The following is a 56,593-nucleotide window of genomic DNA, read 5'->3' on the forward strand; positions in this document are numbered from 1 at the left end:
GCCATTTAAAGTGGTACGCGAGCTGGGTTCAGAACGTCGTGAGACAGTTCGGTCCCTATCTGCCGTGGGCGTTGGAAACTTGAGGGTGAGCTGTCCTTAGTACGAGAGGACCGGGATGGACGTATCTCTGGTGTTCCGGTTGTCACGCCAGTGGCACTGCCGGGTAGCTATATACGGACGGGATAAGCGCTGAAAGCATCTAAGCGCGAAGCCCCCCCCAAGATTAGGTTTCCCTGGGAACTTGATTCCCCTAAAGGGCCGTCGCAGACTACGACGTTGATAGGCTGGGTGTGTAAGTGCAGTAATGCATTGAGCTAACCAGTACTAATTGCCCGTGAGGCTTGACCATATAACACCCAATCAGCTTGGGTGCTTTATGAAGCAATCATGTTGATACTCAATGTGACATCGATTCATGAGAATCGGTCGCTGAGTCGAAATGTTGTCAAAACAACTTACCGAATTCACTGCAGGCGAGCGCTTGAAACACAGCAATCGACTGCGACGTGAGCCAGTTTGCCTGGCGGCAATAGCGAGCAGGAACCACCCGATCCCATATCGAACTCGGAAGTGAAAAATGCTTTGCGCCGATGGTAGTGTGCCCTTCGGGCATGCAAGAGTAGGTCACTGCCAGGCTCTTAAATGAAGCGGAAGCCCCGCCGGAGTAATCCGGCGGGGCTTTTTGCTTTGGTGTTCGCTCGCCTGTAAGGATCGGCGCGAGGTGTGTGTGGCGAATTCGAATTTAGTGCCGACGGAGGTTGTCGGAAGCTGAGATGGTGCCCGGGACCGGAATCGAACCGGTACGGAGTTGCCCCCGAGGGATTTTCGTACTCGCTACAGCTTTCGCTGCGACCAACTGACTCTCAATCAGTTGCTCTTTGGAGTCTGGACTTTCTCTTTGTCGTGTCCCGCGAGAGCGTCGCGGAAGTTAGACAGGGGCCGTCAAGTCTCTACACTTTCCCGGGCATCGCCCAGGCTTAGCTCGGGATTGCAGGCACGCGCGCGGTGAAGCGAAGCGTGAGGCTGTTTCCCCGAATTTGACCCCATTCACGCCGGCCGTTTCCGAGCCGGGTGCTCAACATTTTAAGTCCCTTGCGTCTACCAATTTCGCCACCCGGGCACGGGCGGGCCGACATTGTAAGCCAGTCGAGGGCAGCATGCTAAACTGTGCGTGCACAAACCATTACACGCAGAACTTAGCGCGACACCCAGCATGCTTGCACAGGTCGCTGCGACTTCGCCGCAGCCGCAATTAGAAGCGCGCGCCGTCCATTTGTGGCGCGGCGAGAAACACCTGTTACGCGGCGTGTCCTTTGCGCTTTACAGCGGCGAGCTGCTGCAGGTCGTGGGGCCGAATGGGGTGGGCAAGACCAGTCTGTTGCGCTGTGTGGCGGGGCTGTTGCCCACCGAGTCGGGCGAGATCGTCTGGCAGGGGCAGCAGTTGCCGGACGGGCGCGACGAGTTTCATCGCAAGCTGGCGTATCTGGCGCACGTCAACGGCCTCAAATCCGACCTGACGGCACTGGAGAATCTGCGCTTTGGCGTCTCGATCCGGCGCGCTGTCACTACGGAAGAGCTACGCGAAACTCTCCAGTTACTGCACGTCGAGGCTTGCGCAGACTTGCCGGTGCGCGCGCTGTCGGCGGGGCAGAAGCGTCGAGTCGCTCTGGCCCGCATCATGTTGACGCGCGCGGCGCTGTGGATCCTGGACGAGCCGATCACCAACCTCGACAAAGCGGGCATCGCGCTGTTCGAAGCGCGCATCGCCGAGCACATGCGAACTGGCGGCATGATCCTGACAGCCGCGCATCAGCTGTTGCTCCAGGGCCAGCCTGGGGTGCGCACTTTGGAGCTGCGCTGATGCAGTCGTCCGTTCCGACGACGCCCGGACTGGGCAAAATTCTGATGCTGGTGCTGATGCGCGACCTGCGGCTTGCCGTGCGCCACTGGGATCAGGTGCTGCAGCCGCTGATCTTTTTCGTGATCGTCACGACGCTGTTCCCGCTCGCGATCAGTCCTGCGCTGGACGAGCTGCGCAAGATCTCACCCGGAGTGGTGTGGGTGGCGGCCATGCTGTCATCGTTGCTCGCGCTTGAATCGCTCTTTCGGCCCGACGTCGAAGACGGGACCATGGAGCAGTGGGTACTGTCGGGCCAGCCGTTGTCGCTGCTGCTGCTGGCCAAGACACTGACGCATTGGCTGCTGACAGGGCTGCCATTGGTCTTGATGGCACCGATCGTGGGAACTGCTTTGGGAATGCCGCAGTCTGTATGGCCGGTGCTGGTTGCGACCCTGGCGCTGGGGACGGGATCGCTGTCGGTCCTCGGAGCCATTGGCGCGGCCCTCACGGTGAGTGTCCGGCGAGGTAGTGTGCTGTTAGCGTTGCTGGTGCTGCCGCTGGAGATGCCGGTGCTGATCTTTGGCGCCCGCGCCGTGGATCTGGCCATGCACGGCGAACCGGTGGCCGGTCCGCTAAACTTGCTGGCAGCGTTGTTGTTGTTCTTCGTCAGCCTGGGGCCGGTCGCAATGGCTGCCGCCATGCGGATCAGTGTGGAGTCCTAAAAAAGCTATGTGGCTGTGGTTTCACAAGCTCAGCTCGCCGCCTTATGCCTACCGCACCGCTGGTCTGGTGCGCCCGTGGCTGTTCTGGCCGGCGATCCTGTTGATGATTGTCGGTGCGGTCGGCGGCCTGGTGCTGGCGCCCGAGGATTACCAACAAAAGGATGCGTTTCGCATTATTTATGTCCACGTGCCCAGCGCCTCGCTGTCACTGATGATCTACACCGTCATGGCGGTAGCTGCGGGTGTCGGTGTTATCTGGCGCATCAAGCTGGCCCACGCGGTGGCCGCGGCGTGCGCGCCAATCGGTGCGTGGTTTACCGTCGCGACGCTCGTGACCGGCTCCATCTACGGCAAGCCCATGTGGGGCACCTGGTGGGAGTGGGATCCGCGCCTCACCTCGGAACTGATCCTGCTCTTCTTATATCTAGGCTATATGGCCTTACGAGCGTCATTTGACGACACGCAGCGCGCCGACCGGGCCAGTGCGATTCTGGCCATCGTCGGCGTAGTCAATGTGCCCATCGTCAAATACTCGGTGGTCTGGTGGAACAGCTTGCACCAGGGCCCCAGTATCTCGAAACTTGCCGCCCCCTCCATCGAGGGGTCCATGCTGTGGCCGTTGTTGGTCATGATGCTGGCCTTCATTCTGTACTTCGGCGCGGTGCTCTGCGATCGGCTGCGAGGGGAGATCCTCAGACGTGAGCGTAACGCCAGCTGGTTAAGCGAAAGGCTTGCCTGATCATGAACTTGAAAGACGTACTTGACATGGGGGATTACGGCGTTTACGTCTGGTCCTGCTATGGGCTGGTGCTGGCCGTGCTGGTGCTCAACGTGTGGTTGGGGCGCCGTGCGCTGGCCGACCAGGTGCTGAGCGCCAAGCGCCGGCTGAAGATCGCTGATTCAATCAATTCGGAGTCCTCGTCGCCGTCATGACCCCTCGCCGTCGCCGCATGACGTTGGTTGCACTGATCGTTCTGGGTGTGGGCGCGGCCACCGCGTTCGCGCTGACTGCGTTCCAGGACAATCTGCTGTACTTCTATTCGCCGTCGGATGTGACCGCCGGCAAGGCGCCGACCGATCGCGTGTTCCGCGTCGGTGGCATGGTTCCCGAAGGCAGCTTCACTCGCGAGTCCGGCAGCCTCGAGGCCCACTTCGTGCTCACCGATTACGCGCACGAGGTGAAGGTCAGCTATACCGGCGTGCTGCCGGATCTGTTTCGTGAGGGGCAGGGCGTGATCGCACGCGGTCGCATGGGCCCCAACGGCGTGTTCGTCGCCGAGGAAGTGCTCGCCAAGCACGACGAGAACTACATGCCGCCGGAAGTGGCAAAAACGCTGAAGAAGCAGCATGAGAAGCCCTCGACCAGCGGGCCGTTGCCAACTACCTAGGAAGTGACATGGCCGCCGAACTCGGACACTTCGCGCTGATCCTGGCGTTCTGCCTGTCGTTGCCCCAGGCATTTTTCGGGCTGATGGGCGCGCACTGGCGGCGTCCGCATTGGATCGCGTTGACCAATCGCGCGGTCACGGGCCAGTGGGTATTCACGCTGTTCTCGTTCGCGTGTCTGTCGTACGTTTTCTATCAGAACGATTTCTCGGTGTTGTACGTCGCACAGAACTCCAACTCGGAGCTGCCGACGTTCTATCGATTCGCCGCCGTGTGGGGAGCGCACGAGGGCTCGCTGTTGTTGTGGCTGCTGGTGCAGGCGACGTGGGCGCTGGGCGTCGCGGCCTTCAGCGGCAACATGCCGCAACAGATGACGAGTCGCGTGCTCGGCGTGTTGGGTCTGATCAGCGCCGGCTTCGCACTGTTCATTCTGATGACCTCGAATCCATTCATGCGTCTGTGGCCAGCGGCGCCGGATGGTCGCGATCTCAATCCATTGCTGCAGGATCCGGCGTTGGCGATTCATCCGCCGATGCTCTACATCGGCTACGTCGGTTTCTCCGTGCCGTTCGCATTCGCAGTGGCCGCGATGCTCGAAGGCAAGCTCGATTCGCTGTGGGCGCGTTGGGTGCGTCCGTGGGCCACGGTTGCCTGGATGTTTCTGACCTGTGGCATCGCGCTCGGTAGCTGGTGGGCGTACTACGAGCTCGGTTGGGGCGGCTGGTGGTTCTGGGATCCGGTGGAGAACGCATCGTTCATGCCGTGGCTGATCGGCACCGCGCTGATTCACTCGCTGGCAGTGACCGAGAAGCGGGGCCTGTTCAAGAGCTGGACGTTGTTGCTGTCGATCACGGCGTTCTCGCTGTCGTTGCTCGGCACGTTCCTGGTCCGCTCGGGCGTGATCGAGTCGGTGCACGCATTCGCGAGCGATCCGGGCCGCGGTTTGTTCATCCTGTCGTTCCTCGGCGTTTGCGTCGGCGGGGCGTTGGGTCTGTACGCCTGGCGCGCGCCGTTGTTTCGCTCGAATGCCGGTTTCGCGCCCGTGTCGCGCGAGTCGTTCCTGCTCTTCAATAACATTCTGCTGGTCGGCGCGACCGCGGTGATCTTGCTCGGCACCACGTATCCGATGTTCATGGACGCGTTCGGCCTCGACAAAGTCTCGGTCGGCCCGCCGTACTTCGAAGCCATGTTCCTGGTGCCGATGTTGCCGATGGTGTTCCTGCTCGCGCCCGGCATGCACGCGTCGTGGAAGAAAGCGTCCTTCGAATCGACCAAGTCGATTCTTGGGCTGCTGCTGATCGCCGCGATCGTGCTGGCGCTGGCGATTTCCATCGGCGCGTATGGCTGGCATTCGGTGATGACCATCGTGGGCCTGACGGCGGCGCTGTGGGTGGCCGGCGCCTCGCTGGTCGATCCGATCAGCCGCTGGCGCAAGGGGCACTCGCTGCCGGCCAGCATCATCGGCATGAGCGTGGCGCATTTCGGTCTGGCGCTTTTCATCATCGGTGCGACCACGGTGGAGTCGTACAAGCAGGAAACCGACTTGAGCCTGAAGCCGGGCCAGTCGACCGAGCACGCGGGCTTCCAGTTCACCATGACCAAGATCGAAGACGTCAAAGGTCCGAACTACGAAGCGGTGCAGAGCGAAGTGGTGATCACGCGCGATGGCAAGCAAGTGGCCGTCGTACATCCGCAGAAGCGGGTCTATCGCGTGCAGAAGAACGCCATGACCGAAGCCGGCATCGATGCGCACTGGCATCGCGATCTGTTCGTCGCCATGGGCGAGCCGCTCGGCGGTGACGCCTGGAGTGTGCGCTTGCAGTACAAGCCCATGGTCCGATTCATCTGGTTGGGCGCGGCCGTGATGGCGCTCGGTGGCTTGATCGCCATCTGCGATCGACGCTATCGCAAGCGTGTGACCGCCGACGAAGGCGCCGCGGCCGCGGCCGGCGCCAAGACTGCCTGAGCCACGTTACCGCATGCTTAAGTACCTGCTTCCTGTCGGGCTGTTCGCTGTACTCGCCGGCTTTTTGTATTTCGGTCTGGGCCGAGACAAAGAGACGCTGCCATCGCCGTTGATCGGCAAGGTGGCGCCGACTTTTGAGCTGACGCGTCTGGAAGATCCGGCGAAGACCTTCTCGAACGCCGAGCTCGCGGGCCAGCCCTATGTACTGAACGTGTGGGGCACGTGGTGCATTGGGTGCCGCCAGGAACACGGCGCGCTGTTGGAAATCGCCCGTCGCACCAACCTGCCCATCGTCGGCTTGAATTGGAACGACGATCGCCAGCAGGCGCTGATCTGGCTGGAGCAACTCGGCAACCCGTATGCGGTGAGCGCCTTCGACGGTGAAGGTCGCGTGGCCATCGATTGGGGCGTGTACGGCGCGCCGGAAACGTTCTTGATCGGCGCGGATGGCCGCGTCCTCAAGAAACATATCGCACCGATCACGGTGCAGATCTGGGAACAGGAGTTCGTGCCGCTGTTGGCTCAGGCCAAGGCGGCGTCGCCATGAAACAGCTTTTCCTAGCCGCGATCATCGCGTTGTTCGGACTGCAGGCCTTTGCTATCGACAAGGCGCCGGCGTTCGAGGATCCCGTGCAGCAGGCGCGTTACGAGCGCCTGGCGCGTGAGCTGCGTTGCCTCACGTGCCGTAGCGAGACCATCGCTGACTCGAATGCACAGCTCGCGGCCGACTTGCGCCGGCAGGTGCGCGAGTTGATGGCTGCCGGCAAGACCGATCAGGAAATCTTCCAGTACATGACCGATCGGTACGGCGACTATGTGCTCTACAAACCGCCGGTCGCGCCGCGCACGTGGCTGTTGTGGGCTGCGCCTGCGTTGCTGGTGATCGGCGGCGGCATCGTCGCGGCCATCGTCATCTCGCGCAAATCCAAGCTTCCTGACACCGATCCTAACGATCCAGGCCTGGGTGCATCGTGACCACCTTCATCATCGTCTGCGTCGCCATGCTGCTGGCGGCGCTGTTGTGGATGGTGCTGCCGCTGCTGCGCGCGCCCCGTGATGGGAGTGTCGCGAGCGAGTCGACGGAGCTCGCGTCCTATCGTGCCGAGCGGCGCTTCTCCGGCCTGGCCGTGGCGCTGTTGCTGCCGGTACTGGCGGTTGTGATGTACGCCGGTCTCAGCAACTGGGATTGGAAAGCGGTGCAGATCGAGAGCGAGCAGGCGCAGAACATGGAGCAGGCCGTTGCCGGCCTGGAAGCCAAGCTCAAAGAGAATCCGAACAACCTGGACGGCTGGATCATGCTCGGGCGCTCGTACACCGCGATGGGGCGTTATCCGCGTGCCGCCGATGCGTATCAGCAGGCGTACGACCTGTCGAAAGGGCAGAACGTCGAAGCCATCGTCGGGCTGGGCGAAGCGCTCGCGCTTACCGATGAAGCCTCGCTCACGGGCCGTGCCGGCAAGCTGTTCGAGAGCGCGCTGGCGATAGCGCCGAACCATCCCAAGGCGCTTTGGTACGGCGGCGTTGCCGCCTTGCGCTCCGGCGACCTGCGTCTGGGCCGCGATCGATTGCAACTGCTCTTGGCGCAGAATCCGCCCGACGAGATACGCAATGTGCTGGCCCGGCAGATCCAGGATCTGGATGAGCAGATCGCGGATGCTGGCACCGCCGCGACCGCTCCGGCGCAGGCGCAAACGCCGTCGTCAGCACCGGCCGCTGGGACGCGTGCCATTCAAGTTTCAGTCTCTTTGTCGCCGCAGCTGCGACAGCAGGTGACCGGTGCGCTGCCGCTGTTCATCCTGGCTCGCGACGCGAGCGCCGGTGGTCCGCCGCTCGCCGTGCAGCGGCACGGCTCGGATTCGCTGCCGTTGAATGTGACACTCTCGGAAAGTGATGCGATGATTCCGTCCCGCTCCATTGCCACCGTGCCGAAGGTGGTAGTTGTTGCACGGTTGTCGCGCTCCGGCGCGCCTCAGCAGCAAAGCGGAGATTTATATGGCGAGGCCGAATATGAATTCGGCAAGAGCAGCGGTCCGTTGACTATCGTCATCGATCGAGTCGTGCCTTGAGCCTTGCCCGTCATTGACCTAAAGCACACCGTGCGTTGATCGTTCATTGATGTCAGCACCGACCAAGATTTCTTTTGCCCGCCGCCCCTCGATGGTGCCTGCGTACGCGCGCGTGCTGCTCGGCCGCAAGCCATACAGTGCGCCCGAGGGCACCGTCATCGAGCCGGTCGAGCTCGAAGCTCGCAAGGTGATGCTGTCGGCGGCGCATCTCCAGCGCTATCGCGATGTCTGCGCCGTGCCTGCGTCCGCTCAAGGTCTGCCGCCGGCGTATCTGCACGTGCTCGCCATGCCGCTGCACATGCAGCTGTTCGTCGTGAACAATTTTCCGGTGAAGGTGCTGGGGCTGATTCATCTGCGTAACACCATTCGCGTGCTCGCGCCGGTCGACATGCGCGGACCGCTGCGTCTGCGTGTGTATTTCGACACCATGCGTCTGACGGACATGGGTCAGGAATACGATTTCACCACCAGCTACGAGCAGAACGGCGTGGTGGTGTGGGAAGAGATCAGCACGATGTTTGCTCGCGGCACATCGGCGCCGAAGGAAGGCGGCGGTAGCAGACAGCGCCCGCAGATCGAGCGCTCCAATCATCCGGAGACGGGCACGCATACCGATACGCTCGAGGTTGCGGAGAACACTGGCTGGCGCTACGCGCGCGTCTCCGGCGATTTCAATCCGATTCACCTGACCGCGCGTACTGCGCAGATGTTTGGCTTCAAGCAGGCGGTGGCGCACGGCATGTGGTCCATGGGGCGCTGCCTGGCCTCGGCCTCGCCGCATATTCCGAGCACGAAGATTCAGATCGACACGCAGTTCAAGCTGCCGGTCTACATTCCCTCGCAGGCGTTTGCCCGAACCTGGGCCGTGCCCGGCGGTGCGGAGATTGCGATGTGCACGATGAAGGGCGACCGGNNGNGGTTGCATCTGGCCATGCAGGTCCGGACGCTCTAAAGAGGACAGATGATGGATTTGCTCGAAGGTATTCAGTCGCGTACGTCACCGCTGAAGCTCGCGGCGCCGGCGCCGAGCGCCGCGCAGATCGAGCAGATCATTCGCGCTGGCACACGGGCTCCGGACCATGGTCGTTTGCGTCCGTGGCGATTCACGGTGCTCGAAGGCGCCGCCCGCGAACAGCTCGGCGAAGCGATGGCGAATTCGCTCCGAACGCGCGTGCCGAACTCCACGCAGGAGCATCTGGATGCCGAGAAGGGCAAGGCCATGCGCGCGCCGGTGGTGATCCTGGTCGGCGCCAAGATCAGCAAGGGCAAGATCCCCGAGATCGAACAGGTGTGCGCGACGGCCGCAGCGGTGCAGAACATGTTGTTGGCTGCGCACGAGCTGGGCTTCGGCGCACAGTGGAAGACGGGCGCGGCGGCCTATGACGCCGGCGTGAAAGCGCTGTGCGGTCTCGCGCCGGAAGATCACATCGTCGCGATCGTTTATCTCGGCACGGTGACTTCGCCGGGCCCGCTGGTCGAAGCGCCGCTCGACATCAAGCGTCTTTGATCTCGGCCAGTTTCCGCGCCAGCTGCTCCAGGTTGAACGGCTTGCCGATCAGGTGCACGCCGGGGTCGAGCACGCCGTTGTGGACGATGGCATTGCGCGTGTAGCCGGTCGTAAACAGCACTTTCAGATCGGGTCGGCGCTGACGCGCTTCGTCTGCCAACATGCGCCCGTTGACCTCGGGCATGACCACATCCGTGAACATGATGTCGATTTCGGGGTGCTGATCGAGCAGCCGCAGCGCCATCGCTGCGCCGTTCGCTTCCAGAACGTTGTAGCCGAGCTCGGTGAGCGCTTCGACGCTGACGTGTCGCACGCTTTCCTCATCCTCGACCACCAGGATGGTCATGCCGGCACCTGACATCCCCGGCGTGAAGCGGGCATTGGGCTGAACGTCTTCCGACGCGCCATAGAAGCGCGGCAGATAGATCTTCACGGTCGTGCCCTGACTGATCTCGCTGTAAATCTTTACGTACCCGCCAGACTGATGCACGAAGCCGTGCACCTGGCTCAAGCCGAGGCCCGTGCCTTTGCCGACCGACTTGGTCGTGAAGAAGGGATCGAAAGCCTTCTGGATCACGTCGGCGGACATGCCGCAGCCGGTGTCGGTTACTGCGATCATCACATACTGACCTTGCGGCACGCCGGCGTGCTGAGCGGCATACGTGTCATCCAGATGTGCGTTGGCGGTTTCGACCGTGAGCTTGCCGCCTCCCGGCATCGCGTCGCGCGCATTCACTGCAAGATTCAAGATGGCGCTTTCCAGCTGATTGGCGTCGGTGTGAATCTTCCATAGCCCGCCGGCGAGCACGGTCTCGGTGCGGATGGTTTCGCCGAGCGTCCGATGCAGCAGATCGGACATGCCCGCCACCAGCTTGTTGGCATTGATCGGCTCGGGGCGCAGGGGCTGCTGACGTGCGAATGCCAGCAGGCGCTCGGTCAATTGAGCCGCGCGCGTGGCGCCGTCGAGCGCGAACGATGCGAAGCGCTGAACGTTTGTATCGCCGCGCGCCAGCCGTCGCGACAGCATGTCGATGTTGCCGATCACGACGTTCAGCATGTTGTTGAAGTCGTGCGCAATGCCGCCGGTCAGCTGACCGAGCGATTCCATTTTCTGCGCCTGACGCAACGCCTTTTCGGCATCGCCGCGGGCTTCGATCTCGGACTCGACGCGTTGCTTGAGCGTCTCGTTGAGATTCAACAGTGCCTCTTCGGCCTGCTTGCGCTCGGTGATATCGATCACCGAGCCGATGTAGCCGAGGAATTCGCCTTCGCCATTGAAGCGCGGCGAGGCGGCGTCGATGGCCCAACGATATTCGCCGTCGTGGCGGCGCAGCCGGTATTCCATTCGGAAGTCTTTGTGCTCGGCGCTCGCGTCCAGAAACTGGCGGGTCGCGGTGGCACGGTCGTCCGGGTGAACCGCATTGGTCCAGCCCAATCCCAGCGCTTCGGCCTCGGTCTGTCCGGTGAAGTCATGCCAGACCTTGTTCAGATAAGTGGCCTGGCCCTCAGCATCGGTGATCCACATCATCAGCGGCGAGTTTTCCGCCATGTTCCGGAAGCGTTGCTCGCTTTCGGCGAGCGCCGCCGTGCTTTCCCGGCGCACATTCGCGAGCTTGAGATTGGCATGCACGCGCGCGGTCAACTCGCGCGCCGAAAAAGGCTTGATCAGATAATCGTCGGCACCTGCATGCAGGCCTTCGATGCGCGCCTCTTCACCGGCGCGAGCGGAGAGCATGATGACCGGTAGATCGCGCAGCTCAGGGTCTTCGCGAATCGCCTTCAGTAAGCCGAAGCCGTCGAGCTCGGGCATCATCACGTCGGTGAGCACCAGATCGGGCCGATTGCCGCGAATCGCTGCGAGGGCGGCGGCGCCATCGGCAACGGCTTCGACGTGCAGATGTTTGCTCAAGAGTCGCGAGACGTACTGACGCATGTCGGCGTTATCGTCGGCCAATAGCAGCCGGGAGCCTTCGACTTGCGCAAGATCGTCGCCGGCGGAGATATCCTGGTATTCCTGGATGCCGAGCCCCGCGTCCGATAGCCACGTCAAAGCCTCCTGGACGAACGCATGCGGACGCTCGCCATCGGGGGCGCTGTTGATCGACGCATCGTAGATCTGATCGGCAGGCAAGTGATGCGAGCCGAAGGGAATCGTGACGGTGAAGGTCGTGCCTTCACGCAACCGGCTGTCCGCGTGGATCTTGCCGTGATGCAGCCGCACCAGCTCCATGATCAGCGCCAGCCCGATGCCACTGCCTTCGTGGGTGCGGCTCTTCTGGCCCTCGATGCGATGAAAGCGCTCGAACAGCCTGGGCAATTCTTCGGGTGGCACGCCGACGCCGCTATCTTTCACGGTGAGCTCGGCACCTTGCGGCATCGCTCGCAGGCGCACCTCGACGCCCCCTTCGAAGGTGAACTTGAACGCATTGGAGAGCAGGTTCAGGACGATCTTTTCCCACATCTCCCGATCGACGAACACCGGCTCGGGCAAGGTCGGGCAATCGACGGTGAGCTTGAGCGACGCGCGCGTGAGTGCGGAACGGAAGGTCGAGGTCAGCTCGGCGGTGAGCATCGCAAGATCGGTCGGACGGAACTTCGCTTTGGTGCGGCCCGCCTCGATGCGTGAAAAATCCAGCAGTGTATTTACGAGCCGCAACAGCCGCAGCGAGTTGCGATGCGCGGCCTGCAAACGTTCCTTTTGCGCCATCGCCAGTGGCGCGTCGGCATCGGCCAGCGCGTCCTCGAGCGGGCCCATCATCAGTGTCAGCGGCGTGCGGAACTCATGGCTGACGTTGGAAAAGAATGTCGTCTTGGCGCGATCCAGCTCGGCCAGTCGCTCAGCACGCTCGCGTTCCTCTTCGACGGCGCGGGCATTGTGAATCGCGGTGGCGACGTGGCTCGCGATCAAATTGAAGAACGTGCGGTATTCCTCGTCCAGCCGCCGGGTGGGATTGATGCCGCTGATCAAAACCGCCGTCGGTTGCTCCTGTCCGCCCGACATTACCGGCACCAGCATTGCTTCGACGATGGGGCGAGCGGCGGGCCCGAGCGGCAACGATGGACTCGGCTCGATGTGCAGGGTCCGAGGCTGGCAAGATTCAACCACGTCGCACACGGGCCACAGGGGGCTCTCGGCGTCGAGATCCAGAATGCGTGGGGCACATTTGTCGTCGGCGTCCGTCATTCCAGTGCTGCGATTGAGCACGGCCCGGCGATGCACGGGATCGATGCGGTAGAGCAGGGCAAACGGCACGTCTTCAGGGTTCTTGGCGAGCGTGTCGATGGCTGAGGTGCATGCAGTTTCCACCGAGCGTTCCACCAGCGCCTTGGCCGCCAGCTCCGACAGCGTACGCAGGCGACGTGCATTGAGGACCTTGTGCGTGGTCTCTGCGCTCGGGCAGAACAACCCTGCGACCTGGCCAGTCTCGTCCCGGATCGGGCTGTATGAGAACGAGTAGTAGGTTTCTTCCAGGAAGTCGCCGCGGCTCATGAACAGCTGCACGTCGTCTACGAAGCTGGCTTCGCCGTGCTGAAAGACTTTGTCGGCGAGCGGGCCGCAGACATCCCAGATCTCGGCCCAGACTTCCTCGGCCGGACGGCCCAGGGCCCAGGGATGCTTGGCCGGACCGAGCACCTGCACGTAAGCGTCGTTGTAGATGAAGGTGGCTCTGGGGCCCCAACTCATCCACATCGGATGACGGGAGTCGAGCACCAGATTGACGGCGGTGCGCAGGCTTTGCGGCCAGCGCTCGAGCGGGCCCAGGGGCGTGTTCGACCAATCGAAGGCGCTGACCAGGCGGCCCAATTCACTGCCGTTGTTGAAGGTGGGGAGGTCGGAAGGCGCGGCGGATGGCGGCATCAGTATCCTAGTTATCGCCGTTGCAAAGTTACACAACAGCGGATGGAACCGGAGGGTTCCCTTTGAGGGTAGCGAAGCGACTTTTTTTTCGCCAGCACCGAGCGTGGGCCGACTCGGCGCGACTGATTGCTGAGCAAGCGACGGTTCAGTTCGCAGTCGGCGACGATAAGGAGGGGTAAGTACGATAGGAATGAGGCATCACCCCGGGACACGGTCGGCGTATCGCTCACCGGCGAAACGGCGCAGCGATATACTGAGAATCGTTGATGCACACCGCGGAGGACGCAGCGATGAGCGAGACACTACGGCCGGGTTCGGTGACGCTGGAGCAATGGCAGCGTGTATACCGAGGGGCTTCCGCAAGGCTCGATCCTGCCTGCTTTCCCGCCGTCGAACGCAGCGCCGCCACGATCGAGCGCGTCGTGAACAAGGGCGCGCCGGTGTATGGAGTGAATACAGGCTTCGGCAAACTGGCGTCGGTGCGCATCGAGCTGGCGGACCTGGAGCGTTTGCAACGTAACATCGTATTGTCACATTCAGCGGGCGTCGGTGATCCGATGCCGCCTGCCATCGTGCGGCTGATGATGGCGCTGAAACTTGCGAGTCTCGGCATCGGCGCGTCCGGGGTGAGATTGCCGACCTTGCAGCTGCTCGAAGCCATGCTCACGCGCAAGCTGTTGCCGGTGGTGCCCGCACAAGGTTCGGTCGGCGCGTCCGGCGATCTCGCGCCGCTGGCGCACATGTCGGCGGCGATGATTGGCGTTGGCGACATCCTGGTCGACGGTGTAGCGCTGCCCGCCGCTGAAGCGCTGGCTTCGGCCGGGCTCAAGCCCGTCACGCTCGGCCCGAAGGAAGGGCTGGCGTTGTTGAACGGTACACAATTCTCAACCGCTTACGCGCTAGCTGGATTGTTTGAAGCCGAGCAACTGTTCGGTCACGCACTGATCTCCGGTGCGCTGTCGACTGAAGCGGCGAAGGGCTCCGATACGCCGTTCGATGAGCGTATACATCGACTGCGCGGTCATCGTGGGCAAATTGAATCTGCGACGGCGCTGGCACAGCTCATGTCCGGCTCGGCGATTCGCGCATCGCATCGGGACAACGATGCTCGTGTCCAGGATCCGTACTGCCTGCGGTGTCAGCCTCAGGTAATGGGCGCGTCGCTCGACCTGCTGCGTCACGCGGCGCGCACCCTCGAAATCGAAGCGAACAGCGTTTCCGACAATCCCCTGGTGTTCGCCGAAGACGACGCGGTGCTCTCGGGCGGTAACTTTCACGCCGAGCCCGTGGCATTCGCTGCCGACATCATTGCCCTGGCGTTGTGTGAGATCGGCTCGTTGGCCGAGCGGCGTATCGCCATGCTGGTGGATCCCGCGCTGTCGGGGCTGCCGGCCTTTCTCACGCCGCGGCCCGGATTGAACTCAGGATTCATGTTGCCGCAAGTCACCGCTGCGGCGCTGGTATCGGAGAACAAACAACGCGCTCATCCCGCGAGCGTCGATTCCATTCCGACGTCTGCGAACCAGGAAGATCACGTGTCCATGGCGGCGCATGGCGCACGCCGCTTGTTACCAATGGCCGCGAACGCGGATGCGGTAATTGCGATCGAGTTGCTCGCAGCCGTGCAAGGTTGTGACTTTCACGCACCGCTGTCGAGCAGCAAGGTGTTGGAGCAGGTAAGACAGCAGGTTCGGGCGCTGGCGCCGGCACTGGAAGACGATCGTTATTTGCATGCCGATATGCGAGCTGCGCTCACGCTGCTGCAGTCGGGGCGATTGTTAGAGACTGCGGCCGGTTGTGGAGTGCGCTTGCCATCGACCCTGCTCGCCGCATGAGCCACTGCGTCGCCAAGCGACCATGAAGTTCGGCCTGATCGAAACCACGGCGCTGGCCAGCTTGCTGTTGATTATCACCCTGTCAGTGAACCTGCTTCGCTAGCTCGTGCGCGGGCATATCCGTGGGCTTATACTGCCCGCGCCCGCACCAGCACCATTCATGGGGATGCGAATGACTTTGACCTTGGCCGATATCCGCGCCGCTCACACCCGCATCAAGGATCGCATTCACCGCACGCCGGTCATGACCAGCGCGACGCTCAACGAGAAGGCGGGGGCGCAGCTGTTCTTCAAGTGTGAGAACTTGCAGAAGATCGGCGCCTTCAAGGCGCGCGGTGCGACCAACGCCGTCTCGCTGCTGTCCGAAGAGGAAGCGAAGCGGGGCGTGGTGACGCATTCGTCAGGCAATCACGCCGCTGCCCTGGCGCGGGCGGCGAAATTGCGAGGCATCCCGGCGTACATCGTCATGCCGTCGAACTCGCCGCAGGCCAAGGTCGCGTCAGTGCGCCGGTTCGGCGCCGAAGTGATCTCTTGCGAGCCGACGCTGGCTGCACGCGAAAGCGCAGCGAACAGCGTGGTCGAGCGTACCGGCGCTACTTTCATTCATCCGTACAACGACCTGCGTGTCATGGCCGGGCAGGGCACGACCGCGCTGGAGTTGCTGGAGGATGTTCCGGACCTCACCGACATTCTGTGTCCGGTGGGTGGCGGCGGCCTGCTCAGCGGCGTGTCCACGGCCATCAAGAGCATCAACCCGGAAATCCATGTGTTCGGTGTTGAGCCGCAAGGCGCCGACGACGCCGCACGATCATTGGCGGCGGGCAAGATCATTCCATGCACGGCGCCCAACACCATTGCCGATGGCTTGCGCACTTCATTGGGTGAGCTGACGTTCGACCAGATTCAGCGTCATGTCGATGGCATCGTCACCGTCTCCGAGACCGAGATCGTGCATGCCATGCGGACCATCTGGGAAGTGCTGAAGATCATCGTCGAGCCGTCCGGTGCAGTCGGCTATGGCGCGCTCGTCGACGGGCAGCTCGACATGCCCGGTCGTCGCGTCGGCATCATTCTCACCGGCGGCAACCTGGACCTGGATACGCTGCCGTGGATGACGCCGGCTAAAGCGTAGCGGGCCCTTCGATGCGGCCGAGCTTGGTGAAGTAGCCGCTGACTTCCAGCACGAGAGTCAGCGGCTCGTCGCTGAGGTTGCGCCAATACCAGCCATGCATGCCGGTAAAGGGCGCTACGAATGAGCCGTGCGCCGTCTGGCTGCTCTCGACGGTTTCGTAGCTGCGGAAATAGTCCTTCGGCCACTCGCCCTCGGTAGGCTCACCGTGAAATTCGTAGTACACCGAGCCAGGCCCTTGCGTGGTCCATGAGTACAGCAGGGGCTCGCCCGCCGCGAGCTTCGCCTTGTACTCGAGCTCTTCGCGGGGCTTCACATTGATCTCGATGCGCACCGTGCGTGGCTTGCGAGGGTGGGCGTGCATGATGCTGCCTTCGGTGCGGGCATTTGCTTCCTGAACCCGCTTGGCTTGGGCCAAGGGGCCCAGTCCCAACAGCTCGCCCGAACGCAGCGGATCGATGCCGTACTCCGCGGGCAATACCACACACACCAGCACCACAGCTGCGATTGCTATCGCGCTCAACGTGGCGAGCAGTAACTGGCGACTCGTGCGGGGCGGGGTATTCATGAAATGGGAGCCTCGCCGACGAAATACCCGGTGAGCTGATAGCCCACCAGCACGAAACCAGCGGCCATCAGCAACACATTCGCGGCTGCCGCGTATCGAGTGAATGAAGGCGCCGCGCGCCAGTACGTCATCACGATGAGAATGGCGCTCAATGCCAGCACCTGGCCGATCTCGACGCCGACGTTGAACGCCAGCATGTTGGGCACCAGCCCCTCGGGCGATAACGAGAAGTCCTGCAGCTTCGTGGCGAGACCGAGGCCATGGAAGAAACCGAAAATCAGCACCGCGGCTTTGGTGTTCGGCTGCACGCCGAACCAGGTTTGCAAGGCGCCGAGGTTGTCGAGCGCTTTGTAGACCACCGAGAAGCCGATGATGGCATCGATCAAATAGGGATCGACCTTGAGTCCGCCGAGCACGCCGACCAGCAGCGTGACGCTGTGGCCGATCGCGAACAGCGTGACATAGGCGGCGACTTCCTTGAGCCGATACAGAAAGAAAATCACGCCGAACAGAAACAACAAATGGTCATACCCCGTGACCATGTGCTTGGCGCCCAGATACATGAACGGCAGCAGATGCAGGCCGCTGGCATTTTGCAGGAACGATTGATCCTCGGGTGCGACGCCATGGGCCAATGCCTGACTGCCGAGCATGCAGCCGAGGGCACACAGAAGTAGAGCAAACGTCGAGCGCCCGGTCGTTGCTTTACTGTTTGGCATCCGGCGTCGCAGTGAATATGTACTTTGCATGACAGTCGGTGCAGGTCTGATAAATATCTCCCGACGCCGCGAACAAGGCCTCGGGATCTTTTACCTCGGTCGCTTCGATGGCACTGCGCGCGGCCGCACTCATGGCGCGGGCTTTGGCATTCCAATCCGTCACATCCTGGACTTGCGAGGAACGAGAGCGGCCTTCCAGCATCAGCAGATTGCCCGCTTCGAGCATCGTGACTGCATTGTTACGGACGTTGTTCCATTCGTCGTCGGTGCGCGGCTGCACGTTCTCCTCGCCCTGCTCGGTGACGATGCTGGCGACGGCGCCGAAGACCACTTTGGAACTCGGGTCGATCATCCAGCTCATCAGCTGTCGCGTATCGATGGAAGTATCGAACGCGGGCGTCCCGGTGACTGGATCTGGCGACGGTGCGACAGCGGCAGAGTGATTGTTACAAGCAGCTTGCAGCACGCAGCTGGCGAGCAGCGCTGCCCTGGTTGTTGTTCGCATGAGCTCGGGCACCGGACCGAACGAGAGAGGCGGCTATCGTAACTCAGCGCCGCTTGGCGACAGTCAAGAATTGACTGCGAAGTATGTACATTGATGCATGCAATCATCCAACACGCCTTGTTTCCACGCGGACCTGCTGCTGTACACTACGAACGCCCCCGGTGAATGTCGTCATGAAAGTTTGATGACCACCGCAATTGCGGAGGAAGCCCGTTGAATGGTCTGCAATCGCTGGTCCCGTCCCGTTTTCGTCCCGTCGCAAAGCGCGCTTTTTTCGTCGGTCAACGCATCGTCAATCTGCCGCTCACGGTGCTGCACAAGCTGGTGGTGACGCCCGCACATCTGCTGGCGCGGCGCTCAAAGCAACATCGCAAGCTCGAGATCGGTCCGGGCGCAAAGCGCATCGCCGGTTTCGAGACACTCAACGTCATTCCCGCCGCCAACGTCGACTTTCTGTGGAACGCGTCCAAACGGTTGCCATTTCGCGACGGTACATTCGACGTGGTCTACGCCAGTCACATTCTCGAACACATTCCCTGGTATCACACGGACGAGGTGCTGTCCGAATGGGTGCGCATCGTCGCGCCGCAGGGACGGCTGGAAATCTGGGTGCCGGATGGATTGAAGATCTGCAAAGCTTTTGTCGACGCCGAGGAGCGCCACCGCCCCGACTATGAGCAGGATGGCTGGTATCGCTTCAACGATCAGAAGGACGCGTGTCGCTGGGCGTCGGGTCGCATCTTCTCGTATGGCGATGGTGTCGGCACCTTGGGACACCCCAACTGGCATCTGGCAATGTTCTCTTATCGTTATCTGGAACAGGCGCTCAGGCGCGCAGGCTGCCGGAGTGTCGAACGACTGCAACGCTCGCAGGTGCGTGGCCACGATCACGGCTGGATCAATCTGGGTCTCGCCGGCATCAAATAATCGGCGTCCCAGTCCAACAATCCATGCCAGACGTGTAACGCTTCGATCGGACGTCGAAACGCCGTAGGGCCTTGCCAGCCAGCGAATCGCAGGGTTCTCGCCGAGCGGGTGGCTGCCGTCCAGTCGCGACTACGTATTCGCAGCGGTCATCGGCGGCATCTCTCGTTAGCATCGCGCGGCCTATCGCATCGACTATGAAGGAGCGCGCCATGGCTGGTGGGTTTGACGACGAGAACGGCAAGTTTCGCGTGGTGGTCAACGAGGAAGAGCAATATTCCCTGTGGCTGGATGGCATGGAGATTCCTCGCGGCTGGAGCGATACGGGCGTTGCGGGCGACAAAAAGACCTGTCTCGACTACGTCGGCAAGGTCTGGACCGACATGCGTCCCAAATCGTTGCGCGTGTGGATGGAGCAGCATGCAAAAAATACCGCTGACGCTGCCGAGCCCAACGCAGCTGCGGCTCCCGAGGCCTGACGCACGATCGTGGTGCACTCGCTAAATTAGGGGATGCAAGGAAAACGCTGCTGCGACGTTGGCAGTCGCGCTCATCGATATCATCTTTCTTAGCGCCAATACTGGGTCGTCACAGGAAACGGACCCGTGGATCAGTCCACGGGCCGGCACCGAAGGAGATGACCTTGAGAGTAGCGGCACGGTTGCTGGGATTGTGGATGACGATGGGTGCAGTGGCGGCCCATGCGCAGCAGTACGACAAACTCGGATTTTTTGTTGGTGAGGCGACGCCCGCGACCGCGGCGCCGGCCTATCGCGCCTTCGTCAGCAAGGTGCAACAGACGCCAAATTCCACCAATGTATTCGTCGATTATCGCGAGCCGATCTGGAGCGATGGCACATACGAGCCCAAATGGCGTAACAACGCTGCATGGGCGGCGGGCAATCTGGCGCAGCTGTGCTCGGTGGAATATCTCAACCGGCTCGACGCCGCTGGTCGGCCCGATTTGATTCCGATCGTCAGCGTGGGTCTTACAGACGATCCCACGGCGTATCAGCTGAATCTGCCCGAGGGTCATCCCCATCGCGGCGTGTACAGCGAAAGTGCGGCAGTCGCGATGATGAGAGATGTCGCTGCAGGAAAGTACGACGAGGACGGCGTGGGCCGCTATCGCGTCTGGCCGGCGATTTTCGATGCATTCAAGAACACCGGCTTTCGCAAGATCTATTTGCGCATCGGCTGGGAACAGAACGGCAACTGGTATGGCTGGCAGGTGCGCAGCGAAGCGACGCGCGCTGCTTACATCGAGGCCTGGCGTCACGTCGCCGATCTGGCGCACGCCTATGCGAGTGCCAACGGCATGGTCATCGAGACCATGTGGAGTCCGTCGGCGGTCTATGCGAACTACGGGGTGAGCGAGGAGAGCAGTTATCCGGGCGATAGTTACGTCGACATCATCGCGCCGACGCACTACAGCCCGATCTGGAATCCAACCCGCTCGCGCGACAAGACTGCGTATCACGACTGGAGCAGCGGTCAGAATGTTTCACTCGCCGACTGGCTCGAGAATCCCGAGAACCGGCGCGTGATCTGGGATTATCCGGCAGCTGACTACTGGAATCCGACGCGTGGTTGGGGCTTGCCTGCGGCCATCGACTTCTCGCTGGCGCATGGCAAACGTTTCGGGTTGTCCGAGACGGGCACCGGCAACGCCGGTGTGACTCGCAATGGTGGCGGACCTGCCGACGAAGGCGACTATCCGATTTATCTCGGCGAGCGTCTGGCCGCAGCGGTGGCTCGGGGCCTGGAGTTGGAGGTTATCGAGATCTGGCCGGAAGCCTCGGGTCCGGATAAACAGACCTTTCTAAGCGACGCGCGTCCGCTCGAAGCCACGGGTTGGAAGGAGTTTGGCGCGATGCTCGCAGCGGTAGATTCGCCGCGCAATCTCGCCTTGGGTCGGAAGGCTTATCCGGGGTCGGTCGAGAGCAGCGCATTCAACGGTGCCATGGTCACCGACGGCAGCACATCGACCGCGTGGCGCAGCCGTATCGGCGGCGGCGATAAACAAGGGATCTATGTGGATCTCGGTCAGCGCTATTCGATTTCGCGCGTGCGTATCACCTGGGATTCAGCCTATGCGGCCGAGTACGCCATCCAGACGCAAGTGAGTACCAACGTGTGGGAGACGATTTACAAGACAACCGCGGGCAACGGTGGTGTCGACGACATCCGCGGCCTGGCGGGTGTGGGACGCTTCATCCGCGTGTTCATGACCAAGCGTGGCACGACTGCGAGCAACTACGGCATCAAGGAAATCGAGATCTTTCCTTGAGAGGATCTCTCAAGCCGCGGCGCTCGTCGGGCGCCGCGCGATTACCAGCCAATTGTTGAAGGGCGTGCGCCCCCACAGCGGCTTGAACTCCGCCTGCAGGCCATGTCGCTGGAGCACGGCCCGCAGCTCTTGTGCCGAGGGCTGCGACTTGAAGGATGTTTTCATCCAGCCGACCAAATGACCGAAGCGATCGGTGGCGCGCGTCAGCGTCCCGCGCCACGTGCCATCGGCAAGCCCCGTGCGAATCACCAGCTGGCCGTGCCTGCTGACGCACTGGGCTGCTTGCGACAGCAGCGTTCCCTGCGCTTGCTGGGGCAAATACTGAAGAACATCCAGCAAAGCGACGCTGCCCTCGTGCTTCGGGAACTGCACGCTCAAGTCACATACCTGAAAGTCGGCACTGGCATGCCCGCCGCGCGCCGAAGCCGCGCGGGCGGCATCGATTTTCACGGCGTCGGTGTCGACGCCGACATATGGAAATTCGCGACCGCGGGCGCGCAGACAATGCAATAACAAACCAATTCCGCATCCCAGATCGAGCAGCGGCTCGCGCTCGTCAGCGAATGCACCGGGTACGGCTTCGTACAGCGGATCCATCGCCAGTTTGCTCAGCGAGTACCAGTAACGATATCGATCAGGCAGGAAGCTGGCGGCGATCGCGCGTTTGGGCAGCGGCATATCGGGTCAAGACACTTTTCTTTGCATTGTTGGCACTGGCCACGCCGGTGCGCAGGGTTAGTATGGTCGCACACTAATGAATGCCTGATCGAGGGGGACTATGGTCGGCAAGTACTCGCGCCGTGAAGTCATTGCGAGCGGTTTGGGGGCGGTGGTGACCGCCGGAGTGTTGCAGACTGCGCGGGTCTTCGCCGCCACTGAGCCCGTCGCCGAAACCACGGCCGGCAGGATCAAAGGCCTCAGTCACGAAGGCGTGCACGTGTTCAAGGGCGTGCCCTATGGCGCGCCGACCGGCGGACGCAATCGTTTCCTCCCACCTCGGCCGGCCGTACCGTGGAAAGGCGTGCGCGACGCGCTCGATTACGGTCCGAGTACTCCGCAACGAGAGCCTGGTAAACAAGCCGCCACTGGCGGACCCGCTGCGCTGATCGGTGAGCTGAGCGATCGACCGGAGAGCGAAGACTGCCTGGTGCTCAATGTGTGGACGCGAGGCTTGCGCGATGGGGGCAAGCGTCCTGTGATGTTCTGGATCCACGGCGGCGGCTTCTCCGCAGGCTCGGGCTCCGCGCCGGGCTATGACGGCACCAATCTCGTCAAGCGAGGCGACGTGGTAGTCGTCACGATCAATCACCGCCTGAACGTGTTCGGCTTTACCTATCTGGCCGGGATGGGCGGGAGCGAGTTCGCGAACACCGGCAACGTCGGCATGCTGGATATCGTTCAGGCGCTGCGCTGGGTCCGCGACAACATCGAGAACTTCGGTGGCGATCCGAATCGCGTGATGATCTTTGGCGAGTCGGGCGGCGGCCGCAAAGTCGGCACGTTGCTGGCGATGCCCGAGGCCAAGGGCTTGTTTCATGCCGCGGTCAATCAGAGTGGGCCGACGATCAAAGTCGTCTCGCAGGAGGACGCGGCCAAGGCGACCGAGGCTTTGCTAGCTGAACTGCAGATCTCACGCACCAATCCTCGCAAGCTGCAGGAGGTGCCGATCGACAAGACGATCGGTGCGTTCTATTCGATCAGCCGCAAGCAGCAACTGAGTCATACGACGACTGGCTTCGCGCCCGTCGTCGATGGCGCGGTCTTGCCTCAGCATCCGTTTCATCCGCAGGCGTCGGCGTTGATGGCAGACGTGCCCATGATCATTGGCACGAACCGCACGGAGATGACGTTGCAGCTCGCCGGCGATATGGCGGCGTTCAATCTCGATGAGGCTGGATTGCAGACGCGGGCGCGCGGGCTGCTCGGAGATCAGGCCGAATCGGTGCTCGAGGCTTACCGCAAGGCCGAGCCGACGGCTACTCCCGCCGAGTTGTTCTTTCTGATGATTAGCGATCAGCGTTACTGCGCGCCACAGATGACGATCGCCGAGCGTCGCGCAGCGCTCGGCAAGGCGCCGGTGCATTGTTACTACTTCACGTGGGAAACGCCGGTGCTGGGCGGCCGATTGAAGTCGCCCCATGCGCTGGAAATCGCTTTCGTGTTCGACAACACCGAGCGGTCAGCGCGATTTACTGGTGGCGGTCCGCGTGCTGCGGCGTTGGCCGACAAGATGGCCGACGCCTGGATCGCATTCGCCCGCACCGGCGATCCGAACACGTCGAAGCTGCCGACGTGGACGCCCTACACAGCGGCACAGCGCGCAACCCTGGTGCTCAATGACTCCAGTGCCATGGTGAACGACCCGTTCGGGTCGCGACGTACGGCCATGCAAGCAGCAATGAAGCTCTGATCGATCCCACAAAGGGGAGTTGCACATGAGAAACTGGCATTGGCTCGGGATGCTCGCGAGCGCGTGGTTGTGCTTCAGCGCGGCTCACGCTGATGAGCCGATCGTTGCTACCAAGGAAGGACGCCTGCGTGGCACGCAACTGCAAGATCCTGTCGTGTATGTGTTCAAAGGCGTGCATTACGGCCAGTCAACGGCGGGAACCGCGCGATTCAAAGCGCCGAAACGCGTTGCGAAGTGGCAGGGCGTGAAGAACGCGGTGAAGTTCGGATCGATTTGTCCGCAAGCCGGTGATCCGGGGCGTCTCACGACCACACCGGGCGAGTTGTTGTCACCCAGCGAAGACTGCCTCGTGCTGAACGTCTGGACGCCTGCCATCGACGGCAACGGTAAACGGCCGGTGATGGTGTGGCTGCACGGCCGCGGCTTCTATGCTGGCGCGGGCTCCGAGCCGCTCTACGACGGCGCCAGGCTCGCCAAGCGGGGTGATGTGGTCGTCGTGACCATCAATCATCGCTTGAATGTGTTCGGCTACCTGCACCTTGCCGATGTCGGCGGCAAAGAATTCGCTACTTCGGGCAATGTGGGCGTGCAGGACATGCAGCTTGCGCTCGAATGGGTCCGAGACAACGTCGCAGCGTTCGGTGGCGATCCTGGCAACGTGACGATCTTCGGTGAGTCCGGCGGTGGCGTGAAGGTGTCGACACTGCTCGGTGTCCCGTCGGCCAAGGGGCTGTTCCAGCGAGGCATCATTCAAAGCGGCGCTCGCACGCGCGGCATGCCTGCCGACATGGCGAACAAGAACGCGCAGACAGTGATGCAAAAGCTGGGCGTCAAAACGGTGGCCGAGCTTCAGGCCGTGCCAATGGACGAGCTGCTCGCCGCGGTGACAACTTCAGGCCGCACGACGCCGGATTTCGGACCTGTGGTTGATGGCAGCTACTTGCCCACGAACATGTTCGAACCCGAAGCCGCTGCGAGCGCGCGAGGCATACCCGTCATGGTCGGCTCGAACAAGGACGAGCATGCGCTGTACGCACGCGAGCATCCATTGATCGGCAAGATGACCGATGCGCAGCTTCGTGAGGATCTGCTGCGCGACTACGGTGCGAACACCGATGCCTTGATCGCTGCTTACAAGCAGTCGCGTCCCCAGGCATCGCCATGGGATTTGATGGTCGCGGTGCGCAGCAACCGCTTTCACATTGGCACGGTGCGACTCGCCGAATCGGCGTCCAAGGTATCGCCCGTGTACGTGTATAGCTTTGATTTCGAGTCATCGCCGTTGAAGGCGGCGCATGGCTCCGAGATCGCCTTCGTGTTCAGCAATGCAACGGCGAGTCCCAAGGCACGGCCGGGCGCGAAAGCCGTCGAGGACGCAATGAGCGAGGCGTGGATTGCCTTCGCTCGCACCGGCAACCCGAATCACGCGGGCTTGCCGAACTGGCCCACCTACGACGCGCGGAATCGCGCCACGATGATTTTCGATGCGCAGTCGAAGGTCGTGAACGATCCGCGCGCGCCGGAGCGCACGGTGTGGGAAGGCAAGGAGCTCGTGCGCTAGGCGATCAGGCGGTCAGCAGGGCTCGGAAGCGCTCTTTGGCTTCCGGGCCCAGATCCGAGGTTTGCTCCGCGCCCGGGAACGTCCCTTCGGACACATCCCGGACGAACTGCCGGGCGGCGGCGGTCACGTCGTGCGCCACATTCAGATAGCGACGGGTGTGGCGCGGCTTGAAGTCCGTGTACAGGCCGAACAGGTCGTGGAACACCTGGACCTCGCCGTCACAGTGCGGCCCGGCGCCGATACCGATGGTGGGAATCGATACGCGCTGGGAAATCTCCTGAGCCACCGACGCGGGTACCAGTTCCAGCACGATCGCGAACGCACCGGCAGCCTCGAGCGCCTTGGCATCGGCGACGAGGGAAGCGGCGGCGGAGGGTTCTTTGCCCTGAATGCGCGGGCCACCCATCGCGTGAGTGGATTGCGGCGTAAAGCCGAGATGCCCGCACACGGGAATACCGGCGCTGACCAGTCGCTCGATGGTCGGCGCGATCGACACGCCCCCTTCGATCTTCACGGCACCGACCTTGCCCTCGGTCAGCAGACGCGCCGAATTGCGTAGGGCGTCCTCGATGGTTACCTGATAGGTCATGAAGGGCATATCGCCCACCAGCAGCGCCCGCTGCGCGCCGCGAGCGACCATCTGCGAGTGGTAGATGATCTGATCCAGGGTCACCGGCAGCGTCGTGTCCTGGCCCTGCACGACCATGCCCACGGTGTCTCCGACCAGGATGGTCGGCACGCCGGCGGCATCGATCATCTGCGCCGACGTGTAGTCGTAGGCGGTCAGCATGGCGATGCGCTCGCCACGGCGCTTCATCGCGACGATGTCGGTGGTCGAAAGTCTTTGGCCCTTCACAGCGTACTCCCCAGTTTCAGCGCGGTCACCATTCCATCTGGCCGGACATTAGTCAACGCTAAGGTTCTTTGCATCGACCCAAGGAAATGCTTATATGTGCCCATGACGCTCGAAGATCTCCGCATCCTGGTCGCGGCCTGCGAGGCCGGCAGCATGAGCTCGCTGGCGCGTGAGCTGCAGCGAACTCAATCCTCCATCAGCCAGCACATCGCGCGGCTCGAAGCCGAGCTCGGCATTCGATTGTTCGAACGGCATGCGCGTGGCGTGCAGCCCACGGCCGCGGGCAAGATCCTCAAGGACTTCGCGCTCGAAGGCTTGGATGCGATCGAAGTCGGGCTGCAACGGGTGCGAGCGTTACAGCACGGCGAGTCCGATATGCTGACCATCACCACCGGCGGCACGACCGTGCGTCACTTCATGCGTCATGCGGTAGTGAGATTCAGAAAAGAACACCCAGGCGTCAACCTGCGATTTCTGCCAGCCAGCTCGACCCGGCGCTGTTTCGAGATCCTGCGCCTGAATCAGGCGGATCTCGGTTTCGTCACGACCGGTGAGCCGGCGCGCGGCATCAACGAGAAGACCATCGCCAAACAGCGGATGTTTCTATTGACCATCAAGGACGACGAGTTGTCGCGCCGTCGCAAGTTGCGTCTGCAGGATCTCAAGGGCATCCGTTACCTGGGGCTGGCGGGCGGCACGACGCATCACAGCGCCATCGAGCACGCGGCGGCACAGCGAGGCGTCGAGTTGAAGGCCGAGGTGGTCTTTGACGATTTCGACACCGCCAAGCTGTTTGTCGAGTTGGGGTTGGGGCAGGCCATCGTGCCGGCCGTGCACGCATACAACTTCGAGCGCAGCGGCTCGGTGAAGGCGGTGCCCATCACGGACTTGCCGTCCGTATCGATCGGCTGGGCATTCCGGCATTGGCATCATCTGTCGCCGGCCGCACGAGAATTCGTGGCCATCACCAATCAGGAGATCGGCAAGCTCCACAACGTGCCGGGCTTGGAGCTGTCGGCGGCAATCCGCTGAGGTCAGCTGTCGGTGGGAGCGGGGCTGGGTTGCAGTCGCGAGCGGCCCAGCAGCTTCAATGTGACGTTTCTACCCGCGCGCAGGATGGGATAAGCGAAGCGCGAAAAAGCTCGTGAACGAAACGCAAGCGAGTTGATTCGATTGAACCAGCCGGCGGACGTGGTCAGTAGCGCCAGAGCATGGACGCAGTCGGCGCCATGGTAATAGCGGCCATCCAGTTTCAGCACCATGCCTTCATCGACGTCATAACCGAGCCGGCGCACCTCTTCGACCAGTGCCGGATGCTCGCGCGCGTTCGCCAGCATGACGTGCCCGACCGCCTCACGTAGGCGGACGTGAACGACGTAGCGCGAGCAAAAAGGGCACTCGCCGTCGTAGAGCAGCCAGTTCGGCGAGGGTTCCATCAGTCGCCGAAGCCGGCCGGCATGGAAGAATTGTCCGGGCACTCGGAGTAGAAATTACAACCGCTCAGCACGGGCAGGTTACGCAAGGCATCGTATGCACCGGCGAGCGCCAGCGCGGACAGAAAATAAAGCGTCAATCTCCTGCGTGTGAGCATGCTTTGTTACCTCCCAGGCTCGCGGGCAATAGTACTGCAACGGCTCGTGACATTCATTAACACTCAGCAACGACGCCAATCCAAGTCGGCACGATTTTCGCTTCAGCCTTGCGATCTTTGCTGGCAGCGTTGGCGCCGGTCGGTGACAGTGGCGCTCCAGTAGGTCGGCTGGCACACTCGGCCGGACTCCAAGCTGCGCTCGAGCTTGATACAAACTGAGAATAGAGGAAGGGGACTTAGGAGCATGAGCGCTCACGCCGATCGTTCCGTTGAGGGTTTCTGGGGCAGTTTCTGGCGACAGCTGCGGCCATCGATGAGTCATGCGACCGACCGGGTCGCTGCCCATGGTCTGATCGCGTTCTCGCCCGTCTGGGCGGCCGCGGCCATTTTCAGCCTCGCCGGCGATCGCACCATGCTGCTGTTCCGTGATGGCCCACTGCTAGGGCTCATCAGTTGGGCGGCGATCTCGATTGCACTCCTATTGATTTGGCGTCCTCGCTGGACGCCTCTGCTGGTGCTCCTCGCGGGCGTGATGCTGACGCGGTACGCGATCGCCATGCCCGTCGCCGGCAACAACAAGATGATTACCGCGTTCATGAACGCGGGGATTCTCCTGATCTGCGCGCATGCCGTGCTCCGCTTTGGCAACACGGCGCAAATGCGAGAGAACGTTTACGAGAACATGCGGGTGGTGGCGCGGGCGCTGCTGGCCATCATGTACTTCTACGGCATCTTCCATAAGATCAACACGGACTTTCTCGATCCGCGCGTCAGCTGCGCGGTCGCGTTGTATGTGCCGCTGGCCGATGGCTTCGGATTGCAGAACAGTCTCACCGGCAAGTACCTGGCGATCTGGAGTACGTTCATCGTCGAGGCCATCGCCATCGTGTCGTTGTATTGGAAACGGTGGTTTGCGGTCGGCCTGCTGCTGGCACTGATGTTTCATTTCGTCATCCCGATCTCCGTGTACTCCTGGTACATGGATTTTTCGAGCCTGGTGTTCGCGCTCTATATTCTGTCGGTACCGCGTGAGGTCAGCGAGCGGTTCTATAACCGCTGCGCGCGACTGTTCCGTCTGCTGCGTGAGCGCTTTGGCGCGCTCGGCCAGGTGTTGCCCTTTGGTGTCGTGATCGGCGCGGTGGTGTCGCTCGTTTGCGTTCTCTGGGTGTTCGGCCGTCAGACGAGCGTTGCGCCCTCGCACGCCTATCAGTCGGTCTGGGTGCTGATGTGGGTCGTGTATGGAGGCGTCGCGATGCTGCTGCTGTCGGAGGCGGCGATCAATCATCTGCCATGGCGTGGCACAGTCGGGCCGCGTCGGCCGCTGTGGCTGTACGCGGTACCCGGAGCGCTCTTCATCCTCTGCACGGCGCCTTACATCGGGTTGCGCACCGAGGCGTCGATCGCCATGTTCAGCAATCTGCATACGGAGGCGGGCGTTTCGAATCATTTGCTGATCACGCAGCCGCTGGCGCTGTTTCCGTACCAGAACGAGGTTGCGATGATCAAAGCGTCGTCGGACCCGGATCTGCAACGCTACGCCGACCGCAACCTGGGGCTGGTGATGTTCTCGCTCAAGGAGCGCCTCAGAAAGAAGCCCGAGGCCTGGGTGACTTACGAGCTCAACGGCGTTCGCTACGAGCAGGCGACGGCCCAGTCATTGGGCGCGTTCACTCACGCGAGCTTCTGGGAGCGCAAGCTGCTCATCTTCAAGCACGTGGACTTCAATCGTCCCAAGGTGTGCACGCACTAGCGGCGTGATTCCACTGCCATCCGCACGGCAAGGCCAGCCAGCACCGTGCCCATGACCCATCGTTGCACGACCTGCCAGGAGGGTCGTGCGGCGAAGAAGAGGGCGACGCTGCCTGCCATGAACACGATCAGTGCGTTCACGCTCACGCTGATCGTGATCTGGGTCAGTCCCAGCACCAGCGACTGAACCCATACGCTGCCGTGCTCGGGCTGGATGAATTGGGGCAGCAGCGAGACATACAGCATCGCGATCTTGGGGTTCAGCAGGCTGGTGAACAGTCCCATCCCGAACAGACGCCGTGGACTGTCTTCTGGCAGATCACGCACCTGAAACGGCGAACGGCCACCTGGCTTGAGCGCCTGCCAGGCCAGATAGAGCAGATAGATCGCACCGGCGATACGAAGCGCATCGTACGCAAGTGGCACCGACATGAAGATTGCCGTGATGCCTGCCGCCGCGCACAGCAGATACACCGTGAAGCCCAGCGCGATGCCGCCCAGCGAAATGAGTCCTGCCATCCGGCCCTGACAGATGGCACGTGACACCAGATAGATCATGTTCGGTCCCGGGGTGAGCACCATGGCCAGTGCTACGAGGGCGAACTGAACGTGATTGCTGAGCGTGGGCATCGGCGCATCCTTCGAGCCGGCGAGAAATTCGATCTTACGATGCTGAGCGAGTCTGGCGCGAATCGGCGAGCTGTATCGCAAGGTTCAGCGCGTCACTGTGCTCCCGCATAGAAGGTATCGATGGCTGCGGGGGAGAAAATCGATTAGAGCCCGCCGCGCTGTGTGGGTAGTCTTGGTCCAACCTCCATTGCACTCGTTGGATTGACTATGTTCGCCAAGCACCCACTGCGTTCCGGTTTCCGTGCCCTCGCGGCGACGGCCATCGTCGCGGGAGCGGTGATGAATCTGGCGACGATGGTTTCGACCTCGCTCTGATCGAGAGTGAAGCTCTCGAAAAGGGCAGGGAGCCCGGTTGCCGCACCGGAACGGCGCACGAGCGCCGTGCATGAGTCGTTAGAAAAACCATCCGTCGCGGCTCAATATCACTATTCATGCGGGCTCGGTAACGGCTAGACCGCACGCCAGCCGCTGGCATAGCTCTTGCTCCACAGGCTTGTTCGATCCAACGACGGGTCGGCAAGGCACTGCTGCCGCAGCGGGTCATTCTTCTCTCCCGCTGAATTCGCGCGATCACTGCGCGAGCCATATCTCCCATGCAGCTTGATACTCGACCCGGGCCGGATCCCGATCGGGTATTGCTCACATTCACGAGGCAATAGAACAACCATGTCTTATCTGGCACCGTCGGAATTCGTGACCAAGATGGTCGATGCGGGTGAATCCAAGGTGTTCATGGCCACGCGGGATACGTTGATCCGCGCGTACATGGCCGGAGCCATTCTCGCGTTGGCCGCCGTATTCGCCGTTGCGGTCACTCAACAGACCGGCTACCCGATCATCGGCGCGATTCTGTTTCCCGTCGGCTTCTGCATGCTCTACCTGCTGGGCTTCGATCTGCTGACCGGCGTGTTCGTGCTGTCGCCGCTCGCGCTGATCGATAAACGCCCTGGCGTGACGCTTGGCGGAGTGCTCAAGAACTGGGGGCTGGTGTTCACGGGCAACCTGGCCGGTGCGGTGACGGTCGCGTTCATGATGGCGATCGTGTTCACGTTTGGCTTCTCGCAGGAGCCGAGCGCAGTTGGCAAAGTCATCTCTGGAATCGGCGAAGCGCGCACGCTTGGCTATAAGGAATATGGCGCCGCAGGGATGTTGACGCTATTCATTCGAGGCGTGCTGTGCAACTGGATGGTCTCCACCGGCGTCGTCGGCGCCATGATTTCCACGTCCGTCAGTGGCAAGGTGATCGCCATGTGGATGCCCATCATGGTGTTCTTCGCCATGACCTTCGAGCACTCGGTGGTGAACATGTTTCTGTTCCCGTCGGCGCTGATCATGGGCGGCAATTTCTCGATCATGGATTACATCCTCTGGAATGAGATCCCGACGGTCATCGGCAATCTGGTGGGTGGGTTGTCGTTCACCGGATTGACGCTGTATTCGACGCACCTGCGCACGGCGCCGAAAAAGCAGGCGTTCGCGCGTGCCGCGTAATCGGCTGTGATGCTGCCCTCTGGACTGAAGATCTCCTTGGGGCAGTATTCCGATAAGGGCCGCAAGGAGATCAACCAGGACTTTCACGGGGCGTGCATTCCGGACGAGCCGCAACTGACCGCTAAAGGCGTCGCCGTCGCGTTGGCCGATGGCGTCAGCAGCAGCAATGTCAGTCAGATCGCCAGCGAGGCGACAGTGAAAGGCTTCCTTGAAGACTATTACTGCACCTCACCGGCATGGTCGGTGCGGCAGTCGGCGCAGCGGGTGCTGATGGCGATCAACTCCTGGCTCTACGCGCAAACGCGTCAGAGCCAGTATCGATACGATCAGGACCGCGGCTACGTGTGTACGTTGAGCGCGCTGGTCATCAAGTCCACGACGGCGCACCTCTTTCACGTTGGAGACGCGCGAATCTATCGACTGCGCGATCGATTGCTCGAGCAGCTCACCGAGGATCATCGGCTCTGGCTGTCGCGTGAGAAAAGCTATCTCGGCCGCGCGCTCGGAGTGAACCCGCAGCTCGAGATCGACTATTCAGCGACGGCTGCGGGGCAGGGCGACGTTTTCATTCTGGCCACCGACGGCATCCATGAGCACGTTGCTGCGAAGTTCATTGTCGACGCCCTGTCCGAGCATTCCGAGGATCTCGACGCCGTCGCCAAGATGATTGCCACCGAGGCATTGCAGCAGGGCAGCGACGACAATCTCACTGTGCAGCTGGTTCGTATCGATGAGATCCCGCAGGCGGAGGTCAGCGAGCTTCATCATCGACTCAGCGAACTGCCCTTGCCGCCAGAGCTTGCGCCGCGGATGGCGTTCGACGGCTATCGCATCGTCCGCGATCTCCGGATCAGCAGTCGCAGTCACGTGTATCTGGCGGCGGATCTGGCCGATTCGGATGCGCCTGCTGTGGTCATCAAGACGCCGTCGGTGGATCTGCGGGGCGATCCGGCCTATCTGGAAAGATTTCTGCTCGAGGACTGGATCGCGCGCCGCATCGACAGCCCGCACGTGGTGCGCGCCTGCGCGCCAACTCGCAAGCGAAACTATCTGTACACCGTCACCGAGTTCATCGATGGCCAGACGCTGACACAGTGGATGATCGACAATCCCAAGCCGAAACTGCCGGCCGTGCGCGGTATCGTCGAGCAGATCGCCAAAGGATTGCTGGCGTTTCATCGCCTGGAGATGCTGCATCAGGACCTGCGACCCGAGAACGTCATGATCGACGCCACGGGCACCGTGAAGATCATGGATTTCGGCTCGACGCGCGTTGCTGGCATCGTCGAGAGCGCATCGTCCGTGTCGAATCTCCCGCAAGGCACGGTGCAGTACACGGCACCGGAGTATTTTGTCGGCGAGGCCGGCACCTCGCGCTCGGATCTGTTTTCACTCGGCGTGATTGCCTATCAGATGCTTTCAGGCCGCCTGCCGTTCGGCACCGAAGTCGCCAGCGCGCGCACCAGGGCCGCACAACGCAAACTGAGTTATCGCTCGCTGCTCGACGACGAGCGTGACATTCCGGTCTGGGTCGATGAGACGCTCAGAAAAGCCACGCATCCGGATCCGAACAGACGCTATCAGGAGCTCTCGGAATTCGTATATGACCTGAGCCATCCGAACGAAGCATACTTGCGAAAGACTCGACCGCCGCTGCTGGAGCGCAACCCCTCGGTGTTCTGGAAGACGCTCACGCTACTGTTGACGATTGTCATCGTGATGCTGGTGAGCGCCCGATGATTCATCGATGCTGTTCCGGCGTTGCCAGCACGATGCTTGCGGCCATGTCCGCATAACGCGTGCAGGCCTCTTCGGCGGACAGCGTGCCGCCTTCGCGGAACCATTCTGCGATCCGAATGCACATGTCGCCGATTGCCACGGCGGCCAGTCGCGGCGAGGGCTCACCCGCGACCATGGGTAACTTGAACGAGCCTTGCTGGTGACCGCGCTGTAGAACCTCTTCGAACATCTTGCGCAGGCGTATGCGAGCGGCGCGAACGGTGCGGTACTCAGGCGGCGCGAGAAATTTGTACTCCTGAGAGGCGACCAGGGCAGGGCGCCTGTAGCGGACACAGTAGTTCGCGAGTGCGGACACGAGGGAACGCAGCTGGGCAACGGGTGATTCGCCCGCTTCCAGCACCGCCTTCAACAGCTCGCGTTCCAGCACCTCATAGGACTGCTCGATGATGGAGAGCAGCAGTTCGTCCTTCGACTCGAAGTGGTTGTACACGGCGCCCGACGTAATGCCGCAGGCGTGCGCGATATCGCGCGTCGAGGTGGCGTTGTAGCCCCGGGCATAGAACAGCTCGACCGCGGCGCGCTGGATCTGATCGCGCATGTTCACTTCATCCGCGCTGCCGCGAGCCGGCCGGCCGCGGCGGCGCTTTGCTGACGTCGTAGCCGACTTGGCGCGACGGGCCGACTGGGGCGTTGCCGATGATTTCTTGACGGTGCGCGGCACGTTGATTCCTGCGAGGGCGCTGGAAGAAGTTCAGGGTGCGTAGATTATCGCGATCCCGCGAAAAATGATCGACGGATCGGCAGCAGCAACGCCAACGGGGCACGCCATCGGGGCGCGTGCTGCGTTTCGATCCGCATCTGCTTCGTTAAGTAAGCGAATGATTATTAAGGGATGGCGCAGAGATCGTTGCGCCGGCCGATTGTAGCTAGGTGCGTTGAATCAGCGGCCATCGCTTGACACACCGCGGTTGCCCTCTAAAAATAAGCAAATGATTATTAAAGCATCGGGGCAGACGCGCGGCGCGATGCTGCTGCTGACCCTCATCTACACGCTCAATTTCGTCGATCGGCAGATCATCAACATCCTGGCCGAGTCCATCAAAGTCGAGCTGGCATTGAGCGACGCCCAGCTCGGGTTGCTGACGGGGTTCTCCTTCGCGTTGTTCTACACCGTACTCGGGCTGCCGATTGCGCGCCTGGCAGACCGATCCAGTCGTACCGGCATCATCTCGATCGCGGTGTTCGCCTGGAGCTTCATGACCTGCCTGTGCGGCCTTGCGCAGTCGTTCGCGCAGATGCTGCTGGCCCGGGTCGGCGTCGCCGTGGGGGAATCGGGTTGCACGCCGGCAGCGCATTCGCTGATCTCCGACTGGTTTCCTCCACAGCGGCGAGCATCCGCTCTGGCGATGTACTCGCTCGGCGTGCCATTGGGCACGTTGTGCGGAATGGCGCTCGGTGGATGGATCGGTCACGGTCTCGGTTGGCGAGCGGCGTTCTTCATCGCTGGTGTGCCAGGGATGGTGCTCGCCGTGATTGCGTGGTGGGTGTTGAAAGAGCCGCCGCGTCGCGAGCAGCCGCTGCCGGCCGATCAGCAGGCGTCCATGCTGTCTGTGCTTGCAGAGCTGTCGCGCAGCAGGGCGTTGTGGTGTATCGCCATCAGCATGTCGCTGTTGTCGTTGCTGGGCTATGGACAGGCGGCGTTTTCTTCGGCTTCGTTTTTTTTATTCTTGCGAGTCCACGAGCTTGCCGCTCGACCGGCTTCGGGGTTTTTGCGCTTCGGCCTGGTGTTGGGATTTGGTGGCGTTGCCGGCGTGTGGCGGGCGGCTTGATTCGCAGATTCGCAGCGGTTCGCGGCGATCCCGCCGGCATTTCGTCTTGTTACCCGCGATCGGCACGCTGGTGGCGTGGCCGTTTGCAGTCGGCGCGTTTGTCGTTGCGCAGGTCTGGCTCTCGCTTGGATTGCTTGCGGTCGCAACCGCGCTCAATTCACTTTGGCTCGGTCCTGCATTCGCTGCGGTACAGATGATCGTGCGCCCGCATCGCCGGGCCATCGCCGTGGCCGCGGTAACGCTGGTGCTGACGCTCATCGGATTGGGTTGCGGTCCGGTGCTGGTCGGCCTGATCAGCGATGCGATGTCCGCCAGCGTCAGCTCGGGCGAAGCGCTGAGATTCTCGCTGTTGTGCACGACGCCACTTGGTGCCGTCGCCGCCGGCATTCTTCTTTACTCGCGTCAAGCGATTCGACAGGAACTCGTTTACGCGTGACCGCCCCTTCCAGTCATCGATCAAGCAGGACTCCATCGACCATGCAGGCTCTGATCTACGATCATGTGCGAACCGTGCGCGGCAAGGGCCGCGCCGACGGCGCGTTGCATGAGATCACTCCGGTTCAACTGGCGACGCAGACGTTGAATGCCGTGCGTGAGCGCAATTCGCTCGATACGGCGCTGCTCGATGACGTGATTCTTGGCTGCGTCATGCCGATCGGCGAGCAAGGTTGCAACATCGCTCGGATCGCGGCGCTGAATGCCGACTATGCGCAGAGCGTGCCGGGACAGCAACTGAACCGATTCTGTGCCTCCGGGCTCGAGGCGGTGAATCTCGCTGCGGCGTTGGTCGGTGCCGGTCAAGCCGAGGCTGTCGTCGCCGGCGGCGTGGAGTCGATGTCGCGCGTGCCCATCGCGTCGGATGGTGGCGCTTGCTACACGGACCCGTCAGTCAACTGGAAGACGTACTACACACCGCAGGGCATCGGTGCGGATCTGATCGCGACTCAGGATGGCTACTCGCGAGAGGACGTCGATGCCTTCGCACTCGAATCCCAGCGCCGCGCGGCACATGCGTGGCAACAGGGTTGGTTTGGCCGCTCGGTTCTGCCAGTGAAGGACATTCTCGGCGAGGTCGTGCTGGCTCGCGATGAGCATCTGCGGCCAGGGGCTCGCATGGAGGATCTCGCGAAGCTCAAGCCCGCATTCGCCGATATCGGCGAGCGCAACGGCTACGACGCCGTCGCGCTGTATCGCTATCCGCAGGTCGAAGCGATCAGGCACGTTCACACCGGCGGCAATTCGAGCGGCATCGTCGACGGCGCAGCCGCAGTGTTGATCGGCAACGAGGCATTCGGTGTGCGAGCGTCGCTACGGCCGCGGGCGCGCGTTCGGGCTTTCACATCGATAGGCAGCGAGCCCGCCATCATGCTCACAGGCCCAGCGGCTTGTACGGAGAAGCTGCTGAAGCGCGCGGGTATGTCGATAGGCGATATCGATCTGTTCGAAGTGAATGAGGCATTTGCGTCGGTAGTGCTGCGCTACATGCGTCATTTCGACCTCGACCCGGCGCGCGTCAATGTGAACGGCGGATCAATCGCGCTGGGCCATCCCCTGGGAGCGACGGGCGCGATGATCCTTGGAATGGCGCTGGATGAACTGGAGCGGCGCGATGCGAACACCGCGCTGATCACATTGTGCGCGGCTGCCGGCATGGCCACCGCCACCATCATCGAACGCCTCTGAGGAAAGCCATGAGCACGATTCGTTTGCAGTTGGATGCGGCGGGTGTCGCCGTGGTGTCGATCGATGTGGCCGATCGTTCCATGAACGTGTTGACGCCAGCGTTGGAAGCTGCGCTGGCCGAAGCCATCGAGAAAATCGCCACGGACGAGTCGATCAAAGGCGCGGTGATCACGTCCGCAAAGTCGAATGCCTTCTTGGCCGGCGCCGATTTGAAAGCCTTGGTGTCGGTGTATGGTCAGGAAACATTGCAGCAGGCGTACGGTCGCAGCACCCGTTTGAGCGGCATATTCCGTCGACTCGAAACGTGCGGGAAGCCGTTCGCCGCCGCGATCAACGGGCTTGCGTTAGGCGGTGGCTTGGAGTTGGCGCTCGCCTGTCATTACCGCGTGCTGTCGGATCATCCCAAGGCAGTCGTTGGAGTACCTGAAGTAAAGGTCGGCCTGTTGCCGGGTGCGGGCGGCACACAGCGCCTGCCGAGATTGATCGGAATTCAGCAGGCCTTGCCGCTGCTGTTGACCGGCGCGCCAGTACCACCAGCGCGGGCATTGGAGTTGGGCATCGTGCACGCCATCGCGCCCGCAGAGGAATTGGCTGCGCGAGCGCGCGAATGGGTGCTCGCGAATCCCAGTGCCAGGCAGCCTTGGGATGTGAAAGGTTTCAAAGTGCCGGGAGGCGTGGGATGCCTGGCCCCGCACGCGATCGAGTCTTTTCAGGCGGGCACGTCGCGCATCGCTCGCACGACTCAGCGCAATTATCCGGCACCGCCGGCCATTCTCGCGTGCGTGTTCGAGGGCACGCAGTTGCCGCTCGATACGGCGTTGCGCCTGGAATCCAAGTACATCGCGACCCTGTTGTGTAACCCGGTCGCCCGCAACTTGATGCGGACGATGTTCATCAACAAGGATGCGGCCGACAAACTTGCAAATCGTCCCTCGGCCGTGCCTAAGTCGACGTTCGTCAAAATCGGTGTGATCGGCGCCGGCATGATGGGGGCGGGCATCGCCTATGCCGCGGCGTCGGCGGGCATCGATGTGGTGCTGCTCGATGCGACCCAGGAGCAGGCCGATCGAGGCAAGGCGTATTCGGTCAAGGTGCTGCAGCGGCAACTGGATAAGGGCGCAACCAATCAGCAGCGCATGGATGCAACGCTTGCTCGCATCGTTGCTACGACCGAGTACGCGCAGCTGCGAGGCTGCGAACTGGTCGTCGAGGCAGTGTTTGAGAATCGAGACATCAAACACGATGTGATTCGCAAAGCAGTGGCCGTGCTGAGCGAGAGCGCGATTTTCGCGAGCAACACTTCGACCTTGCCGATCTCGGGTCTCGCGGAGGTTCATCCCCGTCCGGAGCAATTCATCGGTCTGCATTTCTTTTCACCGGTCGAGCAGATGCCGTTGGTGGAAGTCATTCGCGGACGGCGCACCTCGGAGGCGACGTTGGCCCAGGCGCTGGATCTGGTCGCTCAACTGCGCAAGACGCCCATCGTGGTCAACGACAGTCCGGGATTCTTCACCAGCCGCGTGTTCGGCAGCTATGTCGACGAGGGCATGGCCATGCTGGCGGAAGGCATCGAACCGGCGCTGATCGAGAACGCGGCGCGCATGGCGGGCATGCCGGTCGGTCCGCTGGCGGTGTGCGACGAAGTGACCATCGAGTTGCAGCTGAAGGTCCATGAGCAAGCCGTGGCCGACGGTCTCGACGCGAAGTTTCAGCGTCTCACGGCGATCGATGTGGTCCGCAAGATGGTGCGGGAGGAGGGTCGTGTCGGTCGCCGCGGTGGTGCGGGCTTCTATGACTATCCGGCCAACGAGCGCAAACGACTGTGGTCGGGCCTGCGGGATTTGTTTGCTGTGCGCGAGACGCAGCCGGCGGCCGAAGAGTTGCGGCAGCGCTTTCTCGTGATCCAGGCACTGGAGGGCGCGCGTTGCGTGGCCGAAGGTGTCATCGATCGACCGGCCGATGCCGACCTGGGGGCCATCCTGGGCATCGGCTATCCGTCCTGGACCGGGGGTGTGCTGTCCTTCATCGACACGATCGGACCGGCACGATTCATCGACGATTGCAGGGAGCTGGCGCGACGCTACGGAGAGCGTTTCGCGCCGCCTTCGGATCTGGTGGAGCGGGCACGTCGCGGCGCGCTGTACCACGACACGACGAGTGGGTTTAATATCGCAATCCCACCCAGGTGACCCGAACGAATTCATGACGGCGAAACCGGCCAAGCGATCGCAATCTGCCAGGACCTCCGCAGCGGCCTCCAGCCCGGCTGAGGAACTCAAGGTCGATCGCCGCCGGACCAACATGCGGGCGCAGATCGAGGCGGCTGCCACCGAGCTGTTTTTTCGGCACGGCTTCGAGGCCACCTCGATTCGCATGATCGCCGACGCCTGCGGGATCACGCATGGTGCGCTCTATAGCCATTTCGCGACCAAGGAAGACGTTTTATTCGGCACCATCGAGCGTGCCATCGCCGAGACCGAGCAGATGATGGTGGAGGCGATGGCGCAGGCTGCGCCAGACCCGCGCAGTCAGTTCGTGGCGGCAGTGAAGGCGTTCGTACACTTCCACGCGGCGCATCGGTTGGTGAGCTTGCTGGCCAGCTCCGAATATTCCTCCTTGCCCGAGCCGCGCCTGTCTCAGGTGAAGGCCTGGCGCATAAGAATTCGCGCGATCTTCGAAAGAGTCATCCTGGCCGGTCAGCGCAGCGGAGATTTCAAGCTGGTGCAATCGCGCGGGGTGCCCGCCGTGCGGCTGGCCTCGATTGCGCTCGGCGACATGTGTATTCGTGTCGCCGAATGGTTCAATCCCGATGGGGCGATCAGCGCGGAGAAGATGGCCGAGCTGTACGCCGAGCTCGGGCTGCGGCTGGTAGGCGCGAAGCCCGAGTCGGAGTAACGATCGCCTGCCTCAGAGGCGGGCGCCACCTGCGACGTGCAGGACCTCGCCGGTGATGTACGAGGCATCGTCGGAAAGCAGGAAGGCAATGCTGGTCGCCATTTCCCGCGGCTCGCCATAACGGCGCATCGGAATCGACGGCAGCATGCTCTCGCGCAGCTTGTCCTTTTCGTTGTCCTTCACCGCGGTCATCACCGTTTCCGTCATGCCGGGCGCGACAGCGTTGGCGCGCACGCCGTAGCGAGCCAGCTCCATCGCCGTTGCCTTGGTCATGGAAACGATGCCGCCCTTGGAGGCGACATAGGCGACCTGGCGGGTCATGCCCTTGTACGACATGGACGCGATGTTGACGACGGCGCCGCCCGCTTGCTTGGCGATGCGATCGCGCGCATAGGCCTGCGTGCAGCGGTAAGCCGCGGTCAGATTGATCGCGATGACGCGATCCCAGTCTGCGTCGGGAAACGTGGCGAGTGGGGCGGCCGTCACGATGCCGGCGTTGTTCACCAGGTAATCCACGCCACCGTAGGTGTCCTTTGCCCAAGCGAACAAAGCCTCGATTTGCTCGGGACTCGTCAGATCCGCCGCTCGAGCGCCGCCACGTTCGGGCGAAGCGCCCAGCTCGGCCAGCAATGTTTGTAGCGGCTCTGCGGAAACATCCGTGAGCAGCAGCGTGGCGCCTCGTTCATACAACACCTGCGCGGTTGCACGGCCAATGCCTCCAGCGGCGCCGGTGAGTAGTACGGTCTTGCCGTTGAATGTAGCGCTCATGCTCGAATCCACCCGCCGTCGACAAACATTCCCTGGCCGCTGACGTAACTCGCCTTGTCGCTGGCCAGCCAGACGACAGCCGAGGCCACGTCTTCAGGCGTGCCCATGCGAGACACGGGCAGGCCGCGCGCGACGCGTTCGCCGAGTTTCGTGAAGTCCGGACTCGCCGCGACCATGTCGGTGGCGATGAAGCCCGGGCACACCGCGTTCACGCGGATTTTCTTGCTGCCCAAATCCACGGCCATGGAGCGGGTCATGCTCAGCAGGCCACCCTTGGATGAATCGTAGGCGACCTGGCCGGCGAAACCCGTCACAGCAGTCGAGGAAATGTTGACGATGCTGCCGCGGCCGCTGGCTTCGAGCAGCGGCAACGTCGCCTGTACCAGCAGGAACGGTGCGGTCAGATTGATCAACATCACTTTGTCCCAGGCGGCGCGCTCGTGCTCGGCGACGCTGCCCCGATAGGCGATGCCGGCGTTATTCACGAGGACATCGAGCTTGCCGAATGTTTCTTGCGCGGCTGCCGCGAGCGCGGCAGGAAATTCGGCGCCCGAGAGGCTGCCGACTACGGCACGGGATTTTCGCCCCAATGCGGCGATGTCCGCTGCCGTTGCGTTGACGCCGTCCGCATCGCGATCGGTGACAAGCACATCGGCACCTTCCGCGGCGGCCTCCAAAGCGATCGCGCGACCGATGCCGCGTGCTGCGCCAGTGATGAGAGCGACTCGGCCCTCCAGCAACCCCGGTCTCATGGCGCGCTCCGCTGGCAATCACGATCAATGAATCCTCTCGACATCCGGCCTCTCCTGCAATATGGACAACCAACCACTCGGTTAGTTAATATCTTCCGGCGCACCCCCGGACAAAGTCAACGATGAAAGTGCCCACCGCAGCCAATCGTGAATTGCAGAACACCGTGAGCGGTCATGTCGCGCCGGGCTTCGAGGCGGTGCGTGCGGCATTTGCCGGCAGCCTGCAACGGGGCGAGGAGATCGGCGCTTCGCTTGCGGTCTGCATCGGCAACGAGATGGTCGTGGACCTGTGGGGCGGAGAGCGCGATCGGCTCACGCATCAGCCCTGGCAGCAGGACACGCTGGCGCTGGTGTTCTCGACCAGTAAAGGATTGGCTGCGCTCGCGCTGGCGTTGGCGCATTCGCGCGGCTGGCTCGATTATGAACAACCGGTGGCCCGCTACTGGCCCGAGTTTGCTGGCAACGGCAAAGAGTCGATCACGGTGCGACAGTTGCTTGCGCACCAGGCCGGTCTGAGTTCGTTGGACGAATCGTTGACGCCGCAACTGATCGGCGATCTGGATGCCCTGGCGGCGGTACTGGCCAGGCAGCGGCCTTTGTGGACGCCCGGCGAGCGACGGGGCTATCACCCGGTCACCTTGGGGTTCTATCAGAACGAGTTGCTGCGTCGAGTGGATCCGCAGCACCGCACGATCGGTGAAGTGTTACAGCAGGAAATTGCCGGCCCGTTGGGCGCCGACGCCTATATCGGTTTGCCCGATGACATCCCTGACGATCGTGTGGCGCGGCTGGAGCGGCGGGCGAGCCTCACCGAACAACTGCGCAGCTTCAATATCTATCCGGGTAAGTTCGTGCTCGCCATGATGCGCCCCGGGCATGTGACGCGTCTGGCTTTTACCAATCCGCGCATTCGCACGCTCGAAGAGTTCAACACCCGGCCGTGGCTGAAAATACAGATGCCATCCGCGAACGCCGTCGTGAATGCCCGCGGTATCGCGCGCATCTACGGTGAGTTCGCGAGTGGCGGCCAAAGACTCGGCCTGAAGCGAGAAACATTGGCGTTGCTGGAGGCCGCAGCCTCGCCGCTGTCGTCAGCCGCTGCGCTCGACGCGGTGCTGTATATCGATTCCGCTTATTCGCTCGGCTTCTGGAAGCCGTGTACCGCTTTTCAATCGGGCGCCGATTGCCGCATCTACGGCACACCGGGCGCCGGTGGTTCGGTGGGTTTCGCCGATCCATCGCTCGCGATGGGCTTTGCCTATGTGCCCAACCGTCTCGGCCTGCACATGATCGAAGACCCCCGAGCCAATGCGCTGCGCGCCGTCGTCTACGACTGCGCGAAGGCGCTGCATCGTCCACTGGAGTGAGAACTACGCATGACTGCTTCGAAGGTGTTCGTGTTGGGGGGAGCGCAGACCGATTTCGCGCGCAACTGGGCTCGCGACAAAGGCGAGATCTACGACATGCTGGAGCAGGTCGTGCTCGCGGGGCTGAGCGATGCGAAGCTCGATCCGGGCGAGATCCAGAGCGCGCACATCGGCAACTTCGCCTCTGAGTTGTTTTGCCGTCAGGGCCAGCTCGGCGGACTGTTTGCGAGAATCCGTCCCGAGTTCAACGGTCTGGCGACGATGCGACACGAGGCCGCTTGTGCTTCGGGCAGCATGGCGCTGCTGTCCGCTGCCGCCGAGATCGAAGCGGGACGCTACGATCTGGTTTGCGTCGTGGGCATCGAAATGATGCGCAATGTTTCTGGTCGCGAGTGCGCCGACTATCTCGGTACGGCGTGCTGGTCCGGGCACGAGTTCACCGATGCGCAATTCGTGTGGCCGCGCGCCTTCAGCGACCTGGGCGATGAATACGAGCGGCGCTATGGCCTGGACTATCGTCACCTGGGACGGATTGCGCAGATCAACTACGACAACGGTCGCCGCAACCCGCACTCGCAGACTCGCAGCTGGAAGTTCAACGAACGCAGCTTCACGCTCGATGACGAAGCGAATCCTGTCGTCGAAGGACGCGTGCGGCGTAATGATTGCGGTCAGATCACCGATGGCGCGGCGGTCGTGTTCCTTGCATCAGCGCGCTTCGCGGAGCGCTACATGCAGCGTGTATCTGGCAGCAAGCAAGATCTCGCGGTGATTCGCGGCTGGGGACATCGGACCGCGACGATGCGGCTGGCCGACAAGTTCGAGCAGAGCAAGGACCAGCAGTACGTGCTGCCGCACCTGCGGAGCGCGATCACTGACGCGTTCGGGCGTGCCGGGGTGAGCGATGTCGGGCAGATCGACGTCATCGAGACACACGATTGCTTCGCAGTCACCGAGTATGCCGCTATCGATCACTTCGGCATCACCGCGCCGGGGCAGAGCTGGCGCGCGGTCGAAGACGGCTCGATCGAAGCGCGCGGACGCATTCCCATCAATCCCAGTGGCGGTTTGATCGGGCTCGGTCATCCCGTCGGCGCCACGGGCGTGCGCATGATGCTCGACGCGTGGAAACAGGTTGCGGGTCGAGCCGGGGAGTATCAGGTGGAACAGGCCAAAACGGTGGCCACCATGAATCTGGGGGGCAGCGCGACCAGCGTCGTCAGCTTCGTGGTGGGAACGGCGGACTGACGCAATCTGCGTCACGCACGATAGATAGACAACCGGTTGGTCATCTAATAGCATCAACTGGCCCTGTACTACGCGGGGCCTACGAATTTCGGGGGGAATCGATGAGAACGAAACGTGTCGCCGCAGTGGCGCCTGGGGCCGGATTGCAGCTGTTGGCGGGAATCGCGATGGCGACTTCCACAATGGCCAATGCGCAGGACCAATATCAACTAGAAGAGGTCATCGTCACCGCCAGCAAGCGCGCCGAATCGTCGCGCGATGTGGCGGTCGCTGTCACGGCGATGGGGCGCGAACAGCTCGAAGCGATCAATGCATCGAACTTTCAGGACTTTGCCACCTATGTGCCGGGCGTCAGCTCCTTTGGGTTGGGCGTCGGACAGAACCAGGTTGTGGTGCGTGGTGTGACCACCGGCGCGCAGTCCAGCTCGACCGTGGCGCTGCTAGTGGACGAGATTCCTATCGGCTCCAGCAGCGCGTTCGCGCAGGGTGCGTATGCGCTCGATTACAACGCCTTCGACTTGCAGCGCATCGAGTTGCTCAGCGGTCCGCAGGGCACGCTGTATGGCGCGAGCGCCATGGGTGGTCTGCTCAAGTATGTGACGCAGGCGCCGGACCTCGGCTCCTTCGAAGAGCGATTGCAGGCGGAGGTGTCTTCGAGCCGGCATGGCCGGACCAATTACGCGGGTCGCATGGCGGTCAACGCGCCGCTGATTCGCGACCAACTTGGCGTGCGCGCGGTAGCGTTTCTCGAAGAGTCGGGCGGCGTGATCGACGATCCCGGTCGCGGTCGTTACGACGTCGATTCGTCCAAATCCGCGGGTGGCAGGGTATCGGTGCTCAGCAAGCTCGGCGAACACGCCGACCTGCGCCTGAGCGCGACGTATCAGAATATCGAGCGTGACGGCAGCACGATGGTGGATCGGAACTCACTCACCGGCCGACCGGTGCGTGGTAAGTACCAGCAGTCGGTGTTGCTCGATGAGCCGTTGGAACAGAGCATCCGCTTGTACTCCGCGGTGCTCAACTGGGAGCTGCCCTGGGGCACGCTGACCAGTGCGACCGGTTGGCAGGAATTGGAGTTGAACACCGATGCGGACAACACGGCGTTGTATGGCGCGCTGTTCGGCACTGGCTCGGCGATTCCATTCAATACACCGGTCGCGAATCGCACCGAAAAGTTTACGCAGGAATTGCGACTGGCGTCGCCGAGCGGCGGGACGTTCGAGTGGCTGGTCGGTGCGTTCTACGCCGACGAGGACAGCCGCAATCGCACGCAGCTGCGCAACTGGCTCGATCCCAACGGCAACCTTGGCGGCGTGCCGCTGTTCAAGGGCGAGCTGCCCACGACGTACGAAGAAATCGCGGTGTTCGGCACCGGCACCGTGCACTTCAGCGAACGTTTCGACGTGGCGCTCGGCGTGCGTCACAGCGAGGACCGGCAGCACTATCGCCAGCTGTTCCAGGGCGTCATCAACAATCCGCTCAACCCGCTCGCCATTTCCGACAACGGCTCGACCTCCAAGGAAAATGTCACGACTTATCTGTTCAGCCCGCGCTTCCGAGTGCGCGAGGGCGTGCTGCTGTACGGACGTGTGGCGAGCGGTTACCGTCCGGGCGGTCCCAATTTCGTCACCGTGACCTCGACCGGCCAGCCCATCGGCAATCCCACGTTCAAGCCCGATTCGCTATGGAACTATGAAGTCGGCACCAAGACCACGTTCCTCAACGGTCGCGCCACGCTCGATGCCAGCGTCTTTCTCATCGACTGGAGTGACATCCAGCTCACCGTCAATCGCGGCGGCGTGAATCAGCTGGAGAACGGCGGCGAGGCGCAGGTCAAGGGTGTGGAGCTATCGGGTCGCTACATGCCGATCGCCGGGCTCACGTTGGGCGGCTCCGCAACCTACACCGATGCACAGCTGACGCAGGATTCGCCGGCGTTGGGCGCGCGCGACGGCCAGCGTTTGCCGCTCTCACCGCGCTTCAGCTCAGCGTTGACCGCCGACTATCTGTTCCCGGTAGGGCAGAGCGCTGAAGGACTGCTGGGTGTGAGCTATCGCTATCTCGGCGAGCGCACGTCCGGCTTCGATGGCAGCTTGGCCAGGCCGCAGTACGACCTGGATGCATTCAATCTGGTCGACCTGCGTATCGGCATGCGCCTGCCGTCGTTCGACGTGCGCTTGTTCGTGGACAACGTCTTCGATGAGTTCGGCGAAGTGTCGGCGCTATCCACCGCACGCACGGTCAATCCAGCCGCGCCGGTCCGCGTCAGCATCGCGCAGCCGCGGACCATCGGATTGTCGATCAGCGTGAATCTTTCCCATTGAGTTGACTCGAGTTCGAGATGTCCACAAGTTTGATCAAACAACATGGCGATGGGGTGGTTTGGCTGCGGCTGAATCGCCCCGATGTGCTCAACGCGATCGACCGGCCCTTGGGGCTGGAGTTGACCGCGGCGATCGAACAGGCGCGCATCGACCCAAAGGTGCGCGTGATCGTGCTGACCGGCGAGGGCCGTGCGTTCTGCTCCGGTGACGATATCGAAGGTTTGAGAGCCTATCTTGCGGGAGATCTCGACAGCGAGCGCGCTGCCGTGGATCCTCATGATCACAACGCGTTGTACTTGCGCGCGGCGATCGCGATGGTCCAGTGTCCCAAGCCGATCATCGCGGCAATCAATGGCGTCTGCTTCGGGGCCGGCGCCGAGCTGGCCTGTGCGGCTGATATCAGATGCATGGCCCGCAGCGCGAAGATTGGCAGCGGGCTCGTGAAGATCGGTGAGGTCGGGCATGCTGCGTTTCTGGGGGCCGTGGTGGGTGCCACCCGAGCTTTCGAGATTTATGCCTCCGGTCGCGCGGTCGCCGCCGACGAAGCGCTGACCATCGGTCTGACACATCACGTGTACGACGATGGCGATTTTCAGGACAGCGTGACTCAGCTGGCGCAGCGTCTGGCGCAGATGCCGACCCGAGTCATCGGATTGCAGAAGGAATTGCGTAATGCTTGTGAAGGTCGTTCGCTAGTGGAGCGGGCGCTCTTGCAAGAGGAAGCGCATCGACGCTGTTTCGCCGAGATGGAGGATGCTCGGGAAGGCGCGCTGGCATTCCTGGAGAAGCGCAAGCCGCAGTTCACTGGACGATAGGCGGCGACGCGCGCGAGGTGTGAGAGGGGGATGAGTTGAGCTCGATTAGTTACCGCGTGTTGCGCGATGTCGATGTGCCCATGCGCGATGGCGCGCGGTTGAAGACTGATTTGTGGTTGCCCGACGTCGAGCGTACGGTACCGGTGATCCTGTACCGGACGCCTTACGGCAAGAGCAACACCAGTCCGGATTTTCTGCGTCCTCAGCAATGCGTCGAGGCGGGCTTTGCCGCGGCGGTTCAGGACACTCGCGGGCGCTTCGCATCCGAAGGTAAGTGGCGTCCAGTGATGTGGGATCAGGAAGGCCTCGACGGTTACGACAGCGTCGAATGGCTCGCGGGGCAAAGCTGGTGCAACGGCAACGTCGGGATGAGCGGGCCGTCGTATCTTGGTATCTCCCAGCTGGTCTGCGCCGCCCTGCGCCCGCCGCACTTGAAGGCGATTGCACCGGCGCTTACGTCGACCGCGGAGTTCGATCGCATCGAAACCGGCGGCGCGATGCGCCTGGATCACATCATTGGCTGGGTTGCCTTCATGGCGCTCGACTGGTTGCAGAAGCGCGTGGCCGAAGGGAAGCCGCCGACGCCGCAGGAAGCCGCGCTGGTGTTTGCAGCCGTGCAGGATCCGAGGTCGCTGTTCGATCAGCGTCCATTGCGGGACATTGCGCTGTTCAAGTTGCCGGGCTTCCCGATCGGGTTCGATGAGCTGATGAGCGCGCTGGAATCGACCGAAAATATCGATGCGCGTGACATCGAGATCCCGGTGCTTCACACCGGCGGCTGGTACGACGTGTTCGCGCGCTCGACCGTCGGCATGTTCCGGCGTCAGACCGAAGCGGGGCATCGTCACAGTCATCTGTTGATGGGCTGCTGGACGCACGCCGGCACATTGCCTCAGTACCACGGCCAGGTGAACTTCGGCGTGATGGCCTCGGGTGCGGCTGCTCGTGTCCACGAACAGCACCTGAATTTCTTCCGCCAGCACTTGCTGCAGGAAGAGGTCAGGGCGCCGCGCGTGAAATATTTCTTGATGGGTGCCAATACCTGGCATGAAGCGGAGGCGTGGCCGCCGGCCGGAACTAGCGCGCGGCGTTTCTATTTGCACGAAGGGCAATCGCATCGTGAGCTGAGCGTGGATGCACCTGGCTCACCGCAATCCGCTGCAAGCTATGTCTACGATCCCGCCCATCCCACGCCGTCTTGCGGAGGGCGCACGCTCTATCTCGGCCGGCTGGCGATGGGCCCAATCGATCAGGCACCGCTGCAACGACGCACCGATGTGCTGAGCTATCTCGGTCAGCCACTGACGGAAGCAATGGATGTCGTGGGCAGCGTGACGGCGCAGTTGCATGTGTCGAGCACCGCGCCGGACACCGATTTCATCGTGAAGCTCGTCGATGTATCCGCGGATCAGATCGCGTTTGCCCCGTTTTTGCGAAAGGCGCACTGCGCAATGCGTTTTGGGCGTTTCAAGGGGTCTTTCCGCGCGCCGCAGGCGTATGTGCCAGGCACAGTGGAGCGCATCACGATCTCGCTGGGCGACGTGGCCTGGCGAGTGCCGCCGGGTCATCGACTGTGCCTGCAGATCCAAAGCGCCAATTATCCGCACCTGGATCCGAACATGAATACCGGCGGCGCCCTGGGTGCCGATGCGAGCGGCGTGGCCGCGACCAATCGCATCCATCACGATCCAGAGCGCTTGTCGTGGATCGAGGTCAGTGTGGTTAGCGCGACGACGAGGCAATGATGCAAAGGTCTGAAGTTTCACTGTCCTGGCACGATCCTCACGTGCCGCCGCGTGAGTCGATTGTGCTTCGCTACGTGCTGGAGCGCCACGAGGCGCAGCAGCCAGAAAACACATACGCGTTGTTCCCCGATGGCAGTCAATGGACGTATCGACAGACTGCCGCTGCCGCTCGGCAGGCAGCGTGCGCGCTGGCTCGTTTGGGCGTGCGTCAGGGGCATCGTGTACTGAGCTGGTTGCCGAACGGCACGGACGCATTGCGAGCGTGGTTCGGTATCAACTGGCTCGGCGCGACGTACGTACCGATCAATACGGCCTATCGCGGCGGTCTGCTGGCGCACGTCATCGAGAACTCGGGCGCGGAAGTGATGATCTGCTCGGCGGCCTACGTGTCGCGGCTGCAGGGTATGAAATTCTCGAAGTTGAAGGCGCTCATCATTGCCGATGCCGCGGAAGTGCCGCCGTCGGTGCCGGTGGAGATTTGTCATGGCGCGGATGTCATGGCGGCGCCGATCGATGAGTCGCTATTGGAGCTGCCGCGTCCGATCGAATCGTGGGACGAGCAGTCAATCATCTATACCTCGGGAACCACGGGGCCTTCCAAGGGGGTGCTCAGCTCCTACTGTCACCTCGCGACTTCGGCGCTGGTCGCGTTCGAGGAGCGGGATGCCGAAGGCATGCGCTATCTGGTCACGCTGCCTATGTTCCATGCCGGCGGCACCATTGGCATCATGGGCATGGTATTGCTCGGGCGCTCGATCGCGCTGCCCGAGCGCTTCGAGACCGATCGATTCTGGAGCACCATTCGCACCACCGGCGCCACGTGCTGCACGTTGCTGGGCGCGATGGCGACCTTCCTGATCAAACAACCGCCGGCGAGCAACGACCGCGATCATACGCTGCGCTGGGCCGTCATCATTCCCTACACCGGCGATGCGAAGAAGTTTCAGCAGCGCTTCGGGGTGGACATGTACTGCATGTTCAACATGAGCGAGGTCTCTATTCCCATCGTTTCCCACGCGAATCCGGAGGCGGTTGGGGCTTGCGGCATGTTGCGTGCCGGTATGCAGGCGCGTCTGGTGGATGAGCACGACGTCGATGTACCGGAAGGCGAGGTTGGCGAGCTCATTCTGCGTTCTGAGCGCGGCTGGTCCATGAATCACGGCTACAACGCCGCGCCGGAAGCCACCGCGGCGGCATGGCGCAACGGCTGGTTCCATACCGGCGATGCCTTCCGTCGCGGCAGCGATGGCAGTTTGTACTTCACGGACCGAATCAAGGACTCGATCCGCCGGCGCGGCGAGAATATTTCCTCGCTGGAGGTGGAGCGCGAGTGCCTGGTTCATCCCCAGGTGCTGGAGGCAGCCGCCATCGGCGTGCCGAGCGAGTTCAGCGAGGACGATGTGATGGTGGTGCTGGCTCCGGTGAAGGGTCAGAACATCGATCCCATCGAGTTCTTCGAATTCCTGCGCCCACGCATGGCGCACTTCATGTTGCCTCGATACATCCGCATCCTGAACCAGCTGCCGCGAACGCCGACGGAGAAGGTGCAGAAGGCGGTGTTACGCGAACAGGGCGTCACACCGCAGACGTGGGATCGAGAGCAGCACGGCATTTCTGCCAAGGCCAGAGCTTGAACGCCGCCGTCAACGAACTGCCAGCGCCGGCACAAGTGATCGATGTCTGCGGGGTCCATTACGACCTCGCGGGCTGGGAAGCGTACTTGCTGGGGTTCGCTCGCGACGCACCGGAATACTTGACGAAGTTCGCGCCTCGCTTGTGTTCACTGGCGGGTGCTGACCTGTCGAAGTATCGTGAGTATCTGCAAGCGTCGCCTGAGCGAGCGGTGCTGTATCTGCTGGAGCAGGGCGGAAGTTTCGACCAGCCGTTTGATGAGTACGCGGCCGCGTTACCGACTCATATCGTTCACACGGTTTTGCAGGGCTGTGCCTGGCGTAGCCGCGATGGTCGAAGCGCCAACGATTACATCGCCGCGTGTGCGCGCAAGATGCCGGATCGCTTCACCGCTTGGGCCGGCGTGAGTCTGCGCGATCCCGAAGCTGCTGTGCGCGAGTTGCATCGGTGTGTCAAAGAGCTGGGGATGCGCGGCGTCACGCTAATTCCATTTTGGGACGGCGTGGCGGCGTCCGATCCGTCGTGCAAGTCGGTCTACGATGCTGCCCTGGAGTTGCAGTTGCCGTTGTGGATCCACACCGGTCATCACTTCAGTGCGCGCGTGCCGCTCGAGTTGGCGCACTGGCGTCATATCGATGCGGTGGCGAGTGCCTATCCGCAACTGACGCTGGTGCTCGGCCACGGTGCTTGGCCTTGGGTCGCGGAGGCAGTGTCGCTTTGTCTGCGGCACTCGAACGTCTATCTGGAGTTCTCATCTCATCGTCCGGCGTACATGTCGCGCGCTGGTTCGGGTTGGGAGCCGATGTTGTTTCACGCGGCCGGGGCGCTGCGCGATCGAGTGTTGTTCGGTACGTCGGCGTGGACGTCACAGCAGAGTGTGGAGCAGCTCGCGGCGGAAACGCAGGCCCTGCCCATCCCGCCGCAGATCGCATCGAAGTGGCTGGCGGGAAATGCGCTCAGGGCGCTAGGGCCGCTGCTACCCGCGGCCCCGTAACGAAGTCTGTCGCCAGCCCAGCTCGGCGAGGAACGGAAACGCGTTCGCTCGCGACTGTGCGTGAGCTGACGCCGCAGTACCGCGGGCGACGCGTCCGCGAATGCCGTGGAAAATTGCGGCCAGACGGAACAGGCTGAAGCACAGGTAGTAGTTGTAATCGGCGATCGCATCGAGCCCCAGCGAGCTCGCATACGTCGCTACATACTCGCGCTCGGTAGGAATGTTCAGGGTGGCGAGATTCGCATCGCCCAAACTCGCGACGATACGTGGCGGAACGTGATACATGAGCGCGTGGTAGGCGAAATCGGCGAACGGGTGCCCGAGCGTCGACAGTTCCCAATCCAGCACCGCAATGACCTGCGGCCGGTGCGGATGAAAGATCACGTTGTCGCAGCGGAAGTCGCCGTGCACGATGGTGGTCCGATCGTCGCTGGGCACGTGCTCGCCGAGCCAGTCGATGAGCCGCTCCATGTTGTCGTCTCGGCCGGCGAGCGTGTCGTTGCGATATTGATCGGAGAGCCGCCGTAGCTGGCGTTGCACGTAACCGCCGGTGCGACCGTAATCTCCCAGGCCGATTTTCTGCGGATCAAGCGCATGCAGTTGCGCGAGCGTCTGACTCAGCGCGTGGAAATACTCCGGGCGCTGCTCGTGCGGCACTTCGGGAAACGTCGCGTCCCAGAAGATCCGGCCTTCCACCAGGTCCATCACGTAGAACGGCGTGCCGAGAATGGACTCATCCGTGCACAGCGCATGGAGACGAGGCACCGGAAAACCGGCGGTGCCAAGTGCCGATTGGACGCGCGCTTCGCGCTCGACAGCGTGGGCGCCCGGCAGTATCGGACCGGGTGGCTTACGACGCAGCACGTAGCAGGCGTTAGCCGTCGTGAGCTTGTAGGTGGGGTTGGATTGGCCGCCCTTGAACTGCTCGACTTGCAGCGGGCCGGCAAAGCTCTGCACGTGTTCTCGCATCCATTCGGTCAGTCGTGCGGCGTCGAGCTCATAGCCGGCACGCACCGGTGTCGTGCCGACGTTGGCTTGCTGGCTGGTGCTCATGACACGGCCTGCAAGTGATCGCGCTTGAGTTTCTTGGCTAGCGACCACTTGTGCACTTCGGTCGGGCCGTCGTAGATACGGAACGCGCGGACTTCGCGAAACACCTGTGCCACGACGGTGTCACCCGACACGCCGGTACCACCCATCACCTGGACGCAACGATCGGCGATCCGGAACAACGCATCGGCGGCGGCGACTTTGGTCATGGAGCTTTCGCTGATGCCCGGCGAGCCGCTATCGAGCACGCCGGCGCACCAGTCGATCATCAGCTCCACCTGCTTCAGATCGATGAGATTGTCGGCCAACTGAAAGCCTACGCCTTCGTGTTCGATGAGCAACTTGCCGAATGCACGACGCTGGCAGGCGTATGCAGTCGCGATTTCGTGCGCGCGTTGGCAAGCGCCGAGCCAGCGCATGCAATGAGACAGGCGAGCGGGCGACAGTCGGATCTGAGCGAGTGCGAAGCCCTGTCCGGGCTCGCCCAGCATTTGCTCGCGCGGAACTCGCAAGTTCTCGATCTTCAGCAGCGAGTGGCCGCCGGCGAACGAGCTGTCGATGGTTTCCAGCACGCGCTCGACGCGAATGGCGGGGTTGGGCAGCTTCACCAGAAACATCGACGCTGCCACTTTGCCAGCGCTGCCGGTGTTGGCCATGACAATGCCCACACCCGCGCCCTGGAAGCCAGTGATGAACGTCTTGCGTCCATTGATGATCCAATCATCGCCCTCCTGTACCGCGGTGGTTTGCAGCATGGACGGATCGGAGCCAGCGCCCTGATCGTCGGCGGGTTCCGTCATCAGGAACGCGGAGCGCACTTCACCGCGCACGACCGGCTCCAGAAACCGCTCCTTCTGCGCAGGCGAGGCTACTTTGCCCAAGAGGAACATGTTGCCTTCGTCGGGCGCGTTGGTATTGCAGGCGAGGGGACCGAGAGGGGACAGGCCGGTGCGAATCAAGACCGTCGCCGTTTGGCGCTGGGTGAGGTGAGTGCCATCAGGGCGGATGTGAGGGGTCAACACACCTGCCTGCCGCGCCTTGGTTCGAAGCTCATCGATGAGTTCCTGCAATGGCCCGTGTGCAGTATTGCGCGGATCTTGCTCGTATGGGATGACGATATCGCGCACGAATCGTTCGACACGGTCGGCGAGTTGGTTGATTTCGATGTTCATGTCATGACCTTCGCAATGGTCGATCAAAGCCCGCTTACGAGATGGCCGCCGTCGACATTCAGCACGGAGCCAGTGATATAGCTCGCGGCATCGGAGGCCAGCAGCAACAACGGTGCGGTGAGTTCGCCCACGGTGCCGAGGCGGCGTTGTGGAATTCGCTGAATCAACGCCTTGCCGGCATCGGTGTGCCAGAAGTCGCGATTCAGTTCGGTATCGATGTAGCCAGGGGCGAGGGCGTTGACGCGAATGTTGAAGCGCGCCAACTCCAATGCCAGCACTTTGGTCAGCTGCACGACGCCAGCTTTGGAAACGGCGTAGGGCAGGACACCGCCCGCCTGTCGCAAGCCGAGAATCGAGGCGATATTGACGATGCTGCCGCCGCACCCGCGCTCGCGCATGCTGCGGCTCACGGCTTGTGCGAGCAGAAACATTCCTTTCAGGTTTGTATCTAGCACGGCGTCCCAGTCCGCTTCGGTCTGCTGCAACGCTGGGGCGCTGCGAACCACGCCGGCATTGTTGATGAGGATGTCCACGCCGCTCAGCGAACCCTCCAGCGCGTGAATGCTGGCGCTGTCGGTGACGTCCAGTTGCAGGGTTCGCGCCTTACCGCCTGCGGCGGCAATGGCGCGACTGACTTCTGCCAGCGCCGATTCACGACGTGCCGCGAGGACGACTTCGGCGCCGGCACTGGCTAGTACTTTTGCGAAATGCGCGCCGAGGCCGCTCGATGCCCCCGTGATGAGGGCGGTTTTCCCACTGAGATTGGTCACGGTCCCTTGATGTCGGGTGAAAGTCGGGCAAGATTGTGGAACAATCATAAGGGGCAATTACTCGGCAGGGCAACCGCATGGCGAATCGGTCCACGGCAAATCAGGAAGCGGATGGTGAGCTCGGCGTCGATGCGCAGCCGACGGGCAGCGTCAGCGAAGAGGTTTGTCGGCGCATCCTGCGCGATCTGGAAATGAGACGGCTGGTCCCCGGGCAGCGCTTGATCGAAACGGAATTGGCGTTGCGTTTCGGCGTCGGGCGCAACGCGGTCCGCGAGGCCATTCATTGGCTCGCGGCCAAGGGCATTGTCGATGTGAGCCGCAACCGATCGCCGGCCATCCGCGAGTTGTCCCTGGAAGAGGTGATGGAGGTGCTCGAGGTGGCCGAGCCACTAAATGCCTTGCTGGCGCGTCTGGCCGCCCGCAATTTCGACCGCGCGACGCATGCGCAGTCGTTTCGTCAATTGACTCAGGATCTGAGCGCGAAGGAACTACTGCAGGATCCGGAGCTTTTCGCCGCCACGCGACGCAAGTTCTACCGCCTGCTGCTCGACACCGCGGGGAATCGCGAACTGCGCCGGCACTTTGCTTCGATAAATATGCAGATCGTGTACGCGCAATATCCGTTGGCGCGATTGCAGGCAATTCGAGCCGAAGACTACGTGGCCATTTGCCGCGCCGTTACGGGCGGCAAGCCGTCCGAGGCTGAGGGCGCAGCGAAGCGCCATGTGAAGCGCGTTCGCGAGATCATCGTAGAGTTGGCGGCGGCGATACCCTCAGGGACGATCTCGTAGCGCCTTTGAATGGCGCGATCGGCGCCATCATTGGCAGTCAATCCCGGCTGGCAGTCAGCTAAAATCAACGGTGTACAAAGGATCTGAGCGATCAGCGGCCCGGAGATAATGAAGCATGAAGCTGTCGTCGAGTACCGTAGCAGCCCTGGTATTGATGTGTTCCCTAACCGGCGCTGCGTTCTTGAGCAAGGCTGCCCGCACCTCTGACTGTCAAGCGGACGAACGCGCGGCATATATTTGCAATGTGCTGAACGTGGAAGATCTCGTGGCCATCCGCAACACCTCGTTGGGTTGCTCGCGGGCCGGCTTCACAGATTCCGCCGACCAAGGGCGGTTTTTTTCTATCTCATCGACGTACGCACCGGCGCTGCGCGTCCCGCCGTACCCAATTTCAAGCAGCCACAGGCGCCGATATATTCCGAATGTCCCAGCGCTCCCGGAAAAGATGAGTTTGCAGCGCACGGCATTGCCATCCGCTATGGAGCGGGATCAAAACATGAGCTGTACGCGGTCAATCACAACGGTCGCCACGCCATTGAAATCTTCGATCTGGATGTGAGCGCGACTCAGCCGGAGCTGACCTGGAAAGGCTGTGTCGTGGTGCCGGCCGCCGTCATGCCAAATTCAGTAGCACCGCTGCCTGGCGGCGGATTTGTGGTTACCAGTTTCGGCATCCGTACGGATCCTCAGACCTATCAAAAGGCCATGGTGGGCGGCATCAGCGGCTTCGTTGCCAAGTGGGCACCCGGCGCTGGCTGGTCGGAAGTGCCCGGCACGCAATTCTCCGCGGACAATGGCATCGCGGTCTCTGAGGATGGCAAGAGAATGTTTGTAACGGGCTGGGGCGACAGCAAGCTCCACATAATCACGCTCGGTGACATTCCATACACTCACCAGGCGCTGGATCTGGGCGCGTTCCACCCAGATAACATTCGTACCATGGACGACGGCAGGTTGCTGATTGCCGGCCAGGCAGCGAAGCCGGCAGAGATTCTCGCGTGCGTGGATCGCCCGAGCTGCGAAGTTGGCTTCAAAGTGATCGCCGTCGACCCTGTTTCTCTGTCGATCCAGCCGTTGCTCGATGAACCCGGCAGCACCACGTTCGGCGGTGCCTCGGCCGCGATTCAGGTCGGCGAAGAGCTTTGGGTGGGTACGTTTAGCGGCTTGCGGATTGCGCGCTATCCATTGAGAAAATGACACGGCAGGGGGTGAGGGCGCTCCGATTCGAACGCCCCAGCCCACCGCTCGCCGATTTCCCGCTCACGATGTCCGCTGTCGCTTGCGCCGCAGCGGCATAGGCGTCGGATTAGCGGTTGCAACACGCCCGTCCGCGGCCGTTTCGGCTTTTGTCCGCTGCAGCTCCGAAAGCAGCTGATGCAGGTACGGTAGCGCCGCAACTTCGCCCGCGCTC

At 62.3% G+C, this 56,593-nt stretch carries 53 protein-coding genes and 2 rRNA genes (1 of these 55 cut by a window edge); 39 read left to right on the top strand and 16 right to left on the bottom strand.

Annotated elements, in window-relative coordinates; all coding sequences use genetic code 11:
* The 13 genes from D0550_RS22200 to D0550_RS22260 all read left to right on the top strand — a co-directional run.
* A 23S ribosomal RNA gene (locus D0550_RS22200) occupies window positions 1-349 on the top strand; the annotation flags it as partial.
* 170 nt (window positions 350-519) lie between these two features.
* A 5S ribosomal RNA gene (gene rrf, locus D0550_RS22205) occupies window positions 520-636 on the top strand.
* Window positions 637-1,213: 577 nt separating this feature from the next.
* Window positions 1,214-1,861 (top strand): cytochrome c biogenesis heme-transporting ATPase CcmA, encoded by a 648-nt coding sequence (ccmA, locus tag D0550_RS22210; RefSeq protein ID WP_116811383.1) that lies wholly within the window; start codon window positions 1,214-1,216, stop codon window positions 1,859-1,861.
* A gap of 29 nt (window positions 1,862-1,890) precedes the next feature.
* Complete coding sequence (gene ccmB / locus D0550_RS22215) at window positions 1,891-2,562, top strand: heme exporter protein CcmB (protein ID WP_414717328.1); 672 nt, start codon at window positions 1,891-1,893, stop codon at window positions 2,560-2,562.
* A 7-nt stretch (window positions 2,563-2,569) separates the two neighbouring features.
* On the top strand, window positions 2,570-3,301 hold the full coding sequence (locus D0550_RS22220; RefSeq protein ID WP_116811384.1) for a heme ABC transporter permease: 732 nt from the start codon (window positions 2,570-2,572) through the stop codon (window positions 3,299-3,301).
* A gap of 2 nt (window positions 3,302-3,303) precedes the next feature.
* Complete coding sequence (gene ccmD, locus D0550_RS22225; protein ID WP_116811385.1) at window positions 3,304-3,495, top strand: heme exporter protein CcmD; 192 nt, start codon at window positions 3,304-3,306, stop codon at window positions 3,493-3,495.
* Window positions 3,492-3,950 (top strand): cytochrome c maturation protein CcmE, encoded by a 459-nt coding sequence (gene ccmE / locus D0550_RS22230; protein WP_116811386.1) that lies wholly within the window; start codon window positions 3,492-3,494, stop codon window positions 3,948-3,950. Before ccmD ends, ccmE begins: the two co-directional genes overlap by 4 nt.
* An 8-nt stretch (window positions 3,951-3,958) precedes the next feature.
* A complete protein-coding gene (locus tag D0550_RS22235; RefSeq protein ID WP_116811387.1) occupies window positions 3,959-5,914 on the top strand; it encodes a heme lyase CcmF/NrfE family subunit in 1,956 nt (651 codons plus the stop codon).
* Between the two features lie 13 nt (window positions 5,915-5,927).
* A complete protein-coding gene (locus D0550_RS22240; RefSeq protein ID WP_116811388.1) occupies window positions 5,928-6,461 on the top strand; it encodes a DsbE family thiol:disulfide interchange protein in 534 nt (177 codons plus the stop codon).
* A complete protein-coding gene (locus D0550_RS22245) occupies window positions 6,458-6,889 on the top strand; it encodes a cytochrome c-type biogenesis protein (protein WP_116811389.1) in 432 nt (143 codons plus the stop codon). The genes D0550_RS22240 and D0550_RS22245 overlap by 4 nt, the downstream gene beginning before the upstream one ends.
* Window positions 6,886-7,980 carry a tetratricopeptide repeat protein gene (locus tag D0550_RS22250; protein ID WP_116811390.1) on the top strand — a complete coding sequence of 365 codons (1,095 nt, stop codon included), beginning with the start codon at window positions 6,886-6,888 and terminating at the stop codon, window positions 7,978-7,980. The genes D0550_RS22245 and D0550_RS22250 overlap by 4 nt, the downstream gene beginning before the upstream one ends.
* A 514-nt stretch (window positions 7,981-8,494) precedes the next feature.
* Window positions 8,495-8,932 carry a MaoC family dehydratase gene (locus D0550_RS37340; RefSeq protein WP_422664263.1) on the top strand — a complete coding sequence of 146 codons (438 nt, stop codon included), beginning with the start codon at window positions 8,495-8,497 and terminating at the stop codon, window positions 8,930-8,932.
* Window positions 8,933-8,941: 9 nt separating this feature from the next.
* Window positions 8,942-9,487, top strand: coding sequence for a nitroreductase family protein (locus D0550_RS22260; RefSeq protein ID WP_116811392.1), 546 nt, complete (start codon window positions 8,942-8,944; stop codon window positions 9,485-9,487).
* On the opposite strand, the gene D0550_RS22265 is transcribed toward D0550_RS22260, so the two are convergent.
* Window positions 9,474-13,346 carry an ATP-binding protein gene (locus D0550_RS22265; protein ID WP_116811393.1) on the bottom strand — a complete coding sequence of 1,291 codons (3,873 nt, stop codon included), beginning with the start codon at window positions 13,344-13,346 and terminating at the stop codon, window positions 9,474-9,476. The two genes, D0550_RS22260 and D0550_RS22265, sit on opposite strands and share 14 nt — an antisense overlap.
* 290 nt (window positions 13,347-13,636) lie before the next feature.
* On the opposite strand from D0550_RS22265, the gene hutH reads away from it, so the two are divergent.
* Complete coding sequence (hutH, locus tag D0550_RS22270) at window positions 13,637-15,181, top strand: histidine ammonia-lyase (RefSeq protein ID WP_116811449.1); 1,545 nt, start codon at window positions 13,637-13,639, stop codon at window positions 15,179-15,181.
* Window positions 15,182-15,353: 172 nt separating this feature from the next.
* Window positions 15,354-16,313 carry a pyridoxal-phosphate dependent enzyme gene (locus D0550_RS22275; protein ID WP_206606463.1) on the top strand — a complete coding sequence of 320 codons (960 nt, stop codon included), beginning with the start codon at window positions 15,354-15,356 and terminating at the stop codon, window positions 16,311-16,313.
* On the opposite strand, the gene D0550_RS22280 is transcribed toward D0550_RS22275, so the two are convergent.
* From D0550_RS22280 to D0550_RS22290, 3 genes are read right to left on the bottom strand one after another with little or no spacing between them, the layout of a single operon-like run.
* A complete protein-coding gene (locus tag D0550_RS22280; protein ID WP_116811395.1) occupies window positions 16,303-16,878 on the bottom strand; it encodes a hypothetical protein in 576 nt (191 codons plus the stop codon). The genes D0550_RS22275 and D0550_RS22280 overlap by 11 nt on opposite strands.
* A complete protein-coding gene (locus D0550_RS22285; protein WP_116811396.1) occupies window positions 16,875-17,597 on the bottom strand; it encodes a HupE/UreJ family protein in 723 nt (240 codons plus the stop codon). Before D0550_RS22285 ends, D0550_RS22280 begins: the two co-directional genes overlap by 4 nt.
* Window positions 17,584-18,102 (bottom strand): cytochrome c, encoded by a 519-nt coding sequence (locus D0550_RS22290; RefSeq protein WP_116811397.1) that lies wholly within the window; start codon window positions 18,100-18,102, stop codon window positions 17,584-17,586. Before D0550_RS22290 ends, D0550_RS22285 begins: the two co-directional genes overlap by 14 nt.
* Window positions 18,103-18,315: 213 nt before the next feature.
* Here D0550_RS22290 and D0550_RS22295 point away from each other — a divergent pair, with 213 nt between their 5' ends.
* The 3 genes from D0550_RS22295 (at window position 18,316) to D0550_RS22305 (ending at window position 21,316) form a co-directional block, all read left to right on the top strand.
* Window positions 18,316-19,029 carry a class I SAM-dependent methyltransferase gene (locus tag D0550_RS22295; RefSeq protein WP_116811398.1) on the top strand — a complete coding sequence of 238 codons (714 nt, stop codon included), beginning with the start codon at window positions 18,316-18,318 and terminating at the stop codon, window positions 19,027-19,029.
* A 209-nt stretch (window positions 19,030-19,238) separates the two neighbouring features.
* Window positions 19,239-19,505, top strand: coding sequence for an MbtH family protein (locus tag D0550_RS22300; protein WP_116811450.1), 267 nt, complete (start codon window positions 19,239-19,241; stop codon window positions 19,503-19,505).
* Window positions 19,506-19,669: 164 nt separating this feature from the next.
* On the top strand, window positions 19,670-21,316 hold the full coding sequence (locus tag D0550_RS22305) for a galactose-binding domain-containing protein (RefSeq protein WP_161965983.1): 1,647 nt from the start codon (window positions 19,670-19,672) through the stop codon (window positions 21,314-21,316).
* A gap of 9 nt (window positions 21,317-21,325) precedes the next feature.
* Here the strand turns inward: D0550_RS22305 and D0550_RS22310 are convergent, their stop codons facing one another.
* Window positions 21,326-21,994: a class I SAM-dependent methyltransferase gene (locus D0550_RS22310; protein ID WP_116811400.1), complete on the bottom strand. Its 669-nt coding sequence runs from the start codon at window positions 21,992-21,994 to the stop codon at window positions 21,326-21,328.
* Between the two features lie 100 nt (window positions 21,995-22,094).
* On the opposite strand from D0550_RS22310, the gene D0550_RS22315 reads away from it, so the two are divergent.
* A complete protein-coding gene (locus D0550_RS22315; RefSeq protein WP_116811401.1) occupies window positions 22,095-23,726 on the top strand; it encodes a carboxylesterase/lipase family protein in 1,632 nt (543 codons plus the stop codon).
* A 25-nt stretch (window positions 23,727-23,751) separates the two neighbouring features.
* Complete coding sequence (locus tag D0550_RS22320; protein WP_116811402.1) at window positions 23,752-25,287, top strand: carboxylesterase/lipase family protein; 1,536 nt, start codon at window positions 23,752-23,754, stop codon at window positions 25,285-25,287.
* A 4-nt stretch (window positions 25,288-25,291) separates the two neighbouring features.
* Here D0550_RS22320 and panB read toward each other — a convergent pair whose 3' ends face one another.
* The gene (gene panB / locus D0550_RS22325; protein ID WP_206606464.1) at window positions 25,292-26,143 is read right to left on the bottom strand and encodes a 3-methyl-2-oxobutanoate hydroxymethyltransferase; all 852 of its coding nucleotides are present in this window, start codon (window positions 26,141-26,143) and stop codon (window positions 25,292-25,294) included.
* 102 nt (window positions 26,144-26,245) lie between these two features.
* Here panB and D0550_RS22330 point away from each other — a divergent pair, with 102 nt between their 5' ends.
* Entirely contained in the window at window positions 26,246-27,175 is a 930-nt protein-coding gene (locus tag D0550_RS22330; RefSeq protein ID WP_116811404.1) for a LysR family transcriptional regulator, read from the top strand.
* Window positions 27,176-27,177: 2 nt separating this feature from the next.
* Here the strand turns inward: D0550_RS22330 and D0550_RS22335 are convergent, their stop codons facing one another.
* Together D0550_RS22335 and D0550_RS34975 are read right to left on the bottom strand one after the other, a co-directional pair.
* Window positions 27,178-27,579 (bottom strand): DCC1-like thiol-disulfide oxidoreductase family protein, encoded by a 402-nt coding sequence (locus D0550_RS22335; protein WP_116811405.1) that lies wholly within the window; start codon window positions 27,577-27,579, stop codon window positions 27,178-27,180.
* A complete protein-coding gene (locus tag D0550_RS34975) occupies window positions 27,579-27,734 on the bottom strand; it encodes a hypothetical protein (RefSeq protein WP_161965984.1) in 156 nt (51 codons plus the stop codon). The genes D0550_RS22335 and D0550_RS34975 overlap by 1 nt, the downstream gene beginning before the upstream one ends.
* A gap of 244 nt (window positions 27,735-27,978) precedes the next feature.
* Here D0550_RS34975 and D0550_RS22340 point away from each other — a divergent pair, with 244 nt between their 5' ends.
* Window positions 27,979-29,484 (top strand): hypothetical protein, encoded by a 1,506-nt coding sequence (locus D0550_RS22340; RefSeq protein WP_206606465.1) that lies wholly within the window; start codon window positions 27,979-27,981, stop codon window positions 29,482-29,484.
* Here the strand turns inward: D0550_RS22340 and D0550_RS22345 are convergent.
* Window positions 29,481-30,113 carry a LysE family translocator gene (locus D0550_RS22345; RefSeq protein WP_116811452.1) on the bottom strand — a complete coding sequence of 211 codons (633 nt, stop codon included), beginning with the start codon at window positions 30,111-30,113 and terminating at the stop codon, window positions 29,481-29,483. The genes D0550_RS22340 and D0550_RS22345 overlap by 4 nt on opposite strands.
* Window positions 30,114-30,779: 666 nt before the next feature.
* On the opposite strand from D0550_RS22345, the gene D0550_RS22350 reads away from it, so the two are divergent.
* Together D0550_RS22350 and D0550_RS22355 are read left to right on the top strand one after the other, a co-directional pair.
* Entirely contained in the window at window positions 30,780-31,604 is an 825-nt protein-coding gene (locus D0550_RS22350) for a formate/nitrite transporter family protein (protein ID WP_116811406.1), read from the top strand.
* 9 nt (window positions 31,605-31,613) lie between these two features.
* Complete coding sequence (locus tag D0550_RS22355) at window positions 31,614-33,344, top strand: bifunctional protein-serine/threonine kinase/phosphatase (protein WP_116811407.1); 1,731 nt, start codon at window positions 31,614-31,616, stop codon at window positions 33,342-33,344.
* Between the two features lies 1 nt (window position 33,345).
* Here D0550_RS22355 and D0550_RS22360 read toward each other — a convergent pair whose 3' ends face one another.
* Complete coding sequence (locus tag D0550_RS22360; protein WP_153067272.1) at window positions 33,346-34,065, bottom strand: TetR/AcrR family transcriptional regulator; 720 nt, start codon at window positions 34,063-34,065, stop codon at window positions 33,346-33,348.
* A 268-nt stretch (window positions 34,066-34,333) separates the two neighbouring features.
* Here D0550_RS22360 and D0550_RS22365 point away from each other — a divergent pair, with 268 nt between their 5' ends.
* The 5 genes from D0550_RS22365 to D0550_RS22385 are packed head-to-tail and all read left to right on the top strand — an operon-like array spanning window position 34,334 to window position 39,751.
* The gene (locus tag D0550_RS22365) at window positions 34,334-35,173 is read left to right on the top strand and encodes a spinster family MFS transporter (protein WP_116811409.1); all 840 of its coding nucleotides are present in this window, start codon (window positions 34,334-34,336) and stop codon (window positions 35,171-35,173) included.
* Window positions 35,174-35,219: 46 nt separating this feature from the next.
* The gene (locus tag D0550_RS22370; protein WP_153067273.1) at window positions 35,220-35,609 is read left to right on the top strand and encodes an MFS transporter; all 390 of its coding nucleotides are present in this window, start codon (window positions 35,220-35,222) and stop codon (window positions 35,607-35,609) included.
* 41 nt (window positions 35,610-35,650) lie between these two features.
* Entirely contained in the window at window positions 35,651-36,856 is a 1,206-nt protein-coding gene (locus D0550_RS22375) for an acetyl-CoA C-acetyltransferase (protein ID WP_116811411.1), read from the top strand.
* An 8-nt stretch (window positions 36,857-36,864) separates the two neighbouring features.
* A complete protein-coding gene (locus D0550_RS22380) occupies window positions 36,865-39,045 on the top strand; it encodes an FAD-dependent oxidoreductase (RefSeq protein ID WP_116811412.1) in 2,181 nt (726 codons plus the stop codon).
* Between the two features lie 13 nt (window positions 39,046-39,058).
* Window positions 39,059-39,751, top strand: coding sequence for a TetR/AcrR family transcriptional regulator (locus D0550_RS22385; protein ID WP_116811413.1), 693 nt, complete (start codon window positions 39,059-39,061; stop codon window positions 39,749-39,751).
* Window positions 39,752-39,763: 12 nt separating this feature from the next.
* Here the strand turns inward: D0550_RS22385 and D0550_RS22390 are convergent, their stop codons facing one another.
* Both D0550_RS22390 and D0550_RS22395 read right to left on the bottom strand, forming a co-directional pair.
* On the bottom strand, window positions 39,764-40,519 hold the full coding sequence (locus D0550_RS22390) for an SDR family NAD(P)-dependent oxidoreductase (protein ID WP_116811414.1): 756 nt from the start codon (window positions 40,517-40,519) through the stop codon (window positions 39,764-39,766).
* A complete protein-coding gene (locus tag D0550_RS22395) occupies window positions 40,516-41,271 on the bottom strand; it encodes an SDR family NAD(P)-dependent oxidoreductase (RefSeq protein WP_116811415.1) in 756 nt (251 codons plus the stop codon). The genes D0550_RS22390 and D0550_RS22395 overlap by 4 nt, the downstream gene beginning before the upstream one ends.
* 122 nt (window positions 41,272-41,393) lie before the next feature.
* Between D0550_RS22395 and D0550_RS22400 the strand changes: the two genes are divergently transcribed.
* The 7 genes from D0550_RS22400 (at window position 41,394) to D0550_RS22430 (ending at window position 51,399) form a co-directional block, all read left to right on the top strand.
* Window positions 41,394-42,638 (top strand): serine hydrolase domain-containing protein, encoded by a 1,245-nt coding sequence (locus tag D0550_RS22400; protein ID WP_116811416.1) that lies wholly within the window; start codon window positions 41,394-41,396, stop codon window positions 42,636-42,638.
* A 9-nt stretch (window positions 42,639-42,647) separates the two neighbouring features.
* Window positions 42,648-43,886 carry an acetyl-CoA acetyltransferase gene (locus D0550_RS22405; protein ID WP_116811417.1) on the top strand — a complete coding sequence of 413 codons (1,239 nt, stop codon included), beginning with the start codon at window positions 42,648-42,650 and terminating at the stop codon, window positions 43,884-43,886.
* A 101-nt stretch (window positions 43,887-43,987) separates the two neighbouring features.
* Window positions 43,988-46,213, top strand: a complete 2,226-nt coding sequence (locus D0550_RS22410; RefSeq protein ID WP_116811418.1) for a TonB-dependent receptor — start codon at window positions 43,988-43,990, stop codon at window positions 46,211-46,213.
* Window positions 46,214-46,230: 17 nt separating this feature from the next.
* A complete protein-coding gene (locus D0550_RS22415) occupies window positions 46,231-47,028 on the top strand; it encodes an enoyl-CoA hydratase/isomerase family protein (RefSeq protein ID WP_116811419.1) in 798 nt (265 codons plus the stop codon).
* 35 nt (window positions 47,029-47,063) lie between these two features.
* Window positions 47,064-48,773 carry a CocE/NonD family hydrolase gene (locus D0550_RS22420; RefSeq protein ID WP_153067274.1) on the top strand — a complete coding sequence of 570 codons (1,710 nt, stop codon included), beginning with the start codon at window positions 47,064-47,066 and terminating at the stop codon, window positions 48,771-48,773.
* Window positions 48,770-50,407 (top strand): AMP-binding protein, encoded by a 1,638-nt coding sequence (locus tag D0550_RS22425; protein WP_206606466.1) that lies wholly within the window; start codon window positions 48,770-48,772, stop codon window positions 50,405-50,407. Before D0550_RS22420 ends, D0550_RS22425 begins: the two co-directional genes overlap by 4 nt.
* Window positions 50,404-51,399 (top strand): amidohydrolase family protein, encoded by a 996-nt coding sequence (locus D0550_RS22430; RefSeq protein ID WP_161965985.1) that lies wholly within the window; start codon window positions 50,404-50,406, stop codon window positions 51,397-51,399. The genes D0550_RS22425 and D0550_RS22430 overlap by 4 nt, the downstream gene beginning before the upstream one ends.
* Here D0550_RS22430 and D0550_RS22435 read toward each other — a convergent pair.
* The 3 genes from D0550_RS22435 to D0550_RS22445 are packed head-to-tail and all read right to left on the bottom strand — an operon-like array spanning window position 51,382 to window position 54,439.
* The gene (locus D0550_RS22435) at window positions 51,382-52,452 is read right to left on the bottom strand and encodes a phosphotransferase family protein (RefSeq protein ID WP_116811422.1); all 1,071 of its coding nucleotides are present in this window, start codon (window positions 52,450-52,452) and stop codon (window positions 51,382-51,384) included. The two genes, D0550_RS22430 and D0550_RS22435, sit on opposite strands and share 18 nt — an antisense overlap.
* Window positions 52,449-53,621 (bottom strand): acyl-CoA dehydrogenase family protein, encoded by a 1,173-nt coding sequence (locus tag D0550_RS22440; protein WP_116811423.1) that lies wholly within the window; start codon window positions 53,619-53,621, stop codon window positions 52,449-52,451. The genes D0550_RS22435 and D0550_RS22440 overlap by 4 nt, the downstream gene beginning before the upstream one ends.
* 23 nt (window positions 53,622-53,644) lie before the next feature.
* Window positions 53,645-54,439, bottom strand: coding sequence for an SDR family NAD(P)-dependent oxidoreductase (locus D0550_RS22445; RefSeq protein ID WP_116811424.1), 795 nt, complete (start codon window positions 54,437-54,439; stop codon window positions 53,645-53,647).
* A gap of 29 nt (window positions 54,440-54,468) precedes the next feature.
* Here D0550_RS22445 and D0550_RS22450 point away from each other — a divergent pair, with 29 nt between their 5' ends.
* The 3 genes from D0550_RS22450 to D0550_RS22455 all read left to right on the top strand — a co-directional run bounded on the left by D0550_RS22450 (window position 54,469) and on the right by D0550_RS22455 (window position 56,379).
* Window positions 54,469-55,182, top strand: a complete 714-nt coding sequence (locus tag D0550_RS22450) for a GntR family transcriptional regulator (protein ID WP_116811425.1) — start codon at window positions 54,469-54,471, stop codon at window positions 55,180-55,182.
* A 115-nt stretch (window positions 55,183-55,297) separates the two neighbouring features.
* Window positions 55,298-55,741 carry a hypothetical protein gene (locus tag D0550_RS34650; RefSeq protein WP_153067276.1) on the top strand — a complete coding sequence of 148 codons (444 nt, stop codon included), beginning with the start codon at window positions 55,298-55,300 and terminating at the stop codon, window positions 55,739-55,741.
* On the top strand, window positions 55,738-56,379 hold the full coding sequence (locus D0550_RS22455; protein WP_153067277.1) for an SMP-30/gluconolactonase/LRE family protein: 642 nt from the start codon (window positions 55,738-55,740) through the stop codon (window positions 56,377-56,379). Before D0550_RS34650 ends, D0550_RS22455 begins: the two co-directional genes overlap by 4 nt.
* 63 nt (window positions 56,380-56,442) lie before the next feature.
* On the opposite strand, the gene D0550_RS22460 is transcribed toward D0550_RS22455, so the two are convergent.
* Window positions 56,443-56,593 carry the end of a hypothetical protein gene (locus tag D0550_RS22460; RefSeq protein ID WP_116811427.1) on the bottom strand. It continues 170 nt past the right edge of the window, so 151 of the gene's 321 nt are visible here — the last part of the coding sequence; the start codon falls outside the window, past its right edge — the gene reads right to left on this strand; it ends in the stop codon at window positions 56,443-56,445.

Source organism: Steroidobacter cummioxidans (genome assembly GCF_003104955.1).

What these genes read in the sequence shown, in the direction of transcription:
- ccmA (WP_116811383.1), top strand. Translation starts at nt 1,214, where the DNA reads ATGCTTGCACAGGTCGCTGCGACTTCGCCGCAGCCGCAATTAGAAGCG.
- D0550_RS22220 (WP_116811384.1), top strand. Translation starts at nt 2,570, where the DNA reads ATGTGGCTGTGGTTTCACAAGCTCAGCTCGCCGCCTTATGCCTACCGC.
- ccmD (WP_116811385.1), top strand. Translation starts at nt 3,304, where the DNA reads ATGAACTTGAAAGACGTACTTGACATGGGGGATTACGGCGTTTACGTC.
- ccmE (WP_116811386.1), top strand. Translation starts at nt 3,492, where the DNA reads ATGACCCCTCGCCGTCGCCGCATGACGTTGGTTGCACTGATCGTTCTG.
- D0550_RS22235 (WP_116811387.1), top strand. Translation starts at nt 3,959, where the DNA reads ATGGCCGCCGAACTCGGACACTTCGCGCTGATCCTGGCGTTCTGCCTG.
- D0550_RS22240 (WP_116811388.1), top strand. Translation starts at nt 5,928, where the DNA reads ATGCTTAAGTACCTGCTTCCTGTCGGGCTGTTCGCTGTACTCGCCGGC.
- D0550_RS22245 (WP_116811389.1), top strand. Translation starts at nt 6,458, where the DNA reads ATGAAACAGCTTTTCCTAGCCGCGATCATCGCGTTGTTCGGACTGCAG.
- D0550_RS22260 (WP_116811392.1), top strand. Translation starts at nt 8,942, where the DNA reads ATGATGGATTTGCTCGAAGGTATTCAGTCGCGTACGTCACCGCTGAAG.
- D0550_RS22265 (WP_116811393.1), bottom strand. Translation starts at nt 13,346, where the DNA reads ATGCCGCCATCCGCCGCGCCTTCCGACCTCCCCACCTTCAACAACGGC.
- hutH (WP_116811449.1), top strand. Translation starts at nt 13,637, where the DNA reads ATGAGCGAGACACTACGGCCGGGTTCGGTGACGCTGGAGCAATGGCAG.
- D0550_RS22275 (WP_206606463.1), top strand. Translation starts at nt 15,354, where the DNA reads ATGACTTTGACCTTGGCCGATATCCGCGCCGCTCACACCCGCATCAAG.
- D0550_RS22280 (WP_116811395.1), bottom strand. Translation starts at nt 16,878, where the DNA reads ATGAATACCCCGCCCCGCACGAGTCGCCAGTTACTGCTCGCCACGTTG.
- D0550_RS22285 (WP_116811396.1), bottom strand. Translation starts at nt 17,597, where the DNA reads ATGCCAAACAGTAAAGCAACGACCGGGCGCTCGACGTTTGCTCTACTT.
- D0550_RS22290 (WP_116811397.1), bottom strand. Translation starts at nt 18,102, where the DNA reads ATGCGAACAACAACCAGGGCAGCGCTGCTCGCCAGCTGCGTGCTGCAA.
- D0550_RS22300 (WP_116811450.1), top strand. Translation starts at nt 19,239, where the DNA reads ATGGCTGGTGGGTTTGACGACGAGAACGGCAAGTTTCGCGTGGTGGTC.
- D0550_RS22310 (WP_116811400.1), bottom strand. Translation starts at nt 21,994, where the DNA reads ATGCCGCTGCCCAAACGCGCGATCGCCGCCAGCTTCCTGCCTGATCGA.
- D0550_RS22315 (WP_116811401.1), top strand. Translation starts at nt 22,095, where the DNA reads ATGGTCGGCAAGTACTCGCGCCGTGAAGTCATTGCGAGCGGTTTGGGG.
- D0550_RS22320 (WP_116811402.1), top strand. Translation starts at nt 23,752, where the DNA reads ATGAGAAACTGGCATTGGCTCGGGATGCTCGCGAGCGCGTGGTTGTGC.
- D0550_RS22330 (WP_116811404.1), top strand. Translation starts at nt 26,246, where the DNA reads ATGACGCTCGAAGATCTCCGCATCCTGGTCGCGGCCTGCGAGGCCGGC.
- D0550_RS22335 (WP_116811405.1), bottom strand. Translation starts at nt 27,579, where the DNA reads ATGGAACCCTCGCCGAACTGGCTGCTCTACGACGGCGAGTGCCCTTTT.
- D0550_RS34975 (WP_161965984.1), bottom strand. Translation starts at nt 27,734, where the DNA reads ATGCTCACACGCAGGAGATTGACGCTTTATTTTCTGTCCGCGCTGGCG.
- D0550_RS22340 (WP_206606465.1), top strand. Translation starts at nt 27,979, where the DNA reads ATGAGCGCTCACGCCGATCGTTCCGTTGAGGGTTTCTGGGGCAGTTTC.
- D0550_RS22345 (WP_116811452.1), bottom strand. Translation starts at nt 30,113, where the DNA reads ATGCCCACGCTCAGCAATCACGTTCAGTTCGCCCTCGTAGCACTGGCC.
- D0550_RS22350 (WP_116811406.1), top strand. Translation starts at nt 30,780, where the DNA reads ATGTCTTATCTGGCACCGTCGGAATTCGTGACCAAGATGGTCGATGCG.
- D0550_RS22355 (WP_116811407.1), top strand. Translation starts at nt 31,614, where the DNA reads ATGCTGCCCTCTGGACTGAAGATCTCCTTGGGGCAGTATTCCGATAAG.
- D0550_RS22365 (WP_116811409.1), top strand. Translation starts at nt 34,334, where the DNA reads ATGATTATTAAAGCATCGGGGCAGACGCGCGGCGCGATGCTGCTGCTG.
- D0550_RS22375 (WP_116811411.1), top strand. Translation starts at nt 35,651, where the DNA reads ATGCAGGCTCTGATCTACGATCATGTGCGAACCGTGCGCGGCAAGGGC.
- D0550_RS22380 (WP_116811412.1), top strand. Translation starts at nt 36,865, where the DNA reads ATGAGCACGATTCGTTTGCAGTTGGATGCGGCGGGTGTCGCCGTGGTG.
- D0550_RS22385 (WP_116811413.1), top strand. Translation starts at nt 39,059, where the DNA reads ATGACGGCGAAACCGGCCAAGCGATCGCAATCTGCCAGGACCTCCGCA.
- D0550_RS22390 (WP_116811414.1), bottom strand. Translation starts at nt 40,519, where the DNA reads ATGAGCGCTACATTCAACGGCAAGACCGTACTACTCACCGGCGCCGCT.
- D0550_RS22395 (WP_116811415.1), bottom strand. Translation starts at nt 41,271, where the DNA reads ATGAGACCGGGGTTGCTGGAGGGCCGAGTCGCTCTCATCACTGGCGCA.
- D0550_RS22400 (WP_116811416.1), top strand. Translation starts at nt 41,394, where the DNA reads ATGAAAGTGCCCACCGCAGCCAATCGTGAATTGCAGAACACCGTGAGC.
- D0550_RS22405 (WP_116811417.1), top strand. Translation starts at nt 42,648, where the DNA reads ATGACTGCTTCGAAGGTGTTCGTGTTGGGGGGAGCGCAGACCGATTTC.
- D0550_RS22410 (WP_116811418.1), top strand. Translation starts at nt 43,988, where the DNA reads ATGAGAACGAAACGTGTCGCCGCAGTGGCGCCTGGGGCCGGATTGCAG.
- D0550_RS22415 (WP_116811419.1), top strand. Translation starts at nt 46,231, where the DNA reads ATGTCCACAAGTTTGATCAAACAACATGGCGATGGGGTGGTTTGGCTG.
- D0550_RS22425 (WP_206606466.1), top strand. Translation starts at nt 48,770, where the DNA reads ATGATGCAAAGGTCTGAAGTTTCACTGTCCTGGCACGATCCTCACGTG.
- D0550_RS22435 (WP_116811422.1), bottom strand. Translation starts at nt 52,452, where the DNA reads ATGAGCACCAGCCAGCAAGCCAACGTCGGCACGACACCGGTGCGTGCC.
- D0550_RS22440 (WP_116811423.1), bottom strand. Translation starts at nt 53,621, where the DNA reads ATGAACATCGAAATCAACCAACTCGCCGACCGTGTCGAACGATTCGTG.
- D0550_RS22445 (WP_116811424.1), bottom strand. Translation starts at nt 54,439, where the DNA reads ATGATTGTTCCACAATCTTGCCCGACTTTCACCCGACATCAAGGGACC.
- D0550_RS22450 (WP_116811425.1), top strand. Translation starts at nt 54,469, where the DNA reads ATGGCGAATCGGTCCACGGCAAATCAGGAAGCGGATGGTGAGCTCGGC.
- D0550_RS34650 (WP_153067276.1), top strand. Translation starts at nt 55,298, where the DNA reads ATGAAGCTGTCGTCGAGTACCGTAGCAGCCCTGGTATTGATGTGTTCC.